Source organism: Cobetia sp. BL01 (assembly GCF_056493605.1).
On record NZ_JBVBEE010000009.1, the window covers coordinates 1 to 57671 of the forward strand.

Annotated in this window: 46 protein-coding genes and 3 tRNA genes (1 of these 49 running past the window's edge); 37 read left to right on the forward strand and 12 right to left on the reverse strand. The window is 63.6% G+C overall.

Going from position 1 to position 57671, the window contains the following annotated elements; genetic code table 11:
- The first annotated feature begins 232 nt into the window (after positions 1–232).
- Positions 233–565 carry a hypothetical protein gene (locus ACZYGA_RS14135; protein ID WP_157109421.1) on the forward strand — a complete coding sequence of 111 codons (333 nt, stop codon included), beginning with the start codon at positions 233–235 and terminating at the stop codon, positions 563–565.
- A 115-nt stretch (positions 566–680) separates the two neighbouring features.
- Here ACZYGA_RS14135 and ACZYGA_RS14140 read toward each other — a convergent pair whose 3' ends face one another.
- Positions 681–1526 (reverse strand): acyl-CoA thioesterase, encoded by an 846-nt coding sequence (locus tag ACZYGA_RS14140; protein WP_404626578.1) that lies wholly within the window; start codon positions 1524–1526, stop codon positions 681–683.
- 154 nt (positions 1527–1680) lie between these two features.
- Between ACZYGA_RS14140 and tadA the strand changes: the two genes are divergently transcribed.
- Positions 1681–2166 carry a tRNA adenosine(34) deaminase TadA gene (gene tadA, locus ACZYGA_RS14145; RefSeq protein ID WP_404626580.1) on the forward strand — a complete coding sequence of 162 codons (486 nt, stop codon included), beginning with the start codon at positions 1681–1683 and terminating at the stop codon, positions 2164–2166.
- A gap of 56 nt (positions 2167–2222) precedes the next feature.
- On the opposite strand, the gene ACZYGA_RS14150 is transcribed toward tadA, so the two are convergent.
- Together ACZYGA_RS14150 and mltF are read right to left on the reverse strand one after the other, a co-directional pair.
- Positions 2223–4178, reverse strand: a complete 1956-nt coding sequence (locus ACZYGA_RS14150) for a GGDEF domain-containing protein (protein ID WP_077380192.1) — start codon at positions 4176–4178, stop codon at positions 2223–2225.
- Positions 4179–4275: 97 nt separating this feature from the next.
- Complete coding sequence (gene mltF / locus ACZYGA_RS14155; protein ID WP_077380190.1) at positions 4276–5769, reverse strand: membrane-bound lytic murein transglycosylase MltF; 1494 nt, start codon at positions 5767–5769, stop codon at positions 4276–4278.
- Positions 5770–5941: 172 nt separating this feature from the next.
- On the opposite strand from mltF, the gene purL reads away from it, so the two are divergent.
- The 12 genes from purL to nadA all read left to right on the forward strand — a co-directional run bounded on the left by purL (position 5942) and on the right by nadA (position 21621).
- Positions 5942–9856 carry a phosphoribosylformylglycinamidine synthase gene (gene purL / locus ACZYGA_RS14160; protein ID WP_404626583.1) on the forward strand — a complete coding sequence of 1305 codons (3915 nt, stop codon included), beginning with the start codon at positions 5942–5944 and terminating at the stop codon, positions 9854–9856.
- 240 nt (positions 9857–10096) lie between these two features.
- Positions 10097–11743: an FMN-binding glutamate synthase family protein gene (locus tag ACZYGA_RS14165; protein ID WP_404626585.1), complete on the forward strand. Its 1647-nt coding sequence runs from the start codon at positions 10097–10099 to the stop codon at positions 11741–11743.
- A 225-nt stretch (positions 11744–11968) separates the two neighbouring features.
- Positions 11969–12790, forward strand: coding sequence for a crotonase/enoyl-CoA hydratase family protein (locus tag ACZYGA_RS14170; RefSeq protein ID WP_404626587.1), 822 nt, complete (start codon positions 11969–11971; stop codon positions 12788–12790).
- 234 nt (positions 12791–13024) lie between these two features.
- The gene (radD, locus tag ACZYGA_RS14175) at positions 13025–14800 is read left to right on the forward strand and encodes a DNA repair helicase RadD (RefSeq protein ID WP_084207879.1); all 1776 of its coding nucleotides are present in this window, start codon (positions 13025–13027) and stop codon (positions 14798–14800) included.
- A gap of 120 nt (positions 14801–14920) precedes the next feature.
- Positions 14921–16135 carry a nucleotidyl transferase family protein gene (locus tag ACZYGA_RS14180; protein ID WP_404626588.1) on the forward strand — a complete coding sequence of 405 codons (1215 nt, stop codon included), beginning with the start codon at positions 14921–14923 and terminating at the stop codon, positions 16133–16135.
- Positions 16136–16368: 233 nt separating this feature from the next.
- Positions 16369–17391, forward strand: coding sequence for a segregation and condensation protein A (locus ACZYGA_RS14185; RefSeq protein ID WP_479399448.1), 1023 nt, complete (start codon positions 16369–16371; stop codon positions 17389–17391).
- Positions 17388–18506 carry an SMC-Scp complex subunit ScpB gene (scpB, locus tag ACZYGA_RS14190; RefSeq protein ID WP_404626590.1) on the forward strand — a complete coding sequence of 373 codons (1119 nt, stop codon included), beginning with the start codon at positions 17388–17390 and terminating at the stop codon, positions 18504–18506. Before ACZYGA_RS14185 ends, scpB begins: the two co-directional genes overlap by 4 nt.
- A 290-nt stretch (positions 18507–18796) precedes the next feature.
- Positions 18797–19657 (forward strand): 23S rRNA pseudouridine(2605) synthase RluB, encoded by an 861-nt coding sequence (rluB, locus tag ACZYGA_RS14195; protein WP_240499734.1) that lies wholly within the window; start codon positions 18797–18799, stop codon positions 19655–19657.
- 269 nt (positions 19658–19926) lie between these two features.
- A tRNA-Lys gene (locus tag ACZYGA_RS14200) sits at positions 19927–20001 on the forward strand.
- Positions 20002–20037: 36 nt separating this feature from the next.
- Positions 20038–20112 (forward strand) — tRNA-Lys (locus tag ACZYGA_RS14205).
- 16 nt (positions 20113–20128) lie between these two features.
- Positions 20129–20203: transfer RNA gene (locus tag ACZYGA_RS14210), tRNA-Lys, on the forward strand.
- Between the two features lie 359 nt (positions 20204–20562).
- Positions 20563–21621 (forward strand): quinolinate synthase NadA, encoded by a 1059-nt coding sequence (gene nadA / locus ACZYGA_RS14215; RefSeq protein WP_077380226.1) that lies wholly within the window; start codon positions 20563–20565, stop codon positions 21619–21621.
- Positions 21622–21732: 111 nt separating this feature from the next.
- Here the strand turns inward: nadA and ACZYGA_RS14220 are convergent, their stop codons facing one another.
- Entirely contained in the window at positions 21733–23235 is a 1503-nt protein-coding gene (locus tag ACZYGA_RS14220; protein ID WP_136939651.1) for a M48 family metalloprotease, read from the reverse strand.
- Between the two features lie 206 nt (positions 23236–23441).
- On the opposite strand from ACZYGA_RS14220, the gene ACZYGA_RS14225 reads away from it, so the two are divergent.
- A complete protein-coding gene (locus ACZYGA_RS14225; protein WP_077380174.1) occupies positions 23442–23747 on the forward strand; it encodes a sulfurtransferase TusA family protein in 306 nt (101 codons plus the stop codon).
- Entirely contained in the window at positions 23744–24838 is a 1095-nt protein-coding gene (locus ACZYGA_RS14230) for an AI-2E family transporter (protein WP_077380172.1), read from the forward strand. The genes ACZYGA_RS14225 and ACZYGA_RS14230 overlap by 4 nt, the downstream gene beginning before the upstream one ends.
- A gap of 166 nt (positions 24839–25004) precedes the next feature.
- Here ACZYGA_RS14230 and ACZYGA_RS14235 read toward each other — a convergent pair whose 3' ends face one another.
- On the reverse strand, positions 25005–25481 hold the full coding sequence (locus tag ACZYGA_RS14235) for a peroxiredoxin (RefSeq protein ID WP_404626592.1): 477 nt from the start codon (positions 25479–25481) through the stop codon (positions 25005–25007).
- A gap of 447 nt (positions 25482–25928) precedes the next feature.
- Here ACZYGA_RS14235 and dapA point away from each other — a divergent pair, with 447 nt between their 5' ends.
- The 4 genes from dapA to purC all read left to right on the forward strand — a co-directional run bounded on the left by dapA (position 25929) and on the right by purC (position 29531).
- Positions 25929–26813 (forward strand): 4-hydroxy-tetrahydrodipicolinate synthase, encoded by an 885-nt coding sequence (gene dapA, locus ACZYGA_RS14240; RefSeq protein WP_077380168.1) that lies wholly within the window; start codon positions 25929–25931, stop codon positions 26811–26813.
- Positions 26813–27751 (forward strand): hypothetical protein, encoded by a 939-nt coding sequence (locus ACZYGA_RS14245; protein ID WP_077380166.1) that lies wholly within the window; start codon positions 26813–26815, stop codon positions 27749–27751. The genes dapA and ACZYGA_RS14245 overlap by 1 nt, the downstream gene beginning before the upstream one ends.
- A gap of 86 nt (positions 27752–27837) precedes the next feature.
- Positions 27838–28620: an MBL fold metallo-hydrolase gene (locus ACZYGA_RS14250; RefSeq protein ID WP_077380224.1), complete on the forward strand. Its 783-nt coding sequence runs from the start codon at positions 27838–27840 to the stop codon at positions 28618–28620.
- Between the two features lie 194 nt (positions 28621–28814).
- Entirely contained in the window at positions 28815–29531 is a 717-nt protein-coding gene (gene purC, locus ACZYGA_RS14255) for a phosphoribosylaminoimidazolesuccinocarboxamide synthase (RefSeq protein ID WP_077380164.1), read from the forward strand.
- A gap of 157 nt (positions 29532–29688) precedes the next feature.
- Here purC and ACZYGA_RS14260 read toward each other — a convergent pair whose 3' ends face one another.
- Both ACZYGA_RS14260 and tsaA read right to left on the reverse strand, forming a co-directional pair.
- The gene (locus ACZYGA_RS14260) at positions 29689–30267 is read right to left on the reverse strand and encodes an NADPH-dependent FMN reductase (RefSeq protein WP_077380162.1); all 579 of its coding nucleotides are present in this window, start codon (positions 30265–30267) and stop codon (positions 29689–29691) included.
- Positions 30268–30385: 118 nt separating this feature from the next.
- A complete protein-coding gene (tsaA, locus tag ACZYGA_RS14265; RefSeq protein WP_404626595.1) occupies positions 30386–31270 on the reverse strand; it encodes a tRNA (N6-threonylcarbamoyladenosine(37)-N6)-methyltransferase TrmO in 885 nt (294 codons plus the stop codon).
- A 215-nt stretch (positions 31271–31485) separates the two neighbouring features.
- On the opposite strand from tsaA, the gene ACZYGA_RS14270 reads away from it, so the two are divergent.
- From ACZYGA_RS14270 to ACZYGA_RS14285, 4 genes are all read left to right on the forward strand, one after another.
- Positions 31486–32154: a methylthioribulose 1-phosphate dehydratase gene (locus tag ACZYGA_RS14270; protein WP_404626596.1), complete on the forward strand. Its 669-nt coding sequence runs from the start codon at positions 31486–31488 to the stop codon at positions 32152–32154.
- Positions 32151–32747, forward strand: a complete 597-nt coding sequence (locus tag ACZYGA_RS14275; protein WP_077380160.1) for a 1,2-dihydroxy-3-keto-5-methylthiopentene dioxygenase — start codon at positions 32151–32153, stop codon at positions 32745–32747. Before ACZYGA_RS14270 ends, ACZYGA_RS14275 begins: the two co-directional genes overlap by 4 nt.
- Positions 32744–33424, forward strand: a complete 681-nt coding sequence (mtnC, locus tag ACZYGA_RS14280; RefSeq protein WP_084207884.1) for an acireductone synthase — start codon at positions 32744–32746, stop codon at positions 33422–33424. Before ACZYGA_RS14275 ends, mtnC begins: the two co-directional genes overlap by 4 nt.
- A 107-nt stretch (positions 33425–33531) precedes the next feature.
- The gene (locus tag ACZYGA_RS14285; protein WP_404626599.1) at positions 33532–34050 is read left to right on the forward strand and encodes a GNAT family N-acetyltransferase; all 519 of its coding nucleotides are present in this window, start codon (positions 33532–33534) and stop codon (positions 34048–34050) included.
- A 96-nt stretch (positions 34051–34146) separates the two neighbouring features.
- On the opposite strand, the gene ACZYGA_RS14290 is transcribed toward ACZYGA_RS14285, so the two are convergent.
- The 3 genes from ACZYGA_RS14290 to nadC form a co-directional block, all read right to left on the reverse strand.
- Positions 34147–34941 (reverse strand): SDR family NAD(P)-dependent oxidoreductase, encoded by a 795-nt coding sequence (locus ACZYGA_RS14290; protein ID WP_404626601.1) that lies wholly within the window; start codon positions 34939–34941, stop codon positions 34147–34149.
- Between the two features lie 160 nt (positions 34942–35101).
- Positions 35102–35761: a class I SAM-dependent methyltransferase gene (locus ACZYGA_RS14295; protein WP_279876031.1), complete on the reverse strand. Its 660-nt coding sequence runs from the start codon at positions 35759–35761 to the stop codon at positions 35102–35104.
- A gap of 110 nt (positions 35762–35871) precedes the next feature.
- On the reverse strand, positions 35872–36735 hold the full coding sequence (gene nadC, locus ACZYGA_RS14300) for a carboxylating nicotinate-nucleotide diphosphorylase (RefSeq protein WP_271303326.1): 864 nt from the start codon (positions 36733–36735) through the stop codon (positions 35872–35874).
- A gap of 254 nt (positions 36736–36989) precedes the next feature.
- Here nadC and ampD point away from each other — a divergent pair, with 254 nt between their 5' ends.
- From ampD to ACZYGA_RS14340, 8 genes are all read left to right on the forward strand, one after another.
- Positions 36990–37601, forward strand: coding sequence for a 1,6-anhydro-N-acetylmuramyl-L-alanine amidase AmpD (ampD, locus tag ACZYGA_RS14305; RefSeq protein WP_084207887.1), 612 nt, complete (start codon positions 36990–36992; stop codon positions 37599–37601).
- A 447-nt stretch (positions 37602–38048) separates the two neighbouring features.
- Positions 38049–40724: a pyruvate dehydrogenase (acetyl-transferring), homodimeric type gene (aceE, locus tag ACZYGA_RS14310; RefSeq protein WP_077380148.1), complete on the forward strand. Its 2676-nt coding sequence runs from the start codon at positions 38049–38051 to the stop codon at positions 40722–40724.
- Between the two features lie 105 nt (positions 40725–40829).
- Positions 40830–42908 carry a dihydrolipoyllysine-residue acetyltransferase gene (gene aceF / locus ACZYGA_RS14315; RefSeq protein ID WP_479399449.1) on the forward strand — a complete coding sequence of 693 codons (2079 nt, stop codon included), beginning with the start codon at positions 40830–40832 and terminating at the stop codon, positions 42906–42908.
- Positions 42909–43132: 224 nt separating this feature from the next.
- Entirely contained in the window at positions 43133–43894 is a 762-nt protein-coding gene (locus ACZYGA_RS14320; RefSeq protein ID WP_077380144.1) for a TerC family protein, read from the forward strand.
- Between the two features lie 537 nt (positions 43895–44431).
- Positions 44432–45088, forward strand: coding sequence for an adenylate kinase (gene adk, locus ACZYGA_RS14325; protein WP_077380142.1), 657 nt, complete (start codon positions 44432–44434; stop codon positions 45086–45088).
- Between the two features lie 288 nt (positions 45089–45376).
- A complete protein-coding gene (gene tsaB / locus ACZYGA_RS14330; protein ID WP_077380140.1) occupies positions 45377–46072 on the forward strand; it encodes a tRNA (adenosine(37)-N6)-threonylcarbamoyltransferase complex dimerization subunit type 1 TsaB in 696 nt (231 codons plus the stop codon).
- Positions 46073–46280: 208 nt separating this feature from the next.
- Entirely contained in the window at positions 46281–47096 is an 816-nt protein-coding gene (locus ACZYGA_RS14335; RefSeq protein ID WP_479399450.1) for an undecaprenyl-diphosphate phosphatase, read from the forward strand.
- Positions 47097–47347: 251 nt separating this feature from the next.
- Entirely contained in the window at positions 47348–48091 is a 744-nt protein-coding gene (locus ACZYGA_RS14340; protein WP_077380216.1) for a class I SAM-dependent methyltransferase, read from the forward strand.
- A gap of 121 nt (positions 48092–48212) precedes the next feature.
- Here ACZYGA_RS14340 and plsB read toward each other — a convergent pair whose 3' ends face one another.
- Positions 48213–50735 (reverse strand): glycerol-3-phosphate 1-O-acyltransferase PlsB, encoded by a 2523-nt coding sequence (plsB, locus tag ACZYGA_RS14345; protein WP_404626609.1) that lies wholly within the window; start codon positions 50733–50735, stop codon positions 48213–48215.
- Between the two features lie 212 nt (positions 50736–50947).
- On the opposite strand from plsB, the gene ACZYGA_RS14350 reads away from it, so the two are divergent.
- Entirely contained in the window at positions 50948–52072 is a 1125-nt protein-coding gene (locus ACZYGA_RS14350) for a phospholipase D-like domain-containing protein (protein ID WP_404626611.1), read from the forward strand.
- A 111-nt stretch (positions 52073–52183) separates the two neighbouring features.
- Here the strand turns inward: ACZYGA_RS14350 and ACZYGA_RS14355 are convergent, their stop codons facing one another.
- Entirely contained in the window at positions 52184–52915 is a 732-nt protein-coding gene (locus ACZYGA_RS14355; RefSeq protein WP_077380132.1) for a YecA/YgfB family protein, read from the reverse strand.
- 181 nt (positions 52916–53096) lie between these two features.
- Between ACZYGA_RS14355 and ACZYGA_RS14360 the strand changes: the two genes are divergently transcribed.
- From ACZYGA_RS14360 to ACZYGA_RS14375, 4 genes are all read left to right on the forward strand, one after another.
- Positions 53097–53747: a SprT family zinc-dependent metalloprotease gene (locus tag ACZYGA_RS14360; protein WP_169477287.1), complete on the forward strand. Its 651-nt coding sequence runs from the start codon at positions 53097–53099 to the stop codon at positions 53745–53747.
- Positions 53748–54041: 294 nt separating this feature from the next.
- Positions 54042–55988: an acetate--CoA ligase gene (gene acs, locus ACZYGA_RS14365; RefSeq protein WP_479399451.1), complete on the forward strand. Its 1947-nt coding sequence runs from the start codon at positions 54042–54044 to the stop codon at positions 55986–55988.
- A gap of 290 nt (positions 55989–56278) precedes the next feature.
- Positions 56279–57241: a DMT family transporter gene (locus ACZYGA_RS14370; RefSeq protein WP_240499646.1), complete on the forward strand. Its 963-nt coding sequence runs from the start codon at positions 56279–56281 to the stop codon at positions 57239–57241.
- A gap of 228 nt (positions 57242–57469) precedes the next feature.
- Positions 57470–57671, forward strand: partial view of a response regulator gene (locus tag ACZYGA_RS14375; RefSeq protein WP_077380128.1) — the 5' portion only. 461 nt of this gene lie beyond the right edge of the window; only the first 202 of its 663 coding nucleotides appear in the window; its start codon is at positions 57470–57472; its stop codon lies off the right edge, out of view.

A 57671-nucleotide genomic window follows, 5' to 3' on the forward strand; every position in this document is an offset into this window, starting at 1 on the left:
GAGAAAGTTGCGCTCTCAGAAGGTTGTGCGAGAGAGGGCCATGGATAAGCGAAGCCCGCTGAAACATTGACTCAAGAAGCCGCTATCATTTCCGTGATAGCGGCTTCCTTGTTTATTGATCAGTGCGGAGGGTGAAGTACGGCAGTACTCTGCTGATGATCAGTCTCATGGGCAGGCATTCCACGTTCTCGGGGGATATTCTTTCTACTGCAGAACATGATCGATGACTGCGATGTCATTGAATACCATGCACGGGACGACTCATGAACAAGCGCAAGGAGGCGGCATGTCGAGGTACTTTTCATTTATCCCATCAAGGTCATTGCTGGCAGGGTTGATGGTGCTCTTGATAGGTCTGATGGCTTCAGAGGTGGCATCTGCTGGTGAGCGTGAAGAGAAGATAAAACGTTGCCAGTTCATCAAGAACAAGATCGAATATTATACTGGCATGCGTCGTGGCGGCGGGTCTTCAGGCCAGATGCGTAGTTGGCAGTCTCAGCGCAATGACTACAAGCAGCGTTATCGGGACGAGAACTGTACGCGGGTCCGAACGGCACTGAAGTGATCTGCATCTCGTGGCAATGGCGGTGGTTGCAGCACGACCCCTTGGCTGCAAGTCAGAACAAACGATGCCCCTCAAGAGTGCTTCTCAAGAGGGGCATCGTCGTTCCATCGATCGTTCAGGAGCGTTGGCGCAGGCGCGTCAGCCCTTCCTGAGCGCTTGACGCGACCAATTCGCCATGGCGATTGTAGAGGCTGCCGCGCGAGAAGCTGCGAGCACCGCCTGCCCATGGGCTATCCATCTCGTACAGCAACCAGTCGTTGACGCGAACATCCTGGTGGAACCAGAGTGAGTGATCCAGGCTGGCCATCTGCAGCTCCGGGGAGCCGAAGCGTACACCGTGTCCTCCCAGCGCAGTGGCCAGCAGGTTGAAGTCGGAGCTGTAGGTCAGGAGATAACGGTGCAGAGCATCATCTTCCGGCAGCTCGCCTGAAAGACGGAACCAGAGGCGCTGACGAGGTGGCGCTGATGACGCGCCCTCGCTTGTCGTATCCGGGGCCTTCATGCGCAGGAACTCGATGGGATGGCCCTCGTAACACTCGATGCGTGCCCCCTGTTCGATCAACTGCTTAGGGGATTCGATATCGGGCATGGCGAGCTGATGCGTGAAGCCCTCTTCCTTGCCATGGAAGGAGGCGCTGCAGAAGAAGATGGTCTTGCCGTTCTGGATGGCGCTGATGCGTCGGGTCGTGAAGCTGCCGCCATCACGTACGCCATCGACCTGGTAGACGACTGGCTTGTGAGCATCCCCCGGGCGAAGAAAGTAGCCATGCAGCGAATGCACCTTCCGTTCCGAGGGGACGGTGCGTGTCGCGGCGGACAACGCTTGGCCAAGTACCTGCCCCCCGAACAGTTGTGGAAAGCCGAGATCCTGGCTGTGACCCCGGAAGAGGTTCTCTTCCAGAGTTTCCAGCCCCAGCAAGGTGACGAGTGATTCAAGCGGTGTCGGTGAAGCGTCGGTCATCGTCCCATCCTTCAGGAAAAAGAGTCACGGCAAGCGGCTTTGATACGAGCAAATGAGCGGGTTGGCATTAGTCGGTATCATGTCGCTTGCGCCAATGACATCAGGATACCGGAGAATGACGGTGAGCGACGAGAGCGTGAGGTCTGAGGCGGCGATGCCTCGCAAGGATCAGTACTACATGCACCGCGCCCTGGATCAGGCGCGGCTGGCATTGGAGGCCGGAGAGGTGCCGGTGGGGGCCGTCGTGGTGAACCGACAGGGGGAGATCATCGGGAGCGGGTTCAATGCCCCGGTGGGGACTCCGGATCCGACGGCACACGCCGAGATTCAGGCACTGCGTTCAGCAGCGGCCAGGCTTGGCAACTATCGGCTTGATGACTGCACGCTCTATGTCACCCTCGAGCCCTGCATGATGTGCAGTGGCGCCCTGATCCATGCCCGTGTGGCGCGCGTGGTATATGGTGCCGCTGAGCCGAAGACGGGGATGGTGGAGTCTCGGGCCAACCTCTTCGTGCAGCCGTGGCATAACCATCAGGTACAGATAGAAGGTGGGGTGCTGGCTGCCCAGGCGAAACGCCTGCTCAAGCAGTTCTTTGCCGAGCGGCGCGCTGCCGCGTTGCCAACCGATGCGTCACCCTGACTCGGCGCTTGCCATGACCCTGCGATGAAGCCGGTGCTTCAAGGGAGCATGAGGCTTCAGGCGGCGACCTGGACCTGATTGCGCCCACTGGACTTGGCGCGATACAGCGCCTCATCCGCCGCCTGGAGCAGTGCTTCCAGTCGCAGAGGTGCTCTGGCCACGCAGGCCATGCCAACCGAGACGGTGACGACACTGTCCGTGGCAGGCTGGGGGAGACCTGCCGCCTGTACGGCACGACGCAGCTCTTCCGCGAGCGTCCGGCCGACAGCACGAGGGCATTCGGGGATGCAGACGACGAATTCCTCGCCGCCGAAACGTGCCAGAATCCCTCCCGCTGCCTCGACAGGCGCTCGCGATACCGAGGCTATCTTCTGCAGATAGCGATCGCCCTCGAGGTGCCCCAGCTTGTCGTTGATCGATTTGAAGAAATCGATGTCCAGTATCATCACCGTCAGTGGCATCTGGCCATTGAAGGTCTGCACCTGCTCGAGGAAATAACGGCGATTGGGGAGCTGGGTCAGCTCATCATGACGTGCCAGCCATTGTATCTCGTTCTGCAGTCGCTCTCGGCGCGTCATCTCTTCCTTCAGGGCATCGTTGGCTTGCTTGACGATGCCATGCTCCTGGGAGACGCGGCGGTACATGTAGACCACCAGGAAGAGCAGATACGAGAGCATGATGCCGGTCAGGAGCGTGACTTCTGGCAGGCGGCCACGGCTTGCTGCGAGGTAATGCTGCGTCGGCTGCAAGCCCAGCGTCAGGTCCGTGGCGGGAAGTTCGATGGGGATTCGATGCCCCCAGGGAGCAAGACGGCTTTCCGGGCCTACATGAATGTAGACATTGCTGCGTTCTGACAACGTGATGGCAAAGGCATCATTGCGGGCGGCATCCAGTGCCTGGTCCAGCAGCGGTGCCAGATCTACCACCATGGCGATGGCGCCGAGGATGTCGCCATCACGCGGATTGCGCACAGGCAGGTAGGACACCATGCCCTTGCCGCCCTGCAGGAGATCGATGATGCCGGTGTGGCCTTCAATGCCCAGCTCCAGCGGATTGCGCAGGGGAGTATCTGGCTGGGCATCAAATAGCCTCACGCCCAGCAGATCATGGTTGCCGCCCTTGTCGGGGAATACCAGAGTCACCACGCTGTCGGGATCAATGAAGGCGATATTCTGGAAGTAATTGAAATCATTGTAATAATTTCGTGCCAGACGTTGCCATTCACCCCGTGAAGGTGTCTGCCCCATCAGGCTCCAGAAGCCGGCGAAGCGCCGCATGGCATTGAGTTGATCATCGATCTCGCGTGAGAGCTGTGTCGCGATCTTGTCGCCCAGTACATAGGTCGCCTGGTTGATGCGGTTGTTCTCATCCTTGGTCTGCTGTTGCCACGCCAGAAGACAGACGAGCGTGATGGAGGCAGAGATGGCCAGGGGCAGCACGTTGCGTCGCCACATGCGAGTGAGCGCTGGCAGCAGATCTAGCCATTGTGCAGCCAGAAGCAAGCCCAGGAAGGCAAGCAGCGTGGTTCGCTCCACCCCTACCAGCGGCATGCTGGCCACGGAGAGACTCGGGTCGGCGATGATGGCGAAGATCAGTATGAGAGTCGTCTGCGCCAGCTGTATCGTGGCGCCGAAGCCCAGGCGCATCCGCAAGAGAGAACAGCAGTTGAGCCCCAGGCATGCCAGCAGAATCAGAATCGGAGGGCGAATGTTGGCGACATGCCAGTCACCGGGCAGGGCGGTCAGCAACGCGCCCCAATGATCGACACCGACCCAGCTTTCCGGCAAGAGAAAGGTGCAGGTAAGCACCAGGTTGATGAGCAGGGACATGCCGAGAAACAGTGGACTGAGGAACAGGTTGCGCCAGTGCCACGCAGTCTGTCCTGCCGCCTGCAATGTCAGCATGATCAACAGCAGTGCATTGGCTTCGTGGCCGGCGCGAGGCCAGAGGCCCAGCAAGGCGACGCCGAAGGCAAGCAGGCCAAGCAACATCAAGATGAATCTGCGTGTCATTCCCTGTCCTTAGAAGCTCCTGATGCACCACGCCCCGTGCGCGCTTTTCTCGCCTGTCACGAGTCGCCGACAGGTTTCCCACTACCTTGTTCATGGATCACAGGATCGGGGGGACGGTATCGAAGGGATTGTTGTCCCCTTCATCATCGGTTATCTGGCGCTCATTCAGCTGATAGAACTGCTGCTGACTGCGGTAAACATAGTTGAGTATTTCATAATACCGCCGGATGTTGCGTACATAGATGACAGGCTCACCACCGCGGGCATAGCCATAACGTACCTGTTGATACCATTGGCGTTTCTGCAGCAGAGGCAGCGCCTCGCGCACATCCTTCCAGTGGTCGGGGTTGCCACCCTTCATGCGCACGATGCGCCTGGCATCCAGCAGGTGCCCGAGACCGACATTGTAGGCTGCCAATGTCATCCAGGTCCGGTCCGGCTCCTGAATTCCTTCGGGAAGACGTCCCTTTATACTCACAAGATAGCGTGACCCGCCATCGATACTCTGGACGGGGTCCAAACGATTGGCCACGTTCATCTCGCGGGCGGTGGCGTTGGTCAGCATCATCAGCCCACGTACCCCGGTAGGTGACGTCGCTTTCGGTTGCCAATGGGATTCCTGGTACCCCACCGCCGCCAGCAGTTTCCAATCGATGCCGGTATCGCGAGCGGCTTGCTTGAAGGTATCGATGTAGCGCGGGAGCCGCTCTCGTGCCTGGCGGATGAAGGTACGCGCGCCCACATATTCCAGATAGTCATCATGCCCGAAGTACTGGTCGACCAGCTGGTCCAGGGTGCCGTCCTCGCTGCGTGTCTCGAGAAAATCGTTGGCAGCGCTCAGCAAGGAGATATCTCCTTGCGCCGGGAAGGCCCAGGCCAGAGTCAATGGGTCCCCCACGGTGAAACCGTTCTCCACATTGGGGAAGAACAGCCGATTGAGCTTGAACTGGTGGGCGTAGACGACCGCCACGTCCAGGCTGTCTTCCTCGATGCGCTGCAGGAGGTCGGCCACCTCGAGTTCGCCGGTTTCCTTCCAGCTGAGCTCGGGAAGCTGCTGTTGAAGCTCATGCAGAATCAGGCTGGTACCGGCTCCCTTGATGACGCCGATCCGCTTGCCGACCAGATCTTCAAGCTCTCTGGGCGGCTGCATTCCGCGTCGATAGACCACCATCGCCTGCAGTTCGAGAATCGGGCGAGTGAAGCGCAGCCCCTGCTCTGACAGGTCAAGAGGGAGGGTGGCGGCGGCAAAATCGGCCTGATCATCACGCACGCTTCGGGTGAGGGATTCGATATTGTGTTCTGCATCCATCGACAGGCTGACGCCGAGGTAGTCGGCAAAGTCTCGCGCCAGCTCATACTCGAAACCGGTGGGGCCCTGACGGCCACGGTAGTAGGTGGTCGGGCTGTTGCGAGTCACCACCTGAAGGAAGTCGCGCGTGCGAACATCGTCAAGCCGGGAGGGCGGGGCGATCAGGGTCTTTTCCGGCAACAGCAGGGCCAGCGCCATCACCACGAGCGCAAGCCACCGGCGCGAATGGCGCAGCAGTGCTTGCAGGGGCGTGATGAGGGAGGAAAGCGAGGTCTTGAGCATGCGTCAGCATCATTCACGGCAGGGGTTTCACCATACCGACAGCGCTTCACACTGTCATCCAACGCATGTGACTGTCGGGCTTCGTTCACGGGCGGCTTTCACGTATGATATGCGCTTGCTGCCGCCGCTCGGCGGTTGTCCGTTCACGCTGCTTCAGAGGCTTTCCCTGACCATGCTCGAACTGCGAGGCGCGCCTGCCCTTTCCGCCTTCCGTCACTCCCGTCTACTGGCTGCATTGCGCGAGCTGGTGCCGGAGGTGGAATCCCTTCATGCCGAGTACCTGCATCTGGCCGAGGTCGATGGTGAACTGAGCAGTACCGACCGGACCACGCTCGAGCGTCTGCTGGACTACGGCCCCAGTCGCGACGAGAGCTCTCCCGAAGGTCATCTCTTCCTCGTCGTTCCCCGCCTCGGCACGCTGTCGCCCTGGTCTTCCAAGGCCACCGACATCGCTGCCAACTGTGGTCTCCCGCAAGTCCGCCGCCTCGAACGTGGCATCGCCTATCGCATCAAGCTCGACGCCCCTCTGAGCGAAGAACTCTTCGCCACGCTGTCTTCCCGCCTGCACGACCGCATGACCGAAACGGTGCTGACGCGTACTCAGGATGCGGCGCGCCTCTTCCAGCATCAGGCCCCGGCAAAGCTTGCCCATGTCGACATCCTCGGCGGTGGTCGTGACGCACTGGTGCAGGCCAATGGCTCTCTGGGCCTGGCACTGGCGGATGACGAGATCGATTATCTGGTCGAGTCCTTCAAGAATTTGGGCCGCAATCCTGCCGACATCGAACTGATGATGTTCGCCCAGGCGAACTCCGAGCATTGCCGCCACAAGATCTTCAATGCGGACTGGACCATCGACGGCGAAGCGCAGTCGCACTCGCTGTTCAAGATGATCAAGAACACCTACCAGCATCATCCGGATGGCGTGCTGTCCGCCTACAGTGACAATGCCGCCGTCATGGCAGGCCCGACCGCCGGGCGTTACTTCCCGACAGGCGAAGGCCACATCTATACCTATCATCAGGAACCGATCAACATCCTGATGAAGGTAGAGACTCACAACCACCCGACCGCCATCGCCCCCTATCCGGGCGCCGCGACCGGTGCCGGTGGCGAGATTCGTGATGAAGGCGCGACCGGTGTCGGCTCCAAGCCGAAAGCGGGCCTGACCGGCTTCAGCGTCTCCAACCTGCGTATCCCGGGCTTCGAACAGCCGTGGGAGCACGACTACGGCAAGCCGGAGCGCATCAAGACCGCCTACGACATCATGCTCGAAGGTCCGATCGGTGGCGCTGCCTTCAACAACGAATTCGGCCGCCCCAATCTCAACGGCTACTTCCGTACCTATGAGCAGGATGCCTTCGGCGCCGGTGGCATCGAGCGTCGCGGCTATCACAAGCCGATCATGCTGGCGGGCGGCTACGGCAACATCCGCAGCCAGCACGTCGAGAAGGGCGACATTCCGGTCGGTGCCAAGCTGATCGTGATGGGTGGCCCGGCGATGCTGATCGGTCTGGGTGGCGGTGCCGCCTCTTCCATGGCCTCCGGCAGCTCCAGCGAAGACCTCGACTTCGCCTCCGTGCAGCGTGACAACGCCGAGATGGAGCGTCGCGTGCAGGAAGTCATCGATCGCTGCTGGGCGCTGGATGACAAGAACCCGATCTGCTTCATTCACGATGTCGGCGCGGGCGGTCTGTCCAACGCACTGCCGGAGCTGGTCAAGGATGGCGGTCGCGGTGGTCTGTTCGACCTGCGCGCCGTGCCGAGCGCCGAATCCGGCATGAGTCCGCTGGAAATCTGGTGCAACGAATCCCAGGAGCGCTACGTGCTGGCGGTGGCGCCGGAGAATCTGGCCACCTTCGAAGCGCTGTGCGAGCGTGAGCGCTGCCTCTACGCCGTGGTCGGGGAAGCACTGGAAGAGCACGAGCTGATCGTCAAGGACGGTCACTTCGATACGCGTCCGGTCGACCTGCCGATGGACGTGCTGTTCGGCAAGCCGCCCAAGATGTCACGCAGCTTCGAGCGTCAGGCGCTGGAACTGCCGGCACTGGCACTGGACAACCTCGACCCGCGTGAAGCGATGACCCGTGTGCTGCAGCTGCCCACCGTCGCCTCCAAGAAATTCCTGATCACCATCGGTGACCGCTCGATCACCGGCATGGTCGCGCGTGACCAGATGGTCGGTCCGTGGCAGGTGCCGGTGGCGGATTGCGCCGTCACCACCAGCTCCCTCGACAGCCACGTCGGTGAAGCGATGGCGATGGGCGAGCGCACGCCGGTCGCGCTGATCTCGCCGGCCGCCTCCGCGCGTCTGGCCGTGGCCGAGGTGATCACCAACCTCGCTGCCGCGCCGATCGCCAAGCTGTCTGACATCAAGCTCTCCGCCAACTGGATGAGCGCTGCCGATCACACCGGCGAGAATCAGGCGCTGTTTGATGCCGTCCACGCCGTCGGCATGGAACTGTGCCCGGCGCTGGATCTGACCATTCCGGTCGGCAAGGACTCGATGTCCATGCGTACCGCCTGGCAGGACGAGAACGGCGAAGACAAGTCGATCACCGCGCCGCTGTCGCTGGTGATGACAGGCTTCGCGCCGGTCACCGACGCCATGCGTACCCTCACGCCGCAGCTGCGTCGCACGCTGAATGGCGAGGCCGTGGAGACGGACCTGATCCTGGTCGATCTCGGCCATGGCGCTCACCGTCTCGGTGGCTCCGCGCTGGCGCAGGTCTATGGACAGGTCGGCAATGACGCGCCGGATCTTGCCAAGCCGGAAGACCTCAAGCACTTCTTCGAGGCCATCCAGCGCTTCAATGTCGAAGGCAAGCTGCTGGCCTATCACGACCGCAGCGACGGCGGCCTGTTGACCACCCTGATGGAAATGTCCTTCGCGGGGCGTGTCGGTCTCGACATCTCCCTCGACTGGACCGCCGCCGAGCCGGGTCAGGCCACCGGCGCGCTGTTCGCGGAAGAGCTGGGTGCCGTGGTGCAGGTGCGTCGCGAGCACACCGAGTCCATTCTCGCCGAGCTCAAGGCCGTGGGTCTCGAGCACAGTGGCGTGATCGCCACGCCGCGCCATGATGAGCAGATCAACATCACGCTGCTGGGCCAGAACCTGCTCTCCACCACGCGTGCCAGTGCCGAGCGTCTGTGGGCCGAGACCAGCTATCGCATGCAGGCTGCGCGTGACAACGCCGATTGTGCCAAGAGCGAATTCGAGTCCATCAACGACGTGCGTGATCCGGGTCTCTCCGTCCAGGCCACCTTCGACGTCAACGAGGACATCGCGGCGCCGTACCTGAACACCGGTGCACGTCCGCGCATGGCGATCCTGCGTGAGCAGGGCGTCAATGGTCAGCTCGAGATGGCGGCAAGCTTCGACCGCGCCGGCTTCGAGGCGGTGGATGTCCACATGAGCGACATCCTTGAAGGACGTGTCGATCTGGACACCATGCGGGGTCTGGTCGCCTGTGGCGGCTTCTCCTACGGTGACGTGCTGGGCGCCGGCGGCGGCTGGGCCAAGTCGGTGCTGTTCAATGCGCGTGCGCGTGAACAGTTCGAGCGCTTCTTCCAGCGTGACGACAGCTTCGCGCTGGGCGTCTGCAACGGTTGCCAGATGCTCTCCCAGCTCAAGGAGCTGATCCCGGGGGCCGAGGCCTGGCCGCGCTTCGTGCGCAACGAGTCCGAGCAGTTCGAGGCGCGTGTCGCGATGGTCGAGGTCGAGAAGAGCGCCTCGCTGTTCCTCGATGGCATGGAAGGCTCGCGCCTGCCGATCGCCATCGCGCATGGTGAAGGGCGTGCCGAGTTCCGCGACAGCGCTCACCTGCGCAAGATGCAGAGCAGCGGCCAGGTGGCACTGCGCTACGTCGACAACTACGGCCAGACCACCACGCGTTATCCGGCCAACCCGAACGGCTCGCCGTCCGGTATCACCGGTCTCACCACCAACGACGGGCGCGTCACCATCATGATGCCGCACCCGGAGCGTGTGGCGCGCGCCGTCACCAACTCCTGGCGTCCGGATGACTGGGAGCAGGATGGCGCCTGGTTGCGCATGTTCCGCAATGCACGTCGTTGGGTCGATTGAGCCCGCGAGAGTGCGCAATGCACAGGTGATGATTGCCTGACCGACGCCCCCATGGTGAACGCCATGGGGGCGTCTTGCGTTCTGACTGACGCGCGAGCCGATTGGCTGGCGGCATCTGGCTCCCTCAACGTGGTGTTCCACGTCGTGAGCTGGGTGTCGGACGCCGGGTGGCTTAAGGTGGGGGAATGCCTCGAGGTCTGGGGCACGAATCCCTGCCTGACACATTACAAGGATGTCGTGATGAAGCTGAAATGGTCACTGTTGCCGCGTTATTCCGTCTTTCTGCTCTGTGTGCTGGGGGCTCTCGTCTGTCTGCTTCTGACGATGCAGACCCCCTGGGTGTGGCCGCTGGCCGTGATCTTTCTGCTGTTGGTCGCCGTCGGCATCAACGACATGCGGCAGTCGGATTACGCCGTGCGGCGCAACTACCCGGTGATCGGCAACATGCGCTATCTGTTCAAGGCGCTGCGCCCGGAGATGCGTCAGTACCTGTTCGAGTCGGATACCGACCAGCTACCGTTCTCCCACAAGCAACGTGAGCTGGTCTATGCCCGCGGACGGCAGCGCAATTCCTCGCAGCCCTTCGGTACCTTGCTGGATGTCTACTCCGACAGTTACGAATTCATCGGACACTCGATGCAGACCTCCGAAGTGCCTGACTTTCGTGACTTCCGTCTGACGATCGGCAATACGCAGTGTGCGCAGCCCTACAGTGCCTCGCTGTTCAACATCTCGGCGATGAGTTTCGGTTCGCTGAGTGGCAATGCCATCCGTGCGCTCAACAAGGGCGCGATGCTGGGAGGATTCGCGCACGATACCGGCGAGGGCAGCATCAGCCCCTACCATCGGGAATTCGCCGGCGATCTGATCTGGGAGCTGGGCAGTGGCTATTTCGGCTGCCGCACCGCGAAGGGGGACTTCGATGCCGAGAAGTTCGCCCGTCAGGCGGCCAGCGAGCAAGTGAAGATGATCGAGATAAAGCTGAGCCAGGGAGCCAAGCCGGGGCATGGCGGTGTGCTGCCAGCCAGCAAGATCAGCCGCGAGATCGCCGAGACGCGTGACATTCCGATGGGCGAGGACTGCATCTCGCCGGCCAGTCACAGCGCCTTCAGTACCCCTGTCGAGTTGCTGGAGTTCATCCAGCGGCTGAGAGAGCTGTCCGGCGGCAAGCCGGTCGGGTTCAAGATGTGTCTGGGCCAGCCCTGGGAGTTCATGGCCATCGTCAAGGCAATGCGCGAAACGGGAATCGTGCCGGACTTCATCGTGGTGGATGGCAGCGAGGGCGGCACCGGAGCCGCGCCGACGGAATTCACTGATCACCTCGGGACACCGCTGCGCGAAGGGCTGCTGTTCGTCCACAACACCCTGGTGGGCGCGGGGCTGCGTGATGACGTGCGCATCGGCGCCAGTGGCAAGATTATCAGTGCCTTCGATATCGCCTGCGTGCTGGCCTTGGGGGCGGATTGGGTCAATGCCGCGCGCGGTTACATGTTCGCCCTGGGCTGCATCCAGTCGCTGAGCTGTCATACCAACAAGTGCCCGACGGGCATCGCCACCCAGGATGATTTACGACAGAAGTCGCTGGTAGTGGAAGACAAGGCCGAGCAGGTCCGGCACTTCCACCACAACACCCTGCATGCGCTGGCGGAAATCATCGCGGCCTCGGGGCTCTCGACCCCGTGGCAGATCACTCCAGACCATCTCGTGCATCGCGTGTCGGAGAATGAGGTGCGTCTGTTCTCGCACCTGCACCCCTTCCTGACGCCCGGCGCCTTGCTCAAGGAAGTGGATGATTTCCCCTTCTATCGCCGCGTGTGGGCGATGGCTCAGGCGGACAGCTTCCAGTCACGCTCGCTGGCAGACGTCTCGGGTGCCAAGCGCGAATAGACGTCATGCAAGAGGGTGCCTTGCGATGTCGATTGGCCGGGTGTGGACCCTCTGCGACCAAACGACCGTTTCATGATGGCGTGCGGACAGCCACACTGGACCTCGAGATTGCGCTATCTGTCAGGTGTCTCGCAGATACCTCATGTCGACATGGGCATTGGCTGCCCGTCGTGTCTCGTGAGCAATCGCTGACCGCCGTTTCATTCGCCGTTCGAGGGAGCCGCCATGAGTGATGCCGCAAAGTGCCCGTCCGCACGCCGCGTGACAGTGATGATCAATGAGCATGTCGCCGATGTGCGCCTCAATCGACCCGACAAGCACAATGGACTCGACTGGGCGATGATCGATGCCATCCTCGGTGCCCAGGCAGAGTTGCGGGCGCGTGCCGAGGAGGGAGGGCTGCGTGCCATCGTGCTATCCGGGGAAGGCGCCAGTTTCTGCGCGGGGCTCGACATGGCCGCCATCATGGGAGAGGCATCGCGGGTGCCGCAGTTGCTCGTCGCGGGGGCCAATGGCTGCACGCCTGAGCGCAATACCGTTCAGCAGCTGGCACTGGGCTGGCGGGATGCCGGCGTACCGGTGATCGCGGCCCTGCAGGGCAATGTCTTCGGGGGCGGGCTGCAGATCGCGCTGGGAGCGGATGTCCGGCTGTGTGATCCGGATGCGCGCCTGGCGGTGCTCGAGATCGCCTGGGGCATCATTCCTGACATGGGCATCAGCGTCACGGCACGTGGAGTGCGTCCTGACTGGTTGCATGAACTGAGCTGGAGCGGCCGCAAGGTTGCCGCCCGCGAGGCCCAGGAAGCCGGGCTCGTGACGCGCCTGGTCTCCAATCCGCGGGAAGAGGCATTGGCGCTGGCGCGGGAGATCGCGACACGTTCTCCCAGGGCGATTCGCTGCATCACCCGGCTGTATGCCGAGGCGCTGGCGGCACCGGAGGGCGAGGCACTTGCCCTGGAGGCCAGGCTGCAATCCGACTTGCTCGGCCAGCCGGAGCACATGGAATGTGTTGGCGCCAGGCTTGAAGGCCGCACGCCGCGCTTCTGAGCGCACCTGACCTTCATTCGGGTTATCCACACCCGGTCGCTTTACCGCCGGGGGGCGGGATCAGGATAATGGGTCTTCTGCAGGTGGATGGCTGCCTCACCCCTCATGGGCGGCCATTGCCCCTCAACCTGTGCCCCTTTTCCGTGACCCGGCGAGCTCTCATGTCTGCACCACTCTTTCTGATCATGCCGCTGCCCATGGCCGGCCCACGTGTCCTTGCAGGGAACAGCCGGCATGTTTGAGCTACGTCCCTATCAGCAGGAAGCCGTCCGGCGCACCGTGGAGCATTTCCGCAAGAGTGACGAGGCGGCGGTGGTCGTGCTACCCACCGGTAGCGGCAAGTCACTGGTGATCGCGGAGCTTGCGCGTATCGCGCGCGGGCGCGTGCTGGTGCTGGCGCATGTGCGCGAGCTGGTCGAGCAGAATCACGCCAAGTACGAATCCTATGGCAAGGAGGCCGACATCTTCAGTGCCGGCCTCAAGCGCAAGCAGGCCGCGCGTCAGGTGGTGTTCGGCTCGGTGCAGTCGGTGGTACGCAATCTCGCGGCCTTCACGCCAGGTGAGCAGACAGGTGCGTTCACGCTGCTGGTGATCGACGAGTGTCACCGGGTCTCGCTGGAGAAGGACGCCAGCTATCGCAAGGTCATCCATCATCTACGTGAGCAAAATCCACGCCTCAAGGTGCTGGGACTGACGGCGACGCCGTATCGCCTCGGGCAGGGCTTCATCTTCCATCGTCATTATCACGGCATGGTGCGCGGTGATGACGACTGCTTCTTCCGTGACTGCGTGTTCGAGCAACCGTTGCGCCTGATGGTACGCCAGGGCTTTCTGAGCGAGCCGCGGCGTGTCGATGTCGCCGTGGCGCGCTATGACTTCTCGCAGCTGGCACCGGGGATCGGCGGCAGCTTCCAGGAAGCCGAGCTCAACGAGGTGGTGCAGGGCTCACGCGCAACGCCAGGCATCGTGCTGGATATCGTCTCCCAGGCACGCGAGCGACGTGGGGTGATGGTGTTCTGCTCCACCGTCGAGCATGCCGAGGAGGTCACGGGGCTCCTGCCCGAGGGTGAGGCGGCGTTGATCACCGGTGAGACGCCCGGCGATGAGCGCGAGCGCCTGATCCATGCCTTCAAGGCGCAGCAGCTCAAGTATCTGGTCAACGTGGCGGTGCTCACCACCGGCTTCGATGCCCCGCACGTGGACCTGATCGCCATCCTGCGGCCCACCGAGTCCGTCAGTCTCTATCAGCAGATCGTCGGGCGTGGGCTGCGCCTGAGTCCCGGCAAGACGGACTGCCTGATTCTCGATTACGCCGGCAATCCCTGGGATCTCTACGCGCCGGAAGTCGCCACACCCAAACCGGCAGGGGATACCGAGATCGTGCAGGTCGAGTGTCCCGTGTGCGGCAATGCCAATCTGTTCTGGGGGCGCAAGGATGGGGAGCTGGTGGTGGAGCACTTCGGGCGGCGTTGTCAGGGGCTGGTGGAGTCGCCCGACGGCGAGGGCAAGCCGCTGGTGCAGTGTGATTTCCGCTATCGCGCCAAGGCCTGTCCGCAGTGTGGCGAGGCCAATGACATCGCCGCGCGCCATTGTCACGCCTGTCAGGCGCGGCTGGTGGACCCGGATGACAAGCTGCGCGATGCGCTCAAGCTGCGCGATGCACGGGTGCTGCGCGTCAGCGGCTGGCAGCTGGAGGAGACGCGCAACGGGCGCGGTCTGCCACGCTTGAAGGTGACCTATTACGACGAGGATGGCACCGATCTGTCCGAGTGGTTCGCGCTCGAGACGTCCGCTCAGCGCCATGCCTTTCGCCTGAGCTTTCTCGCCCGGCACCTGCGGGCGCCGGGCAGTGACTGGGCGCCGAAGGACATCGCCGAGGTATTGGCCGGCGAGGAGCGCCTCAAGGCCCCTGACTTCGTCATCGGGCGCAAGAGCGGCCGCTACTGGCAGATTCGTGACAAGCTGTTCGATTACGCCGGGCGCTATCGCACCGGCATCGCGGCGGGGTGAGTCGTCTGCGTGACGCAGAGCATGACGCCCCCCGTACGAGACACGACGTCACGGGGATGCTGATCGGGGGCCGGGATTGTTAGACTGGCCGCTTCATACGTTTCAGGGAGAACTCACAAGGTGAGTGCCACCGATACCTCGGCCAGGCTGGTGTCCGGCTTACGCCCCAGCGGACACCTGACGCTCGGACACTATCATGCCGTGATCCGACGCTGGACCGAGCTGCAGTACCACCACGATGCCTATTTTCTGATCGCCGACTGGAACGCGCTGGCGGTCAGTGGGCATGCGCCCCATGAAATCGAGCAGTACAGCTGGGCCATGGTCATCGATTGCCTTGCCTGTGGGATCAACCCCAAGGTCGCAACCCTGTTCATCCAGTCCTGGGTGCCGGAGCTGACCGACGTGCACATGATCCTGTCCAGCGTGACGCCCAAGGCATGGCTGGAGCGTCTGCCCAGCTATCGTGAGATGGTGGCGGGACTCGGTGAGCAGCAGGGGGCCAGTTTCGCGATGTTGGGTGCCCCTCTGATGCAGGCGGCCGACATCCTGGCGCTGCGGGGCGAGGTCGTGCCCGCCGGACCGGAACAGCGCGCGCACATCGAGTTCACCCGCGAGGTGGCGAGGCGCTTCAACCATCGTTACGGACGCGACGCCGGCTTCGAGGAGCAGGCGGAGCGGGCCATCGCGCGGCTCGGCAAGAAGAGTGGTCGCCTGTATCGCGAATGGCTGAGTGACTATCAGGAAGAGGGGGATCTCGAGGCCTTCGAGCGCGCGCGTGGACTGCTGGCCGAGACCAGCAAGCTCAACCGCAATCAGCAGGAGCGCCTGCTCGGCTATCTGGAAGGCGGCGGGCGGCGCATCCTCGGTGAGCCGGAACACTGGCAGGGGGACAGCCAGCCGCTGCTGGGCATGGAACTCAAGGCCCGGCTATCGTCGCATGAGGAGGCCATCTTCCTGCGCAGTGGGCGTGCCGAGATAGATGCCAGCGTGCGCGAGATGCCCACCGACCCCGCGCGGGTGCGGCGCAGTGATCCGGGCGACCCTGAGCGTTGCCCGCTGTGGAGTCTGCATGAAAGCTTCACTCCCGAAGCGGACCGCAAGTGGGCGGCCGCAGGCTGTCGTGAGGCCAGTATCGGCTGCCTGGACTGCAAGGGCTGTCTGGTCGAGCATATCGATGCCACCCTGACGCCGATCCGCGATCGCGCCGAGGCGCTGGAAGGCGAGCATGGCAAGGTACGTACCATGATGACCGAGGGTGCCGAGCGTGCCCGGGACACCGTTCGCGATACTCTGGATGAGCTGCGACGCGTGATCGGCCTCACCTATCGCTGATCGGCCTTGCACAGGGCGTCGCGAATCCGGCAGGTCCCCGCGCCACCATGACCTTCGACCCCATCGCGACTCTCGGTACCATCATGCTTTCGGTACCATCATGACTTGGGGGATGGGCCCTGAACGGCTAGAATGCCCGTCCCCCGGTCGCCGTACGGCTCGATGGTGCCTCCGACGACCCGGTGCATCCTCCGCCCTGGTTCTCCCGACTTCAGCCTCCTGCAGGAGACTTCATGAGCGACCTGCTCGATGGCGCCAGCTTTTCCCTGACCGATGGGCATCAGCCCGCACCGCTGATCACCGTACCTGCAGCGGGATCGGCCGTGCTGGCGCGCGTCAACGACACGCCGCTCACCGAGATGCCGCAGGATCTCTACATCCCGCCTGAGGCACTGCGGGTCTTTCTCGAGACCTTCGAGGGGCCGCTGGATCTGCTGCTGTATCTCATCCGTCGTCAGAACCTCGACATTCTCGCCATCAACGTCGCGGCCATCACGCATCAGTACATCGAGTACGTCGAGCTGATGCACGCCATGCAGATCGACCTTGCCGGGGAATATCTGCTGATGGCCGCCATGCTGGCGGAGATCAAGTCGCGCAGCCTGCTGCCGCGCCAGCCGAAGGAGAGTGATGATGACGAGGAAGAGGACCCGCGCGCCGAGCTGATCCGGCGTCTGCAGGAGTACGAGCAGACCAAGCTGGCCGCCGAAGGGCTGGACGAGATGCCACGCCAGGGGCGTGACTGGTTCGTCGCCACGGCGGAGCTGCCGGAGCTGGAGACGCGTGTCGTCCACCCTGAAATGGACCTCTCGGAGCTGCTCGGCGCGCTGTCCGGTCTCCTGCGTCAGGCGGATCTCGTCCAGGCGCACACCATCTCGCGTGAGGTGATGTCGACCCGTGAGCGCATGCTGGCGATCATGAATCTGCTGAGCCACGAGCACTTCACGCCCTTCGAGAGACTGTTCACGCTCGAAGAGGGGCGTGCCGGCGTGGTGGTCAGCTTCATGGCGATTCTGGAGCTGGCCAAGGAGGCGCTGATCGAGGTCGTGCAGAATGCACCGCTGTCGCCCATTCACGTGCGTGCTCGTACGCCGGAGCCTGACAGCGAGGACGACGAGGACTGGCTGGCACTGGAATTCGCCGACGAAGACGAGGTGGCGGCCGACCAGGGGGCGTTCGATGACGCAGCGTTCGAGGATGCGCAGACGTCACCTTCCTTCCCCCCATCCGACGAGCAGGAGAACGCGCCGTCATGAGTTCGCGCGATGCCCCCCTCGACCAGATCATCGAAGCGGCACTGCTGGCTGCCGGTGAGCCGCTGACGCTGGAGCGTCTGGCGGGATTGTTCGATGAATATTCAAGCCCCACCAAGCCTGCGCTGCGTGAGGCACTGGGCCGGCTGGGAGAGCGCCATCCGGCCGACGCCAGTGCGTTGGAGCTGATCGAGACCGCCAGTGGCTGGCGGCTGCGTGTTCGCCAGCAGTTCTCTCCCTGGGTGTCACGGCTGTGGGAAGAACGTCCGCAGCGCTATTCTCGCGCTCTGCTGGAGACGCTGGCGCTGGTGGCCTATCGTCAACCGGTGACCCGAGGTGATATCGAGCAGGTGCGTGGCGTGACGGTCAGCTCTTCCATCATGCGTACCCTGGTCGAGCGTGGCTGGGTGCGGGTGGTCGGGCACCGTGACGTGCCGGGGCGGCCGGCGGTCTTCGCCACCACGCGCCAGTTTCTTGACGACTTCGGGCTCAAGACATTGGAAGAGCTGCCGCCGGTGCATGAACTGAAAGGCTTCGAAGGACTCGAACAGCTGGAAGCGGAGCTGTATGATGTGCCGCCCTCACAGACCTTGCCGCTGCCGGAAGACCCGGATGGCGAGGGCGACGGGGAGGCATCGGCCGATGATGCGCCGGATCCCGCCCCTTCAGGCCCCGATGCGGCAGCCGCTGATGCGACAGCCGCTGATGCGCCGTCAGCCGAGACTTCCTCGGACACGACTTCCTTGAGCGAGACTTTCTCGGACAAGACTTCCTCGAGCGAGACTTTCTCGGACGAGACATCGTCAGAGACGAGGGGGGCTCAGGTGCCCGCCGACTGGCAGCCGCCGGAGATCACCGCCGAGCAGCTGGAGGAGGCGCTGAAGGCGCGCGCGCTCGATGTCGCGGATGATTCACCGAATACCGCAGGACCCTCCGCCTCACAGGCGGAACATGATCACGCCGGGATGGCGTCCACCGGCTCGGGGTTCGACTTCGCCACGATCGAAGCGCGCCTCAGCCAACGTTTGCGCGGTGCAGAAGATGAGGACGGGGCTGGCGATACGCCACTCAATGACTCCTCCGCTGCCGGGACCGTCGATGATGACGACCCTGCGTAAGCGAAATTCCTATTGATGAAATGGTTCATGTCATGAGCAAGACAGACACTGATAAGCGCAAGGCATCACGCCAGAACGACGGCAAGTCGACCACTGGCAAGGCCTTCGCGGGCGGCAAGGCGACGGACAGCAAGGCGGCTGGCAAGCACGCTGCCAGCAAGGATGGCGCACAGCCGCGTCGCGACATGGGCAAGTCCACCCGTGGCAGCAAGGCCAATGTCGGCAAGAAGCCGGCCGCCGCCGAAGCCCCGGAATTGCGTCCGCTGCCGCCGCAGGCCAAGGGCGACAAGCTGGCCGACGACGAGAAGCTGCAGAAGGTGCTGGCGCGCTCCGGTCTCGGCTCACGCCGTGAGATGGAGGTCGCGATCAGCGCCGGCCGCGTCAAGGTCAACGGCAAGGTCGCCCAGCTGGGAGACCGCGTCGGCCCCAACGACCAGGTCAGCCTCGATGATCGCCCGCAGAACCTCAAGGGCGCCGAGGAAAGTGCGCGCCGCGTCATCATGTACAACAAGCCGGAAGGCGAGCTGTGCACGCGCAAGGACCCGGAAGGCCGTCGTACCGTCTTCGAGCGTCTGCCGCGCCTGAAAGGTGAGCGCTGGATCGCCATCGGTCGTCTGGACATCAACACCAGCGGTCTGTTGCTGTTCACCACCGATGGTGAGCTGGCCAACCGTCTGATGCACCCGTCGACCCAGATCGAGCGTGAATACGCCGTGCGTGTCATGGGTGAGGTCAAGCGCGAGCACGTCGTCAACATGGTCAATGGCGTCATGCTGGAAGATGGCCCGGCGCGCTTCACCGACGTGCAGGAATTCGGCGGCGAAGGCATCAACAGCTGGTTCCACGTGGTGATCATGGAAGGCCGCAACCGTGAGGTTCGTCGTCTGTGGGACTCCCAGGGGCTGACCGTCAGCCGCCTGAAGCGCGTGCGCTACGGCAACATCTTCCTCGACAAGCGCGCTCGCGCCGGCGAGTGGGTGGAGATGGAGCAGAGCGAGATCGATGAACTGTCCACGCTGGCAGGTCTCGAGCACCGCAAGGCGCCGGCCCTGACGCCGGATGAGCAGAACCGCTGGAGCCGCGACAAGCAGAAGCGTCGTCCAGTGCGCGCCATGAAGAAGCCGCCGCAGCGCACACGCAAGCCGCGCTGAGGCTCTGCGGAGATCGCGTGCCTTGCGCTCGCCATCTCCGGCTGGCCTTCCGTGGGCCTTCCGTGGGCCTGACGTGCATGTCAGCCTCGACATGCCGTCGGCAAGTCTCGCAAGCCCGCGCCTGTCGCGGGCTTGCGTGCATCTGGACGGTGGATGGCGTGGGGCTCTCGGGGCGCCATGAGCGGTCAAGCTGGTCATTTGCTTGAAGTTTTTTTGCAAAAGACTTGCGTCGTCTCAGGAATGGCGGTATCTTACGCCCCGCTTCGCAAGGGTCGTTAGCTCAGTGGTAGAGCAGTTGGCTTTTAACCAATTGGTCGAAGGTTCGAATCCCTCACGACCCACCATTTCTCGAAATGGTCTCTTGCAAAGCACCCGGCGGCGGGTCGTTAGCTCAGTGGTAGAGCAGTTGGCTTTTAACCAATTGGTCGAAGGTTCGAATCCCTCACGACCCACCATCCGCCACCCAGTTTTGGGTCGTTAGCTCAGTGGTAGAGCAGTTGGCTTTTAACCAATTGGTCGAAGGTTCGAATCCCTCACGACCCACCAGATCTTGCCCCGTGCCTTCATTGGCGCGGGGCAATTTTTGTTATGCGTCAGAAAGATTCCGCGGCGTTGCCTCGACGCACTCCCGGGTATCTGGCGTGAGGTCGACTGGAGCGGGGAGCGTGGCAGGCGTATCCTTGTGCGCGAGCCACGGCTCATGTCCTTCAGAGGATGACGCTCGACAGGACACCGCCAAGGGCGATAGACGCCCAAGGCACCAGTTGCAGTCTGGGGAGCCCAGCTGCAGCGCAAGGGAGGGCCGCCACGCGCCGTTCGTGCTCATGGCCGGGCCCTGACCCACTCAGCACAGGGGGAGCCCCTGTGGGCTAGGTGAGAGACACATGAACAGCCTGACAAATGCCATGCCGGGTCGTGAGGCCCACGATAGCGTCCGCGAGCAGGTGCGAGAGCACCTCGCCCGTGCGTACTGCCCGACCCGCCCCGCGGCAGGGGATGCCGCGCTGATCGCCGAGATCAAGCAGCTGCTCGTCAAGCGTGATGCCGTGCTGGTCGCCCATTACTATTGCGATGACGCCATCCAGCAGCTTGCCGAGGACACCGGCGGCTGTGTCGCGGATTCCCTCGAGATGGCGCGCTTCGGCGCCCGTCATGACGCCTCGACGTTGATCGTCGCCGGCGTGCGCTTCATGGGCGAGACCTCCAAGATCCTCTCCCCGGAGAAGCGCGTGCTGATGCCGACGCTGGAGGCGACCTGCTCGCTGGATCTGGGCTGCCCGGAAGACGAATTCGCCGCCTTCTGTGATGCCCATCCCGATCGTACCGTGGTCGTCTACGCCAACACTTCGGCGGCGGTGAAGGCGCGTGCCGACTGGGTGGTGACCTCCTCCATCGCCGTTGACGTGATCGAGCACCTCCACGCGAAGGGCGAGAAGCTGATCTGGGCCCCGGACAAGCATCTGGGCGCCTATGTGCAGAAGCAGACCGGCGCTGACATGCTGCTGTGGGATGGTGCCTGCATCGTGCATGACGAGTTCCGCGCCCAGGGCATCACCGACCTGCTCAAGGTTCACCCTGACGCCGCGGTGCTGGTGCACCCGGAATCGCCGCAGTCGGTGGTGGAGCTTGCCGACGTGGTGGGGTCCACGTCCCAGCTGATCAAGGCCGCCGTCGAGCTGCCTCACGAGCAGATGATCGTCGCCACCGACCGCGGCATCTTCTTCAAGATGCAGCAGGCAGCACCGGGCAAGCAGCTGTTCGAGGCGCCGACCGCCGGCAATGGCGCGACCTGCAAGAGCTGTGCGCACTGCCCGTGGATGGCGATGAATGGTCTCGAGAATCTGGCCGCGGTGCTGCGCCGTGATCCCGCCGAGGCCAACGGCGAGGAAATCTTCGTCGACGACAGCCTGCGTGAGCGCGCGCTCAAGCCGCTGACCCGCATGCTGGAGTTCAATCGTGGCTGATCACGCCGACGCCTGATCGACGAGAGGCGCTGCAGGCAGGCGACGCAAACCGCCGCACCCGAGGAGTCGGGGCGGCGGTTTTTCATTGTCGGCGGGAAGGGGCGGGGGAGATCAGAACGCTTCGATGGCGTTGCGGTAGTCCTTGAAGTCCTCACGCCGCGCATTGATGCGATTGGCCAGCGCGAAGTCGTCTGCCTTGCGCGCCGCCTCATCGGCCAGTTTCAGCTGGGCGAAGGCACTGTCCATGCGTCCCTCGAGCTGCTCGAATTCCGCCCGGTACAGGAAGGCTTCGGCCTGATGCCCGCTGCGGCCACTGGCCTCGGCCGCCAGATTCCACACCTTGGGATCATCGGGATGTTCGCGGCGCATGTCTTCCAGCTGTTGGCGTGCGCTGGCGGGGTCCTGCTGCAGCCTGACCTCGGCAAGTGCCAGGCGTGTCGGCAGGTAATCCGGCTGCAGGCGCAGCAGGCGTCTGGCGCGTTGCGTGGCCTCGTCATAGCGACGTGCATCCCGGGCGACCTCGATGGCACTGGCGCTGATCAGGGTGAGGTCGGGATGCTTGTCGTGCAGGCGGTCCAGCGCCGCGAGGGCACTGTCGATCTCGTGATTCTCGGCGGCCGCCAGTGCCTGGTAGTAGGCGATGGCATCCGGATCGGCTGAATCCTCACGCAAGGTCACCAGCCCCTGGGAGGGCTGGCTCAGGTTGAGCGCCAGCAGGGCACGGGCGCGTATCATTTCGTAGGCCAGCGTGCCCAGCGGATCAGGGGTCGCGGTCTCTAGGGCATCGGCACGCGCCTGGGTGTCACCGATACGTGCTTCGGTGACCGGGTGCGTCAGCAGGAATTCCGGCGCGTTGCTGCCCTGCAGGCTGGCCATGCGCTGCATGGCGCGAAACATGCGGGGCATGGCCTCGGGGTCGAAGCCGGCACGCGCCAGCGCCTCGATGCCGACACGGTCGGCCTCCTGTTCGAAGCGGCGTGAGTAGGCCAGCTGATCCGAGATCGCCGCCGCCTGGGTGCCGGCCATGGTCGCGAGACCGGCCGAGCCGCCACCGCCGGCCGCGATCACCATGCCGGCGAGAAAACCGGCCAGTGTCGGCAGGCGAGTTTCAGCCTGACGTTCCATGTTGCGGGCAAAGTGATGCTGGGAGAGGTGGCCCAGCTCGTGGGCGAGCACCGAGGCGAAGGCGTCGCGGTCCGGCGCGAAGGCGAACAGCCCCGTATTGACGCCGACCACGCCGCCGGGCACGGCGAAGGCGTTCAGCTGACTGCTGGCCACCAGGGTGATGATGAAGTCATTGCGGTCCAGCTCACTCCAGGGCGCCAGCTTGCGAACGATGCCATTGATCCAGTCCAGCGTGATAGGGTCATCCCATTCACGCACGTGGGCGCGGAACTGGCGCAGCCAGGCGCGTCCGATACGATATTCATCGTTGCTGGAAATGCCGCCGCTGGCGCTGCCCAGGTCCGGCAGTCCATAGTCGTTCTGCGCCACGGCGGAGGGGCTGGCCAGGGAGGCGCCCATCAGCGTCAGGCTGAGCAGCAGGCTGGACAGGGTGACGCGTGTGGTGCGTGCGTGACGAACGCGACCGCTCAAGGGGGACAGCAACGACATGCAGGCAATCCTCTTCAATAAGGTGCAAGGCACAGTCGGCCCGCACGACATATGAAGTGAGCCGGACTGACCTGGCGCCCCCTCACTCTCAGGGGGTGGCGGGGCGGAAAGTTGCTTTGTCAGGCAAGGTGCCCTTAAATCGGGGCGTTTTCAAGCTGCACCCTTCATGCGTGTGGCAGAACATCATAACGAGAACGGAAGGGCAGATGGCATTCGAACGACCTGGCGCTGAGACTGCGAATCCGACGGCTGATTCCACGGCCGATACCCACCTGACAACGCTCGATGCGCGCGGCCTGCACTGTCCGTTGCCGCTGCTGCGCACCAAGCTGGCACTGGCTGGCATGAGTGCCGGCGAGCAACTCGAGGTCCTCGCCAGCGACGCCGGCGCCTGGGGTGACATCCCCGCCTATCTGGCGCTGAGCGATCACGCGCTGGTCTCGCGTGAAGAGACGGCCGCGGGTGATTATCGCTTCGTGATCAAGGCGCTCACGGAGGATGACCCCTCATGACCATGAAGACCCTGTTGCGTGGCTGGTTGGAGCGCTATTTCTCCGATGAGGAGGCGGTGGTGCTGTTTCTGGTGCTGGTGCTGGTCTTCGCGGCCGTCATCTGGCTGGGCAGCATGCTGGCGCCATTCTTCACGGCCTTGATCGTCGCCTTCCTGCTGCAGAGCGGCGTGAGCTTTCTGGAGCGGTTCGGCTTGCCGCGTCTGGCCGCCGTCAGTCTGATGACGCTGGTGTTCATGGGCATCATGCTGGCCAGTGCGCTGATCCTGTTGCCGCTGGTCTGGCATCAGCTGGCCAATCTGATCCAGGAGATTCCCGGCATGTTCGCCTCGGGTCAGCGCTGGCTGGGCGAGTTGCAGCAGCGCTTCCCCGGCCTGATCACGCCGGAGCAGGTCCAGCAGTGGGTCGGCGCCGCCGGGCGTGAGCTGACCCAGTTCGGGCAACGTGCGGTGTCCCTGTCGCTGGCGTCGCTCGGCAACCTGATGGGCGTGGTGATCTATCTGGTGCTGGTGCCGATCCTGGTGTTCTTCATGCTCAAGGATCGCGAGCGGCTGGTGGAGTTCACGCTGGCATTGCTGCCGCGCAAGCGCCTGCTGATGAGTCGGGTGTGGAACGAGATGGATGACCAGATCGCCAACTTCGTGCGCGGCAAGGTGATCGAGATCGTCATCGTCGGTGGCGTCAGCTACGTCACCTTCGTCATCTTCGGATTGCCGTACTCGGCGCTGCTGGCCATCGTGGTCGGTTTCTCGGTGCTGATTCCCTACATCGGGGCGGCGGGGGCGACCCTGCCGGTGGCCGCCGTGGCCGGTTTCCATTTCGGGCTGGGCGATACCTTCATGTACGTGATGATCGCCTACGGCATCATCCAGGCACTGGATGGCAACGTGCTGGTGCCGTTGCTGTTCTCGGAGGCGGTCAATCTGCACCCGGTGGCGATCATTCTGGCCGTGCTGTTCTTCGGCGGGATCTGGGGCTTCTGGGGCGTGTTCTTCGCCATTCCGCTGGCCACGCTGATGAAGTCGCTGCTCTACGCCTGGCCGCGTCGTTCCCGCGCCGAGGCAGGCCTGCCCGAAGAAGAAGTGCAGAGCTGAGCGCATGTCCCGGGCCTCGTCCCGTGTCGCCTGCATGAAAAAGCCCCGCCGATCGGCGGGGCTTTTTCATGGGCGAGTGGCGGCGTTTCACCGCCATGGCCCTCCAGCAGGACCCTTGCGCACAGACAGGCTTTGACGCTCGGGGCTGGCAGCCTTCCGGCGAGCATCACTTGCCGGCGTCGAGCTCGCGGGCGGCGTCCAGCACTTCCTCGACATGGCCCTTGACCTTCACGCCACGCCATTCGCGCGCCAGGTTGCCGTCGGCGTCGATCAGGAAGGTGGAGCGCACCACGCCGAGACTTTCCTTGCCCATGAATTTCTTCATGTGAATGACGTCAAAGATCTTGCACAGAGTCTCGTCCGGGTCGCTGATCAGCTCGAACGGGTAGCCCTGCTTGGCCCGGAAGTTCTCGTGGGTGCGCAGGCTGTCGCGGGAGACGCCGAGAATCACGGTGTTGGCCGCTTCGAATTCCTTGAGGTGGTCGCGGAAGTCACCGCCTTCGGTGGTACAGCCCGGCGTGTGGTCCTTCGGGTAGAAATAGATGACGGCTTGCTTGCCCTTGAGGCTCGCCGGGGTGACTTCGGTGTCACTGGTGGCTTGTGCGGAAAAATCGGGAATTGGCTGACCGAGGCTGACGCTCATCGTGCTCTCCTGGCGATGACTGACGGCCATGTGGCGGCTGACAGTGTGGAATGAGGAAAAAAACCGGCAGTCATGGGCATCGCGCTTGCCCGGTTCTGCGGTATGTCCTGCATTACACGCAGGGCGCCCGAACTTGTCAAAGACGGGGCAGAACTCTTGTGTTTCACCGCCTTGGCGACCGGCGTCATCGGGCCCGTCCGGCGTGCATCTGTCCCGTGGACAGGCGAGGGAATCCATCGCTTTGCACAACCGGTGCAGATGGCGTCTGTACAGGCTTCGATGGTCTTTGTAACATCATCACCCTTGGCGCGACTCGCGTGTCGGCGTGCCCACGCAATCAGAGTCCTGCGTCAACCAATCTATGTCAGATGTCTGTCCCCGGGATCTGCTGTTTCAACAGCACAGGGACACGCCTGGCGCATCAGGCACCAGAGGAGAATTCGAGGGATGATCACAGGTAGCATTGTCGCACTGGCGACCCCGATGAAGGCCACCGGCGAGATCGACTGGGACGCCCTGCGCCAGCTGGTCGCCTTCCACCTCGAAAATGGCACCGATGCCATCGTCGCCGCCGGCACTACCGGCGAGCCGACCACCATGTCCTTCGCGGAGCACTTCGATGTGATCCGCTGTGTGGTCGAGACGGTCGCCGGCAAGATTCCGGTCATCGCCGGGACTGGCGCCAACGCCACCTCCGAAGCCGTCGAGCTTGCCCGTTATGCCAAGGAAGTCGGTGCGGATTACTGCCTCTCCGTGGCGCCGTACTACAACAAGCCGACCCAGGAAGGGCTCTATCAGCACTTCAAGGCCGTCGCCGAGCAGGCCGGCATTCCGGTCATTCTCTACAACGTGCCGGGTCGTACCTGCTCCGATATCTACAACGAGACGGTCTTCCGCCTCGCCGAGCTCGACAACATCGTCGGCCTCAAGGATGCCACCGGCAATCTGGAGCGTGGTCAGGAGCTGATCGACCGCCTCAAGGGCACCGATTTCGCGCTCTACTCCGGTGATGACCCCACGGCCTGCGACTTCATCCTGATGGGCGGCCACGGTGACATCTCCGTGACGGCCAACGTCGCACCGCGCCTGATGCACGAGATGTGCGCCGCCGCCGTCGCCGGCGATGCAGAGCGTGCTCACCAGATCAACACGCGCCTGATGCCGCTGCACTCCGCGATGGGCGTCGAATCCAACCCGATTCCGGTCAAGTACGCCATGCATCGCATGGCGCTGGCACCGGAAGCCGGCGTGCGTCTGCCGCTGACCTGGCTGTCCGAGCAGTATCACTCCACGGTCGATGAAGCGCTGCAACTGGCCGAGGTGCTCAACTGATGAGTCAGCGTCTTGTGCCACTGGCCCTGCTGACGGCTCTCGCGGTCGCCGGCTGCTCCAGTGATGGTTATTACTATGACCGCAACAGCGAGTATGCGGACGCCAGCATCGCGCCGCCGCTCGAGCTGCCCGAGACACGCAATCGTGCCGAATATCAGGACTCGATGCCGGTGCCACAGGCCAGCAGCGATTTCCTGGCCAGCGATGACTTCGAGGCGCCGCGTCCGCAGCCGCTGGCGACCAGCGAGAAGGGACAGCGTGAATTCGTCGCCCTGCGTCAGAGTGGCGATGCCCGCTGGCTGGCGGTGAATGCCGCGCCTGCGGCGGTCTGGACGCGCCTGCAGACCTTCGCGCGTGACCAGCAGCTGGACGTGCAGAGCATCGATGCCGGCAAGGGCGAGATCACCACCAGCCAGGGCGTGATCAGCGTCAATCAGGGCCTGCGTGCCGACGCCTCTGAAGTGCGTTGTCAGCAGGGCGGTGACGTCTCCGGCAGCTGCCTGAACGCGCTGCGTGGCTATCTGGCCGCCTCGCCTGCAGACAGCGGTGTCTCGCTGGCGGCGCAGTCGCTCAGCCGTGACGACCGGGTACGTCTGGAAGGCCGTGACGGTACCTGGCAGATCGACCTGGCACTGGATACCGAGCGCAGCTGGGCCGAGCTGCTCTACCAGCTGCAGAAGAACTTCAACACCGACTACCAGAAGCTGGTGGATCAGAACCGCTCACGTGGCGAATTCATGGTCAACTACATCCCGCGGGAAGATCGCGACGGTGGCTGGCTGGGGATCGGCGGGGATGGCGAGCCGCTGCCGATGGTGCTCACGCTGCGTGGCGAGCAGGATCATACGCTGGTCACAGCCAAGCGCGCCGACGGTGAAGAGACCACGCCTGCACTGGCCCGCGAGCTACTCGACGCCGTGGCGTCGACGCTGCGCTGAGCATGCTGCTTGATGCGTCTGCCGCCTCATTCGACCTTGCGTCGGATGAGGCGGCTGCGTTCTCGGCGCCGGCCCGCAGCGGCGTGATGTCGATGGCCTCGCTGGGCAGTGGCAGCAAGGGCAACGGCACGCTGATACGCACGCGCGAGGCGCTGGTGCTGGTGGACTGTGGCTTCACGCTCAAGGAGAGCGAGGCGCGTCTGGCGCGGCTCGGGGTGCATCCTTCGCAGCTGGATGCCGTGCTGGTCACCCATGAACATGGTGACCATCTGGGAGGCATCGGGCCGCTGGCGCGCCGTCATGGTGTGCCGGTGCATCTGACCACGGGCACCTGGCTTGCCGGCCGCGCGAAGAAGCTGGGCACGTTGCCGAGCCGTCATCTGATCACGCCGCAGCAGGAATTCGCGATCAAGGATCTCGAGATCCTGCCGGTGACCGTGCCGCATGATGCACGTGAGCCGGTGCAGTTCGTGTTCAGCCGACGTGGCGAGACGGCCACGCGGCGTCTGGGCGTGCTGACGGACCTCGGTCACGTCAGCGAGCACGTGCTGAGCTGCTTTGCCGACTGCGATGGTCTGGTGCTGGAGTTCAACCACGACCCGCAGATGCTGGCCAGTGGCCCTTATCCGCCCAGCCTCAAGCGGCGGGTCGGTGGACGGCTCGGCCATCTGGCCAACGCCCAGGCCTGTGCCGCGCTGCCGTATCTGGGGCTGGAGCGCCTGCAGCGGCTGGTCGCCTCGCACCTGTCGGAGAGCAACAATCATCCGTCATTGGCCCGGGAGGCACTGGCCCCCTGGCTTGCGGATGACGATAGCCGCCTGATCATCTCCGCGCAGGATAGCGGCTTTGGCTGGCAGGCCATCGCCTGATACTCATGACGCCCGGTCGCTTCGCGATCGGGCGTTTGTGATTCTGGATGAGCTGACCAGATGGACAGCTCTCGAATCACGCCATACACCAACGCCACGGTCCTTCTCGACTGGGCGTGACAGACTCAAGCGTGATCGATTCATCGTCGACCGCCTCAACACTCGACGCGACTAGCGTCATCAGGGGGAATCTCATGGAAAAGCGTGAAGAGCTCTACGCTGGCAAGGCCAAATCCGTCTTCGTCACCGACGATCCGGATCTTCTGCTGCTGGAATTCCGCGACGATACCAGTGCCTTCGACGGCAAGCGTATCGAGCAGCTGGACCGCAAGGGCATGGTCAACAACAAGTTCAATGCCTTCATCATGGAGAAGCTCAAGGCGGCCGGTATCCCGACCCACTTCGAGCGTCTGGTCAGCGACAACGAGTGTCTGGTCAAGCGTCTCGACATGATGGCGGTGGAGTGCGTGGTGCGTAACATCTCCGCCGGCTCACTGGTGCGTCGTCTGGGTGTCGAGGAAGGCCTCGAGCTCAATCCGCCGACCTTCGAGCTGTTCCTCAAGAACGACGAGAAGGGCGACCCGATGATCAACGAATCGCTGGTCGAGACCTTCGGCTGGGCAGAGCCCAAGCACCTGGCGCGCGCCAAGGAACTGACCTTCCAGGTCAACGACATCCTCAAGCAGCTGTTCCTCGATGGCGGCATCCTGCTGGTCGACTACAAGCTCGAGTTCGGTGTCTTCAAGGGTGAGGTCGTGCTGGGTGACGAATTCTCGCCGGACGGCTGCCGTCTGTGGGATGCCGAGACGCGCGAGAAGCTCGACAAGGACCGCTTCCGTCAGGGGCTGGGCGGCGTGATCGAAGCCTACGAGGAAGTCGGCCGTCGTATCGGGATCGATTTCACGGCGTGAGCATGGCGTGAGGCCGCCGCCTCACTCACGATGCACGCATGAACGAGACGACCCTCCTGCCAGTGGCAGGAGGGTCGTCTCGTGTCAGAGGTTTGCATGTGCAGCGGTTCGCATGTGCAGCGGTTCGCATGTGCAGAGGTGAAGCGGTACGGAGGCGTTACCCGTGGCGCAGTCTCGCCAGTTCGATCACCTGCTGTGCGACACTCGCCAGCGCGTGATCCTGACCTTCGTCATCCAGGCTGCCATCCTCGCGAAAGGCACTGCCTGCCCGGGATACCGCGATCTGCTGGGGAGCGACCAGCATGCCGAGGTTGTTCAGATAGAGTCGCACGAACGGCAGGGCGCGCATGCCGCCCATCCCGCCCGGGGACGCCGAGACGATGCCGACCGGCATGCCGCGCAAGGCATCCATGCCGCTCTGGCCTTCGGTGTCCGGACGCGACAGCCAGTCAAAGGTGTTCTTGAGCAATGGGCTGAAGAAGCCATTGTATTCCGGGGTGGCCAGCAACAGCCCCTGATGGCTGGCAAACAGGGCCTGCAGACGGTCTGCACTGGCAGGACGCCCGTTGGCTTCTTCGCTGTCCCCATCGTAGAGCGGCATCGGGAAGTCGTTGAGGTCGAGCAGGTTGATCTCGGCTCCCTGATCGCCGGCCAGATGGGCGAGGCGAGTGATCAGGCGCCGATTGACGGAGGCCTTGCGGGTACTGGCGGCAAAGGCAAGCAGACGAATACTCATGCGGCGGACTCCCGGTGGAACACGTGAAGATGCTGGAATGCACGCCCAGTATGGTCAGGAGTCGTGACGGTTCGCCAATGCAATCTGGCATTGTCCTGATCTGGTACCGCTCTCTCGTTCAGCTGGCCACGATGGCGGCGACCTGCATCGTCAGGCTGCCGTCGGGTTGGGTGTACGCCGTGAAGCGCACATCCACGTCCACCAGCTGCACGCCATATTGACGCTTGCCATCGGCAGTCTTGGCGGCGTGGTAGGCGGGGCGCGGGTCCTGGGCGAGCACTTCCTCGATCAGCGCGCGCAGCGTGGCACTGTCGGAGCGCTGTTCAAGCTGCTGCTCGGCCTCGTCACTGAACATGACGGCATGGCGTGGCGGCGGGGCAGGCGCGTAACCGGCACGTGCCTGGGGCACGGCATCGACCCACGGCAGATAGGGCTTGATGTCCATCACCGGCGTGCCATCCAGCAGGTCATGGCCGCGCAGCAGCAGGCGCACGCCGCTGTGCCTGCCCGTCTGTCTGCCCCCCGGCCTGTCGCTGGCGCCTGTCTCGACGCCTGCAAGCTCGACCACCGACTGGCCCAGTCGGTTGGGGCGATGGGTGCTGCGCGAGGCGAACACGCCGGTGCGTGCATTGCCACCCAGGCGTGGCGGGCGGATCAGCGGCGTCCAGCGTGTGGGGCTGGCGTGGAACAGGAAGTGGATCCACAGGTGGCTGAAGCCGTCGATGTCGCGCACGCAGTCCGGGTCATCGAAGGGCGGCAGCAGGTGCAGGATGGCGGTGGCATGGCGTGCCAGACCCGGCTGGCGGGGAATGCCGAACTTGTCCGGGTAGCAGCTCTCGATGATGCCCACCGGCTGCATGGTCTGTTGCCCCAGTGCCATGGCCTGCTCACGCAGATGAGGGGGCAGCTGCGGCATGCGCCTGGCCAGTGCGGCATCGCTCATCGGGCGCTCGGCCGTGTCGGCGGTCGGATGGGGACTGGCGGGCTGATCGGAAGAGGACATGGCAAGACCGTGGCAGAGGCTGAAGTGATGACGGGGCAGGGTGTCGTGTGACATCCCGGGCCGCCATGATGCCATGCTCGTCGTCGTACGGCATGACTGGTCTCGCCGGGCTGGCTTGTGTAGTCTGCCGCGAGAGCAGTGCCCAGCGGCACTGAGTCGTGATGCTGGCGTCGGAGCGAGAGCGCTCCACGCGATTCTTGAGGGCCAATCAGACCATGTCAGACCCCATCGCCATTGCCGCCACCGCCGATGGCCTGCAGCCGACGCTGGATCTTGATCATCTGGCGCAGGCGAGCCAGCAGTTGATCGAGGCCGGGCGCGCACTGGACGCTGCCGGTCAGGTGCCCGCCACGGGCGGCAACTTCTCCTGTCGCCTCAGTGATCGCCTGATGGCGGTGACTGCCTCGGGCTGCCACAAGGGCCGCCTGATCAGTGGCGATATCCTGGTCAGCGATTTCGCCGTCAGATTGCTGGGCACCTCACGCAAGGCCTCGGACGAAGCACGCCTGCATGGCCAGCTCTACGAGGATCTGCCGCAGGCGCAGGCGATTCTGCATACCCACTCCAGGGCCGCCACCGTGCTGTCGCTGTGTCATGAGGGCGACACCCTGAACCTGGAGGGCTTCGAACTCAACAAGGCCCTGGAAGGTATCAAGAGTCATGAGACGCCAGTACGTCTGGCGGTGTTCGACAATACTCAGGACATCGATGCGCTGGCGCTGGACGTGCGGGCCCGCCTCAAGGCGGATGCCGGCCTGCATGGCTACCTGATTCGTGGTCATGGCCTCTATACCTGGGCCAGCAGCATGACGGCCTGCCGCCGGCATGTCGAAGCGCTCGATTTCCTGATGGGCTGTGAACTGGAACTGAGGAGACAGCGATGAGCTTTCTGGCCATCTACGCCGAACAGGACGCCTCGCGTCCGCAGTTGATCACGACCGATGGCGCGCGGATCGCCAGCGAACTCGAGGCCGAAGGCATCCGCTTCGAGCGCTGGACGGCGGGCTGCGAGTTGCGTGATCCCACCGACCAGGCTCAGGTGCTGGCGGCCTACGCCGACGATGTCGCGCGTCTCAAGCTGGAAAACGGCTTCGTGACCGCCGACGTGATCGGTCTGACGCCGGATCACCCCGAGCGGGAAGCGCTGCGGGGCAAGTTCCTCGATGAGCATCGCCACGCGGAGCACGAGGTGCGCTTCTTCGTGCGCGGCAGCGGCATCTTCTACCTGCATCTGGGTGAGCGGGTGCTGGCGGTCGGTTGCGAGAAGGATGACCTGATCGCCGTGCCGGCCGGTACCGCGCACTGGTTCGACATGGGACCGACGCCGGACTTCACCGCCATCCGCCTGTTCACCAATCCGGAGGGCTGGGTCGCCAACTTCACCGACAACGACATCGCCGCCCGCTTCCCGCGTCATGAAGCGCTGGCGGAACACTTCACCCAGACTGCCGCCCCGCATTCCCAGGAGTCCGCATGATTCGCGCCATCGTCACTGACATCGAGGGCACCACCGGCTCGATTCGCTTCGTGCATCAGGTGCTGTTCCCCTATGCGCGCGCCAATCTGGGCGATTTCCTGCGCGCCAATGCCGAGCGCGATGATGTCGCCGAGCAGCTGGCAGCCACCCGTGAGCTGGCCGAGGCGCCCGAGGCGGACCTCGAAACCGTGATCGGCATCCTGGAAGGCTGGATCGATGCCGATCGCAAGGCCACGCCACTCAAGGCCCTGCAAGGCATGGTCTGGGCGAAGGGCTACGCGGACGGCGACTTCACCGGCCATGTGTATCCCGATGCCGTGAAGGGATTGCGTGACTGGAAGGAACGCGGGCTGTCCCTGCATGTCTATTCTTCAGGCTCGATCCAGGCGCAGAAGCTGCTGTTCGGTCACTCGGATGCCGGGGATCTCACACCGCTGTTCGCGGGCTACTTCGATACCACGACAGGGCCGAAGCAGGAGGCCGAGAGTTATCGTCGGATTGCCGCGCATCTGGGCCTGCCGGGTGCCGAGATCCTGTTTCTGTCCGATGTGGTGGCTGAGCTCGATGCCGCCGCGGCCGCCGGCTTCCAGACCTGGCAGCTGGTCCGTGAGCCCGGCATGGTCACGGGGGATCACCCTCAGGCCAGTCGCTTCGATGAAGTGTCCTTCAGCGGGTGAGAGGCAGTCGCTGATCAGACGTCTCTCGACACCCTCTGAGCCACCGCGAGTCAGCCGCATTCCCGAAAGCGAATCGCCCCGTCCCGGGGCACAAGGAGGACCTACGATTGCACAGCCAGACCGATAGCCGCGCAGCAGCCTCGCGCATCAGCATCGTGACCGCGCAGCCGCGCCACGCCGCGGATCAGGCCGAGGTGTTCTATCAGGCCGTGATGCAGGGGGCGGCCAGTCACTATGATCTGGCGCAACGCCAGCAATGGGCGTCCCGTGTGTCCAGGGATGCCGAGCGCTGGGCGGCGCGCCAGCATCGCTTCGAAGTGCTGGTGGCCGAACGGGACGGGCGCTGCATCGCCTTCTGCGAGTATGCCCCTGAATGGCCGCTGGCCCGGATCGAGATGCTCTACGTCTACCCGGGGCTGACCGGGCAGGGGATAGGCACCCGCTTGCTGGAGGAGGCCGAACAGGACCTTCGCCGACGCAAGGTGCGGGTGGTGAGTCTGGAGGCCAGTCTGATGCTGTCGCCAGGGCTTGCACGCCGCGGCTGGGAGAGTCTGGGGCTTGAGCACGTCAAGCGAGGCGGCATCTGCCTCAAGCGCGAACGCTTCGAGAAACGTCTCGACGAGTGACGCGTGCGTCACGGTGATATCGGACATGAAGACGCCCCCACCGGTCACCCGGCGGGGGCGTCTTGCGTTCGACAGGGTAACGGACCTGGCTGGCGATCAGGCCATGGTGTCGACGATACCGCCTTCCACCCGCAGCGCGGCGCCGGTGGTGGCGCTGGCCTGCTCGGAGGCCGCGTAGACGCTCATGTTGGCGACTTCCTCGGGGCTTGCCATGCGCTGGAGGATGGAGGTGGGGCGGGTCTGCTGGACGAAGTCGGCCTCGACCTCCTCAAGCGTCCTGCCTTGCTCCTCGGCGTTCTTCTTGAGCATCTCGAGCACGCCCTCGGAGCGGGTCGGCCCCGGCAGGATGGCGTTGACGGTGACCTGCGTGCCGGACAGCACCTTGGCGAGCCCGCGTGAGACGGACTGGACGGCGGACTTGGTCATGCCGTAATGGACCATCTCGCTGGGGATGTTGAGCGCCGACTCGCTGGACAGGAACTGGATGCGCCCCCAGTCGCGCTCCTTCATGCCACGCGCATAGTGGCGGGACAGGCGTACCGCCGACATCACGTTGACCTGGAAGAACTGCTCCCAGGTGTCATCGTCGGTCTCGAAGAAGTCCTGTGGGGCGAAGATGCCGACATTGTTGATCAGGATGTCGGTGTCCGGGACGGTCTGGATCAGCGTGTCGCAGCCTTCGCGCGTGCCCAGGTCCGCGGCCACGCCCTGTACCCTGCTGTCAGGGACGTCACGCTTGAGCTGGGCGATGGCGTCATCGACACGTGCCTGGGTACGGCCGGTCAGGGTGACGCTGGCACCCGCGCGGACGAGTCCTGTTGCGATGGCAAGGCCGATGCCGGCGGTGGAACCACTGATGATGGCGCTGCGTCCGTGTAGATCAATCTGCATGCAACCTCCTTCACGGCAAGCGACGGCGTTCGCACACGATGGCCTGGCACCTGGGTGAGTGCCGGGACAACGGTCACGAATCGGCTCGCTGCTGTCATCTGGATGTCCTTGTTGCGTGGCGGTGCCGGGCGCGCAATGCAAGGGGCAGCGCCGGTGCGGATCAGATCTTGCGAAGGTGCATGTGACGCAACAGGCCGCCAGGCCCGAGGTCGCGGTCTTCCATGCGCTGTATGGCATGCCCTTCCAGCAGGCCATCGAGAGGCACGCTGAGATTGGTGGCCAGCAGGCGGGCCAGCGGATTGAGCAGCCGCCGGATCACCCCGGCTGGCTGCTGACCGCGCAAGCCCTTGTCGAGCAGGGACATCTCGCCGTCCGATGCCAGCACGCGCAATGCTTCATCGAAGGCTGTCTGCGGTTCTGGCACGACCGCGAAGATCAGGTGGGCGATCACGACGTCAAAGTGGCCATCGGGAAAGTCGAGTGCCATGGCATTGCCCAGCTTGACGTTGGCATCGAAGCCCAGCGCCTCGGCGCGCTCGCGGCAGCGGCGCAGCATGGCGGGCGAGGCATCGACCACCTCGAGTTCGATGTCACGGGGCAGGAAGGGCAGGTCGAGCCCGGTACCGCCGCCGAGCAGCAGCACGCGAGTCCCGGCTTTCAGGTCCAGTGTCGCGATGGCGTCTCGGCGTGCCGAGCGCAGGGCACGCGCTGCCACGCGGTCGTAGATCGGTGCGTAGAGGCTCCAGCGGCGGGTCTGCCAGCGTCCGCCTGACACCGTGGAGGCGGCAGGCGGACGCTGATGAGGAGATGGCGAGGACATGGAGCGCCTCCCTGGCGGTATGGCAAGGCGTCATGAAGATGGACCGGTGTCACCGGTGGCATCAGCAGGACAGGAGCTGACCAGCAGGAAGACACTCACCTGTCATCTGGCTAGCGGGTCTCGACAGTGTAGATGCGCATCGACAGGTCGATGGCCGTCACGTCCTTGGTCAGCGCGCCGATCGAGATGCAATCCACGCCGGTGGCGGCGATGCCGGCCAGGGTGCTCTCGTTGACGTTGCCCGAGGCTTCCAGCACGGCTGGCCTGGCATGCGCCTTGTTGCGCGCGACGGCCTCGATGAGCTGATCGTTGTTGAAGTTGTCGAGCATGATGACGTCGGCACCGGCATCCAGCGCCTGTTCCAGCTCCGCGAAATTCTCGACTTCCACTTCGCAGGTCAGGTCCGAGGCGATATCGCGTGCCTCACGGACGGCGGCCGCGATGCTGCCACAGGCAGCGATATGGTTTTCCTTGATCAGGAAGGCGTCATACAGGCCGATGCGATGATTGTGGCCGCCCCCGCAGCTGACGGCGTATTTCTGGGACACTCGCATGCCGGGCAGCGTCTTGCGGGTATCCAGCAGACGCACGCCGCTGCCTTCCACGAGTGAAGCGTAGTGGTGGGCGCGGGTCGCGGTACCGGACAGCGTCTGCAGCAGATTGAGTGCTGCGCGCTCTCCGGTCAGCAGCGAGCGAGCGGGGCCTTCCAGCTCAAGGAAGGGCGTGTCGGCCTCGAGTCGGTCACCATCGCTGGCCAGCCACTTGAGACTGACACGCGAGTCGAGGCGACGAAAGAGCTCATCCACCCAGGGCACGCCGCACAGAATGGCCGCCTCACGGCTGATCACCCGGGCCTTGGCCCACTGTCTTTCGGGAATCAGCTCGGCGGTGATGTCGCCACCGCCAACATCTTCGGCGAGCAGGCGGGCGGCGCTGGTGCGGATATCCTCGGCGAGGGCGTCGTGGAAGTTCATGCGCGTCTGATCCTTGTGCAAGAAGTGCTGCCGGAGCTGGTATCGCGCCGCAGGAAGCCCCCCGACACAGACCCATGGCTGCCGAGCATGCCATAATGTGCGCCATTATAGGAAAAGCCGCGCGGGCGGTCAGTCCCTGTGTGCGATACCGGTGCGATATCTCGCCTGACGGTGCACCGGGCCGGCAGGGTCACGATCAGGCCGTCATGAAACTCACGCCCCGCGTGCAATGTCGTTCCCGTCTGGAGTCATCGATGCCCCCCTCGTCTTCCTCCCCATGGTCGGGCCAGCTGGCGCGACTGGCCGTCACCCCTGAGCACTGGCTGGAAAATGCCCGTCAGGTACCGTCGCCCAACCACAATGCGCGTCCCGAGGGCGAAGTGTCGGCATTGGTGCTGCATTCCATCAGCCTGCCACCGGGGCGCTTCGGGGGGCCGGCCATCGAGCAGCTGTTCACCAATCAGCTCGACCCCGGTGCCCATCCCTACTTTGCCGACATCCATCATCTGCGCGTCTCGGCGCATGTGCTGATCCAGCGTGATGGTCGTCTGGTGCAGTTCGTGCCCTTCGATCGTCGTGCCTGGCATGCGGGGCGGTCGCGCTGGCATGACGGAGCGCGTGAGCGCGTGGAGCTCAATGACTTCAGCATCGGCATCGAGCTCGAGGGCGATGAGGTGCACCCCTACCGCGAGGTGCAGTACCGGACGCTGGCACGGACGGTCGCCGGCCTGATGGCCCGCTACCCGGCGCTGACCCGTGAGCGCATCACCTCGCATGCGCGGATTGCGCCGTTGCGCAAGACGGATCCTGGTCCCGCCTTTGACTGGGCTTACTTCGATCGCCTGCTGGACGACATTCAGGACTAAGGTCGCAAGTGCCTCGCGATGGTGCAATGCAGCATGCAGGGGCCGGATTCCGGTCAGGGAGCGTAGCCACGGGGCGCGTTGGTAGTTTTATTACAAGACGTGCTCCAGGCGACGGCTGGCATGCGGCGGGAAATCCCGCTCGGCACTGGCCGAGACCCGCACGGCCACGGCGGTGCCAGTCCATGGCGCACGGCTGCGCAGCCATGCGCACCGAATTGGCACGGGGGGGTGTTTGCGGTATCTTTCACGCCAAATGACTGCATCTTGTGCCCTGCTTTGACGCACGAAGCACAACGCATCTGGCAGCCGGAGTCTCCGGTTGCCGCGGTTTTATCGGAGACGCGGCCCACTCAGAAGGCTGTGCCCACACTGAAGAGCGCCACTGGTTCCGATGTAGCATTTCGTCGGAACAACTGACAAAAAATTTCTTCACTCGGAGAGACGTCTATGAGTCTGGAGGCAAGAGAAGATCTCGATCCGATCGAAACCACGGAATGGTTGGACTCCCTGGAATCGGTTCTGGATCGTGAGGGTGAGGATCGTGCCCAGTACCTGATGTCACGCCTGGCTGACCGCCTGCGTCGTGATGGCCATCAAGTACCCTTCTCGGTGACCACGCCCCATCGCAACAGTATCCCCGTGCACCGCGAAGCGCGCATGCCGGGCGACCTGTTCATGGAGCGTCGTATCCGTTCGCTTATCCGCTACAACGCCATCGCTCAGGTGATCCGCAACAACCGTGCCCACAAGGGCCTGGGCGGTCACATCTCGAGCTTCATGTCCAGTGCGACGCTTTATGATGTAGGTTTCAACCACTTCTTCCGTGCACCGGAAGGCGATTTCGAAGGTGACCTGCTGTATATCCAGGGCCACGTGGCACCGGGTATCTATGCACGTTCCTTCCTGGAAGGTCGTCTCAGCCAGGAGCAGATGGACAGCTTCCGTCAGGAAGTCGACGGCAATGGCCTGTCCTCCTATCCGCACCCGTGGCTGATGCCGGATTACTGGCAGTTCCCGACCGTCTCCATGGGTCTGGGCCCGATCCAGGCGATCTACCAGGCGCACGTCATGAAGTACCTCAACTCGCGTGAGTTGAAGTCCATGTACGACCGCAAGGTGTGGTGCTTCATGGGTGACGGCGAGTGTGACGAGCCGGAATCCCTGGGTGCCATCTCGCTGGCGGGTCGCGAGAACCTCGACAACCTGATCTTCGTCATCAACTGCAACCTGCAGCGTCTTGATGGTCCGGTGCGCGGCAACGGCCGCATCATGGACGAGCTGGAAGGCGTCTTCCGTGGTGCCGACTGGAACGTGCTCAAGGTCACCTGGGGTCGCTTCTGGGATCCGCTGTTCGAGCAGGACAAGAAAGGCATCCTGCAGAAGCGCATGGACGAGGCGGTCGACGGCGACTACCAGAACTACAAGGCCAATGGCGGCGCGTACACGCGTGAGCACTTCTTCGGCAAGTACCCGGAGACGGCCGATCTGGTCAAGGACATGTCAGACGACGACATCTGGCGTCTGAACCGTGGTGGCCACGACCCGTACAAGGTCTACGCGGCGTATCACGAGGCGGTCAACAACGCCAATGGTCGTCCGACCGTCATCCTGGCGCACACCGTCAAGGGTTACGGCATGGGTATGGGCGATGGCGAAGCGGCCAACGAAGCCCACCAGGTCAAGACCATGGAGCACGAAGCGCTCAAGACCTTCCGTGATCGCTTCGGTATCCCGCTGACCGACGAGCAGCTCGAGGAAGTGCCGTACTACAAGCCGGCGGACGACAGCCCGGAAATGAAGTACATGCACCTCATGCGCGAACGTCTCAACGGCTACCTGCCGCAGCGTCGCACCGAGTATGAAACGCTGGAAATCCCGCCGCTGGACGACAAGATCTTCGCGTCCCAGCTCAAGGGCTCCAACGGCCGCGAAGTGTCCACCACCATGGCCTTCGTGCGCGTGCTCAACGGTCTGGTCAAGCACAAGACCCTCGGCGAGCGTGTCGTGCCGATCATTCCTGACGAAGCGCGTACCTTCGGCATGGAAGGCATGTTCCGTCAGCTGGGCATCTACACCGCGGCAGGCCAGAAGTACGAGCCGGTCGACAAGGGGCAGATCATGTATTACCGCGAGGACCAGAAAGGTCAGGTTCTCGAGGAAGGTATCTCCGAAGCGGGCGCCATGTCCGCGTGGGTGGCGGCGGCAACGTCCTACGCCAACCACAACCTGCCGCTGATGCCGTTCTACGTCTACTACTCGATGTTCGGCTTCCAGCGCATCGGTGATCTGGCGTGGGCCGCGGGCGATCTGCAGGCACGTGGCTTCCTGGTCGGCGGGACCGCCGGACGTACTACCCTGAACGGTGAAGGTCTGCAGCACCAGGATGGCCACAGCCATATCCTGGCCTCGACCATCCCGAACTGCCGCACCTACGACCCGACCTATGCTCACGAAGTGGCGGTCATCGTGCAGGACGGCATGAAGCGCATGTTCGAGCAGCACGAGCCGGTCTTCTACTACCTGGCGGTGATGAACGAGAACTACGAGCAGCCGGAACTTGAAACGGTGCCCGCAGACGACATCATCAAGGGCATGTACCTGCTCAAGGAAGGCGCGAAGGACGGCAAGGCACGCGTTCAGCTGCTGGGTTCCGGCACCATCCTGCGTGAAGTCGAAGCCGCTGCCGTGATGCTGAAGGACGACTACGGTGTCGATGCCGACATCTGGAGCGTCACCAGCTTCAACGAGCTGCGTCGCGAAGCGCTGGAACTGGATCGTCAGGCCTTCCTCAAGCCGGAAGAGACCCCGGCCAAGCCGCACATCACCCAGTGCCTGGAAGGACGTGACGGCCCGGTCGTGGCGGCCACTGACTACATGAAGCTGTTTGCTGACCAGGTTCGCGCCTGGGTGCCGGCTGACTATCACGTGCTCGGTACCGATGGTTTCGGTCGTTCCGATACCCGCGAGAAGCTGCGTCACTTCTTCGAAGTCGACCGCAACTTCGTCACCGTCCAGGCCCTGAAAGCGCTGGCGGATCGTGGTGAGATCGACCGCAAGGTGGTCGCGGAAGCGATCAAGACCTACGGCATCGACCCCAACAAGCCGAATCCGCTGAGCGTCTGAGCGGAGATCGCGGAACAGGCGAGCGGCACTCCATCCTCGACATCAAGATGATGCGAAGGTGATTCGGGTGTCGCTCCCCGTGCACGTTTTGGAAGGAGCACGATCTTGAGCAGCGAAATCATCAAGGTTCCCGACATTGGCGGTAGTTCCGATGTCGAGATCATCGAGATACCGGTGGCGGTCGGGGATGTCATCTCCGCCGAAGACACCATGATCACTCTTGAGTCCGACAAGGCCAGCATGGATGTGCCGGCACCGAAGGGCGGCAAGGTGGTGAAGATTCTCGTCAAGGAAGGCGACACCGTCTCCGAAGGCGACGACATCCTGGAGCTGGAAGCGGAAGGCGGTGGTGACACCTCCTCTGACGCTTCTGACGAGCAGGAAGCGCCGAAGGAAGAGGCTCCCAAGCAGGAAGCGCCGAAGGAAGAGGCTCCCAAGCAGGAAGCCTCTGAGCAGCAAGCGCCGAAAGAGTCCTCTCCTGCACCGAAGGCCGCTTCCGGTGGCACCCAGACCGTCGACATCGTCGTGCCGGACCTGGGTGACTCCGAAGCCGTGCCGATCATCGAGATGGCCGTCTCCGAAGGCGACGAAGTCGACGCCGAAGATGCGCTGATCACGCTGGAATCCGACAAGGCCAGCATGGACGTCCCGAGCCCGCACAAGGGCAAGATCGTCAAGCTGACCGTCAAGGAAGGCGACAACGTCGCGTCCGGTGATGTCATCGGTCAGATGGAAATCGCCGGTGAAGGCGGTGACAGTGCGGCGGAATCAGCGCCGGCGGAAGAATCCTCCGCGTCTGCGTCTGAGTCTGAAGAGACCGCCTCTGAAGCGCCGGCTGCCGAAGAAGAGCAGGCCTCCGGTGAGCCGGCCTCCGGTGAGCCGGAGCGCAAGGAATTGCGTGTCCCGGATCTCTCCGGCAGCGACAGCGTGCCGATCATCGAGATGGCCGTGGCCGTCGGTGATGAGGTCAACGAGGAAGACGCGCTGATCACGCTGGAATCCGACAAGGCGACCATGGACATCCCGAGCCCCTACAAGGGCAAGGTGGTGGAGCTTTCCGTCAAGGAAGGCGACACCGTGTCCGAGGGCGACTTGATCGGTTACCTCGAGGTCGCCGGTGCCAAGCCTGCGCCGAAGGCTGCCAAGGCGGAGGCTCCGGCCGCGCCCAAGGCAGACAAGGCCGAGCAGAAGCCTGAGCCGACACCGGCCGGTACGCCGAGCCCGGAAGCCCAGATGGCGGCCCACAAGCCGAGCAAGGGAGCCAAGGTCCACGCAGGGCCTGCGGTTCGCCTGCTGGCGCGTGAGTTCGGTGTCGACCTGGCGGACGTCTCCGGCAGCGGTCCGAAGGGCCGTGTGGTGAAGGAAGATGTCCAGGCCTACGTCAAGCAGATGATGCAGAAGGCCAAGTCCGCGCCGGCAGCCCCTGCCGCGCAGGCCACCGGCGGTGCCGGTATCCCGCAGGTGCCGGATCAGGACTTCAGCCAGTTCGGTGAGATCGAAGAGTCGAAGATGGGCCGCCTGATGAAGGCGGGGGCCACCAACCTGCATCGCAGCTGGCTCAACGTCCCGCACGTGACCCAGTTCGATGAAGCCGACATCACCGAGCTCGAGGCCTTCCGCAAGTCCATGAAGGCCGAGGCGGAAGCGGCAGGCGCCAAGCTCACGCCGCTGCCGTTCATGATCAAGGCGGCTGCCCACGCGCTGGCCAAGTATCCGCAGTTCAACGTCAGCCTCAAGTCTGACGGCGAGACGCTGGTGCACAAGAAGTACGTGCACATCGGTATCGCGGTGGATACGCCGGACGGTCTGATGGTGCCGGTGATCCGCAATGCGGATCAGAAGAGCCTGCTGGAGCTGGCCCGCGAATCCGTGGAGCTGGCCAAGAAGGCGCAGACCAAGAAGCTCAAGCGCGAAGAGATGACCGGTGGTTGCTTCACCATCTCGAGCCTTGGCTCTATTGGGGGTACTGCCTTCACGCCGATCGTCAACACGCCGGAAGTCGCCATCCTGGGTGTCTCCAAGGCGCAGATGAAGCCGGTGTGGGATGGCGCTGCCTTCCAGCCGCGTCTGATGATGCCGCTGTCACTGTCCTACGATCACCGTGCGGTGAACGGGGCGGATGCAGCGCGCTTCACGGCGTACCTGGCTCAGGTGCTGACCGACGTGCGTCGTCTGCTGCTCTGATCCGTACCTTGCATGACAAGGGCAGGTGCCAGATGGCCTGTCGACAGAACGGCCTCCTTCGGGAGGCCGTTTTTTTTGTGCATGTCCGTTGGCGTGGCAGGGCGGCGACAGCTGTTGCTGCCCTGCACAACATGCGATGCTTCACGCCAACCTGCCGCGATCTGCCGCATCGTGCTGGCACTACCCGGGAAGGCCGGTTCTCGCAACACACAAGGAGCAAGACAATGGAATGGTTGATGGACCCTTCGGCATGGGTGGCTCTGGCGACCCTGACCGCGCTTGAGATCGTGCTGGGCATCGACAACATCATCTTCCTGTCGATTCTGGTCGCGCGCCTGCCCGAGGCTCAGCGCCAACGTGGCCGCATGATCGGTCTCGGCCTGGCGATGGGCATGCGCATCGTGCTGTTGATGTCGTTGTCGTGGCTGATGTCACTGACGACACCGTTGTTCAGCGTGCTGGATTTCAGCTTCTCCGGGCGGGATCTGATCCTGGTCTTCGGGGGGCTGTTCCTGCTCGGCAAGAGCACCCATGAGATCCATGCCAACCTCGAGGGTGAGGACCCGGCGGAAGAGGGCGCGAAGAAGGGCGGTGCCAGCTTCATGGCGATCATGGTCCAGATCGCGTTGATCGATATCGTCTTCTCGCTGGATTCGGTGATCACGGCGGTGGGCATGGTCGACCATCTGACGGTGATGATCATCGCGATCGTCATCTCGGTGGGCATCATGATGGTGGCGGCCAAGCCGATCGGTGATTTCGTCGATCGCCACCCGACCATTAAGATGCTGGCCCTGTCCTTCCTGATCATGGTCGGCATGATGTTGATGGTCGAAGGCTTCGGCGTCCATGTGCCCAAGGGCTACATCTACGTGGCGATGGCTTTCTCGCTGGCGGTGGAAATGCTCAACATCCGGCTGCGCGGCAAGCGGGCCAAGGCGGTGCGGCTGCGTCGCAGCAGCCAGGCGGAAGAGGTCGCCGAGTGAGGTCATGACCCCCAGGCCATGACGCCTGAACCCTGAAATGAGTGGAACCCTGCCATGACGCCCCTGCGACTGAGTGCCGCGGGGGCGTCATGCCATCGTGAGGCTGGATCACGAGGCGCTGCACGCGCCGATCGCCTCGTCCGTCATCAATGAGCCAAAACAGTGCCAAGGGGCGTCATGCGCGCCTTTGGTGTGCTTGTGCGATGGCCGTGTGAGCGGTATCGTCAGCCCTTGCGTTGCATAGCGATGACATAATGAGATCGTCAGTGCGTGGAGAGTGTTGGTCACGCCACCAGTCGGTCCGCTTCCTGTTTCATCCTGGTCGCAAGCCGCTCGAGGCCCCGTGGCTGTCTCCTTCACTGTCATGTCGATGGGGAGACACTGCGCAGGTCAGCGCGTGAGCCGAGTCGTCTTGAGCGCTCGGCGGCCAGAGCGCCTCGGATGGCCATCTGCCGTCGAGGGCAGGGCACACAAGCCCGGATGACCCATTTACACCCGTTTCACGCTTTTCATTTGCACACTCAAGGAGCAGTACCGATGCGTTTGATCCTGTTGGGCGCCCCCGGCGCCGGCAAGGGCACTCAGGCCCAGTTCATCTGCGAGCGTTTCAACATCCCGCAGATTTCCACCGGAGACATGTTGCGTGCAGCGGTCAAGGCCGGCAGCGAGCTGGGGCTCAAGGTCAAGGAGATCATGAATACCGGCGGGCTGGTGTCCGACGAGATCATCATCGCTCTGGTCAAGGAACGCATCAGCCAGCCCGACTGCGAGAACGGCTTCCTGTTCGATGGCTTCCCGCGCACCATTCCGCAGGCTGACGCCATGAAGGAAGCGGGCGTGAAGCTGGACCACGTGGTCGAGATCGCCGTGGCGGACGAGGAAATCGTCAAGCGCCTGTCCGGTCGTCGTGTGCACCCGGATTCCGGTCGTGTCTATCACATCGAGTACAACCCGCCGCGCGAGGAAGGCAAGGACGACGTCACTGGCGAAGCCTTGATCCAGCGTGAAGATGACCGTGAAGCCACGGTGCGCAACCGTCTGTCCGTCTACCATGAGCAGACCGAGCCGCTGGTCGAGTACTACTCCAGCTGGTCTGCCACTGGCGATGCCCAGGCACCGGCCTACCATCGCATCGAAGGCATCGGCTCCGTCGATGACATTCGTGCCCAGCTGGTCAGCGCGCTGGAGCAGTGAGTCGCGTTGCCTGAGACGGCATGAGGACTATGGCGCCGCCATGGCCCGCATGATGTGCTCTTTCGGTATCAAGCGCCTTGAAAACGCCCGCAGGCTTTGTCTGCGGGCGTTTTCTTTGGTCGCGAAAGCGAAATGGCGTGTTGCGACAGACCCCTTCTCCAGCGCAGGTTCGCGGCCTGTGGCACGACTGACGCACAGCGCCGACACCTGCCGTGGACACCCTGCGTCTTTTGCTGCTAGCGGCGGACGGGTAGAATCGCGTCACATTTTTCTGATGATGAACCGCCCATGACCACGCTTCTGGCCATTGATGCATCCTCCTCCGCCTGTTCCGTTGCCCTGTGGCAGGACGGCGTTGTTACTGCCGAGCGCTGTGAAGCTCCCCGTCAGCATACCCAGCTGATGATGCCGATGATCGAGACGCTGCTGGCAGATGCCCAGCTGACGTTGAAGGATCTGGACGCGCTGGCCTATGGCCACGGCCCGGGTTCCTTCACGGGCCTGCGCATCGCGGCTGGCACCATCCAGGGACTGGCCTTCGGGCTTGAGGTGCCGGTGATCGGTGTCTCGACCCTGGCGGCGCTGGCGCTGCAGGCCCATCGCCATCACCACGCCCGTTTCGTGTTGCCGATGCTGGATGCCCGCATGGGCGAGCTTTACACCGGCGCCTATCGTGTGGCGACCTCCGCCGAAGGTGAGGTCGAGGTCAGCCAGCTGCTGCCCGAGCAGGTCGTGGCGCCGGGACTCGTGGAGTTGCCCCAGGAGCTTCGTGAGCACGACTGGCTGGCCATCGGTTCCGGGCTGGTCATGCACGATGCGCTGCCGGAAGCCTTGCGCGCCAGCATCGTGCAGCGCCTGGAGGCACCGCAGCCGGATGCCGAGGACATGGTCATCCTGGCGGCGCAGGCCTTTGCGCGCGGCGAGGCAGTCGCTGCCGTCGAGGCGCAGCCTGTCTATCTGCGCAACGAGGTGGCATGGCGCTGATGGCGCCAGGGATCGCCATCCTCTCGCGTCAGTCAGGTGGTCTGCCAAGGCTGCCGTAAGGTTTCAGCATCACACTGCGGCCCCCTGATGTCGGTCGCGCATCGGCTGACAGGGAACCGTTCTGTCATCACCGCACCTCGCAGTGCCACAGGCGATGTCTGTCGTCCGTGTGGGCCATTGAGGCCCGTTACTCTTAAAAGGATGTTTCATGGAACTCATGCACGTGGTGGCGTTGGCCGTCATTCAAGGTCTGACCGAATTTCTGCCGATTTCCTCCTCCGCTCACCTGATCCTGCCCTCCCAGGTGCTTGGCTGGCCGGACCAGGGGCTGGCCTTCGATGTCGCGGTCCATGTCGGCACTCTGCTGGCCGTGGTGATGGCCTTTCGCAAGGATGTCGTCAATATCCTCGCTGGTTGGTTCGGACAGTTCAGCGGTTCAGGCGGGCTTGCGGCGCGTCAGACCGACGACAGCCGTCTGGGCTGGGCGGTATTGCTGGCGACGCTGCCGGCCGTCGTCTTCGGTGGCCTGTTGGGCGATGTGGTGGAAACGGCCGGGCGTTCGACTGCCGTGATCGGCACGACCACCATCGTCTTCGGTCTGCTGCTGTGGTGGGCGGATGCCAAGGGCGCGCGCACGCGGGATCTGGCGACGCTCACGCTCAAGGGGGCGTTGATCATCGGTCTGTTCCAGGTATTGGCACTGATTCCGGGCACCTCGCGCTCGGGCATCACCATCACTGCCGCGCTGCTGCTGGGCTTCGAGCGTCAGAGTGCGGCGCGCTTCTCCTTCCTGCTGTCGATTCCGCTGATTCTCGCGGCGGGCTCACTCAAGGGGCTGGAGCTGATCGAGACCGGCAGTGAAGCCCAGCTGTTCGATGTCGGACTGGGTGTGGTGCTGTCCTTCGTCTCGGCGCTGGTGTGCATCAAGCTGTTCCTCAAGGCCATCGACAGCATCGGCATGTTGCCCTTCGTCATCTACCGTCTGCTGCTGGGCGTGCTGCTGTTCGGCATGCTGTTGCTGTAAGTCGCTCACGGCAGGTTCAGTCTTTCTCCGACGGCGTCGCTCTTGCGGCGCCGTCGGCGTTTCTGTCAGCCTTGCTTGCGCTTATCATGTCGCCTTTGTGCTGGTCTTTCGCGAGTCCCAGCGTCTCTTCATTTCCATAGAGCCCGTTCATGCTGCCATCCGATCCCCTCGCTCCTTCCTCTGACGCCGCTGCCGCGACCCCCGTGATCGCCATCGCTCGTTCGCAGCTGGCGGTGCATCCGGAGCTCGCCATGCTGGCGGCGCACTTCGGGATCGCCATCCGGGACGATGATGCGTTGCCGGCTCTGCGGCTCGAGGTGGCGCAGGACGAGCAGGGCGTACCGCGGGTCGTGATCGCCGGTGACGAGCGCGAGTACGGCAAACCGCTGCATGTGGATTTCGTCGCTGGTCGGGCGGACCACCGCCGGCGTTTCGGTGGGGGGCGCAATCAGCTGATCGCGCGGGCCTGTGGCCTGAATCGCGGCGTGCTGCCAAGCATCGTCGATGCCACCGCCGGGCTGGGGCGCGATGCCTTCGTGCTGGCCAGTCTCGGATCGCCGGTGCTGATGATCGAGCGTGTCGCCGCGACGGCGGCGATCCTGGTCGATGGCCTGACCCGCGCGCAGGGCTGTGCAGACGATGAAATACGCGAGATCGCGCTACGCATGCAGGCGCTGCAGGGGGATGCCTCGCGTGATCTGGGAGAGCTCGTCGCGCTGTGGGATCAGCCGCCGCAGGTGGTGCATCTGGATCCGATGTACCCGCACCGTGACAAGTCCGCGCTGGTGAAGAAGGAGATGCGGCTCTTCCGTGCCCTGGCGGGGGATGACGCGGATGCGCCGGCCTTGCTGGATTCGGCACTGGAGGTCGCGACCCATCGGGTGGTGGTCAAGCGTCCACGCAAGGCTGAGCCGATCGGCGGCATCGCGCCGAGTCATGTGGTGGAGGAGAAGACCAGCCGCTACGACGTCTACGTCAAGCAGGCGCTGCGCTAGCCGCGAAGGCCGGGTGATGCACCCTGACGTGCATGACCGCTCTGAAGATGACAGGACCCCGCTCGCGTCTGCCGCGAGCGGGGTCCTGTCGTTCATGCGAAGGGATGGCGTGGCACCGTTGTCAGCGTGGCTCGTCAGCCGAGTCAGCATTGTCCTCTGGCGTGTCCGGCGTGTCGCGCAGACGCACATGCTGCAAGCGATGGCGCAATGCCGGGTCGAACAGGTCGCGCCCACGGGTCTGCAGGTCTTCCAGCGCTTCGCCGAAGCACAGGCGGTTGTCGTCCAGCCAGATGAAGTCCAGCTCCAGCAGGGTATCCAGCAGGCCGCGGAACAGTCGCTTGTCGAAGAACTCGGGCGCGTTGAGGCCCGAGAGCAGCGTCAGCCGCTCTGCCAGCGCGCCGGAGTGGGTCTCGAGGGCTTCGCGATCCAGCGTGCCGCTGCCGTGTTGCAGCAAGGCCGCGATCAGCAGGTAGCCGCGCTCCAGCGTCGGCTGGACCGGCTGGGCCAGCAGCCGCAGCTGCTCGGAGGATTCCTGGCTTGCGACCGGACGTGACCAGCGTTCGGGCGTGTTCTCGGTTGCCTGCTGGTGCTCCAGCAGGCCCTCGTCGCTGAGCAGCGCGAGGGTGGCGGCGATATCGCCTTTCAGCTCCGGGGCTTCCGGCACGAACAGTTCACGTACCAGCACGGGCCAGGCCGGGCTGATCTGCTCATCCAGCGCCTGCAGGGTGTACTGGGCGGTGTTGCGGAAGGCGAAGGCGATCAGTGCCGGCAGCGCCAGCAGATGCAGGACGTTGTTGCGGTACCAGGTCAGCAGGCTGGCCTGTTCCGGTGTGGCGATCACCAGCTCACCGAGGTGCTGGGGGCGCAGGGTGACCAGCCCCAGGTGCGCACAGTGCGCGATCCATTCTTCCGGCGTGCCTTCGGGCAGACTGTGGTCCTGCCGGCCAGGCAGCTTGCCGGCCAGCCGCACCAGCATGGCCAGCTGGCGCTGCATCAGACTGGACTCGATGGCGTGGTGTGCGGTGGAAAGCAGTACCAGCGCCGACAGCGAGACAGGGTTGAGGGCCGCGGCGGCATTGATGCGCGTGGCGATCTCGTTGCCCAGTCGCGGCACGGCACTGGTCAGCCATTCCGGACGCCGCTGGTGGCGACTGGCCTGCCACTCGGGAGTGGTCTCGTCCAGCCAGGCTCCCAGCTTGAGCGGCTCGCCAATGTTGAGATAGACCTTGCCGAAGGGCTGCTTGAGCTGCCCCAGCACGCGAATCAGATCCAGCGGCGACTCCTTCTTCTTGCTGGCGCCCGACAGTTCACGCTGATAGCTGAGGCTCTCGAAGACCTTCTCGTAGCCGATGTAGACCGGGACGAAGGCGACCTCGCGGCGCGTGTCACGCAGGAAGGACCGCAGCGTCATCGCCAGCATGCCCGGACGTGGCGGCAACATGCGCCCCGTGCGTGAGCGTCCACCCTCGATGAAGTATTCCACCGGGTGCCCGCGGGTGATCAGCTGGTGGACATATTCATCGAAGACCGCGCCATAGAGGCGATTGTCACGGAAGCTGCGGCGCAGGAAGAAGGCGCCGCCACGCCGGAGGATCGGGCCGATCACCGGCATGTCGAGATTCTTGCCGGCTGCCACGTGCGGCGTCATCAGCCCTTCGTGGAACAGCACGTAGGACAGCAGCAGATAATCGATATGGCTGCGATGGCAGGGCACATAGATCAGCTCGCAGTCCCCGGCGATCGCCTTGACGCGCGACATGCCGCGGATCTCGATGCCGTCATACAGCTTGTGCCACAAGCGCTTGAGGGCGTGAGCCAGGAAGCGCTGCACGGGATAGCCCATGTTGGAGGCGATCTCGCGGCCGTATCTCAACGCGCGCTTCTCGAGACGCGCGGGACGCTGGTTCTGGTCGCGGGCCAGCTCGCTGATCACGTCCTGTACGGCGGGCGCCTTCTGCAGATTGCGGATCATGGTGTGGCGATGCGAGAGGTCCGGCCCCAGCAGTCGGGTGCGCACGCGACGAAAGTGCACGCGCAGCAGACGAGCGATGCGCCGGCGCGCCAGCGCCTGATCCTCGGGACCTTCGCGCAGCACCTCGTGGAGCTTGAGCGGCTGGCCGAAGTGCACATCCACCGAGCGACCATGCACGAGGATGGCGATGGCGCGACGCAATACCCCGGTGACACGCCAGCTGTCAGCGGAGATGAACTTCCAGAAGCCGAATTCCTTGCCCGGCGCACGCCCCCAGAACACGCTGACCGGTACCAGCTGGACCTCGACCTCATCCGGGGCGTTCTCCAGTGCCTCGATCAGCTGCGCGAGTCGTCGGGAGAGCAGGCCCTTGCCCTTGCGTGAGTGACGCAGCAGGCGCAACCGCGAGTGACTCAGACGCATGTCGCCTATGCTCAAGGGCAGAGTGGGAGATGGCAGGCCACGCCCCTCGCAAAGCTGCTCGATCACCAGTTCATCGGAGAGCGCCTGATAGGGGAAGACGTAGACCACCGGCAGGTCGGGGTCGAGATTCAGGGCACTGTGGTCCAGCGCGTTGATGTCGGGTTCCACCGCGCGCAGCTCCACCCATTTGTCCAGCAGACGGCGGCTGAGGTTGCGCAGAGGGCGCAATAACAGGGTGACGGGCGACATGGCGGAGCCTCGCAGGTGTACTCGAAAAGTTCGATGGTGAGACGCTGTCACAAGCAGGATCGTTTGCGTTGACTCACAGGATGCGGGAGTGGCGATCCGAGGATATCGACGTTGGGTCGCCGCATGCATGATATTGATCATTATACGCATTCTGTTCGATGACGCCGATATCGGCTGTCATTGCCCAGTGCGGGAGCGACGGGAGGCATGTCATGCTCGGAATGTGGCGTTCAGGCAATCGATTTACCCTGCTGCCGGAGGGGGCGCGCTTTCTGCCCAGCATGCTGGAGGCGGTGGAAGGCGCACGTCACTCGATACTGCTCGAGCTGTATCTGGCCGAAAGCGGTCACCTCAGCCGGGTCCTGATCGAGGCTTTGAGCGCTGCGAGCCAGCGTGGCGTCAATGTACTGGTGCTGCTGGATGGCTTCGGCTCGCTGGGGCTCGAGGAGGCGGATCGCCAGCGCATGACCGAGGCCGGCATCGCCCTGCGCTTCTACAACCCGATTCGCTGGTGGCGGTTCGGTCGCAACCTGACGCGGGATCACCGCAAGCTGCTGGTCGTGGATGGCGAGGTGGGCTTCACTGGCGGTTTCGGGGCGGTCGATGAGTTTGCCGAGGCCTGGTCAGAAGTGGCGATACGCATCGAGGGGCCCTGTATCCGTGACTGGGTCAGGCTGTTCGCGCGGGTCTGGGATTCCGCTGCCAGCGAGGGGCAGGGGCGTCGTGAGGCCGTGCGCAGCGTCAACATCAATGCGGTCAACGTCGTCACGGGATATCTGGGAATGCGCGGGCGTGTCGTCTGGGGCCATGGATTTCGTTATCAGGCGATTCGCCACTCGCTCCAGCATCAGGCCAGCAGCACCCGCAAGCGGCTGTGGATCTGCACGCCTTACTTCGTGCCGACCTTCAGCATGCGTCGACGCCTCAAGCGGGCGGCTCGGCGCGGCGTCGATGTGCAGCTGTTGATCGCGGGACAGCATCACGACCATCCCGGCGTGCGTTCTGCGGGGCAGCGTTTCTATGCGAGTCTCCTCAAGGCGGGCGTGCGGATCCATGAATTCCAGCCGCGCTTCCTGCATGCCAAGTTCTCGCTGGCGGATGACTGGGTCACGCTGGGGTCATGCAACTTCGATCACTGGAGCCTGCAATGGAATCTGGAGGCCAATCAGGAGGTGCAGGACCATCGCTTCGCGGCGGAGGTGGCTGGGCTGTTCGAGCAGCATTTCGCGCGCAGCGTCGAGATCACCCGGGCTGCCTGGCAGCGACGCTCTCTGGCGCAACGCTGTCGTGAGTGGGGCTATGGCACCCTGGATAGCCTGGTGACGCGGCTGCGCTAGCCAGTTCACGGATGTCAGACACTGCTTCGTGAAACGACAACGCCGGACGACCCCAAGGGGCGTCCGGCGTTGTCGTGTCTGGCGCTGCGCAAAGAGGGGGATGGCGGGGGCTCAGCGCTTCTTGCCGCCACCCTTGCCAGCCGGCTTCTTCGCGCCGCCCTTGCCACTGCCCTTGCCGCCCGCATGCTTGCCACGCGGAATGCCCGCGGCGCCCGGCGTTGCGGCTCCCTTGCGGCGCGGTGATGGCTTGGGGCTTTCCGGCGGCACGCGATAGAGCAGGTAGAGATCCAGCAGCAGTTCCGGCAGCTGGTTGACGAAGCGCTGGGCACCGACGGGGTCGGCGATCAGCTCGCCGATCTCCGGGTCTTCATCGTCGAATACGCCCGAGATGGCCATGAAGGGCAGCAGCAGCTCGGCCGCGGTCTCTTCCTGGGTCCCGAACCAGGCTTCCTCGTCCATGAAGACACCTTCCATGAAGCCTGCACACCAGTCACCGATCGGCGTCTCGACGGGGTCGAGGCCACCGAGTTCCAGCTCGAACAGCAGCTCAGGCAGGATGCCGTGCTCGAGGGCGTCGATGGCATTGGCGCGCATCTGCTCGAACAGCGCGACCACCTGGGCTTCCTGCTCGGGGCTTTCATAGGCGGGCTGTCCCTGGAACAGCTCCGGCAGCCACAGGCTGGAAGGCACTTCGCGTGGTGCGATGGCCAGTGCCAGCATGAAGCCATGCGCGCTGATGATGTCGAGGGCTTCCGGGCCGACCAGGTCGGATTCAAGGAACTCATCGAGGATGTCGAGGGATTCATCATCCAGCAACGGCTGGGTCTGGACAGGCTCGGCCATGGGGAAGGTCTCACATGCGGGATAGAAGTCGGGCAGGGCGTCGCGGCCACTGCGAATGTGGCTAGTGTATCATCTCGTGGCAAGGGTTTTCGTCGCCACGAAAGCCCCTGAATCGTCGAATTCTCCACTTTCTTCAGCGGTTGCCGTTCACCTCGATCGTCTGGCATCAAGGGGTCGTCTCATGTCTTGTTCCCGTGTCGCGCCCGCCGTGGATGGCGGTGTCGTCAGTCGATATCGCTTTCCCGTCGACCATGTACTGGCGTGTCTCGGTGATGCGGTCGCCGACCCCCTGCCGTTGGCCGATGAGCAGACACTGGATGCCCTCAGCGAGCCGCAACTGCATGCCATGCTGCAATCCCGTGTGCTGGCCTGTCTGGCGCGCGCACGTGCGCACTATCCCGAGATGCGCATGCCCGCCGTGTCCTGTCGTCTCAGAGGACGCACTGCCGGGACAGCCGAACCGGCGCGCCAGCGCCTGCGCTTCAACTGGCAATTGCTGTGCGAGAACCGCCATCACTTCCTGAGCCAGACCGTCCCTCATGAGGTGGCGCACTGGGTGGTGATGGAAGTGGTGGAGCGCGCGCGCGGCCAGCGGGTCAAGCCGCATGGCCCGGAGTGGCAGCAGGTCATGACGAATCTCTATGGTGTCGCACCTGAGGTGACCCACCGCATGGATGTTTCCCGCGCGAGTCCGATGCCCTGGGCCTACGGATGCGATTGCGAGACACCGCACTATCTGAGTCATCGTCGACATGCCAATGCGCTTCGTGGGCAGCGTTACCGATGCCGGCAGTGCGGGAAAGCGCTCAAGGGGCCATTGAGCGATTCCTGATGCCTGCCATCGCCTTCCGTGCTGTCCTGCCTCCCGTTTTCAATGCCGCCGTGGCGCGCTCAGTCCCTCTGGAGTGCGGGTTTTCTGCGGCGAAAGTCGCTGTGACCTTGGTGTTATTTGTTGATAAATAGTTGAAATTATTGGGAAAAAATTGTCTACCAAGGTCTAGTGTGTGGCCCCCCCATGCTTGGGTTTAAGCTGAAACGGACTAGCCATGACTCGTCCGCAGCGTACCCGTGTCGTATGAGGCAGCCCGAGGCGTGTCGCCCGCCAACTTCCAGAGGTCGAACAACAATGAGCGAAGATGCCAAGGTCCACCCGGTCAAGCCTGATGTTGCCGCCCGTGCATGGGTAGATCGTGAGCGCTATCAGGCCATGTATCAGCAGTCTGTCGAGGCACCCGAGGATTTCTGGGCCGAGCAGGCGCAGTCGCTGGACTGGTTCAAGGCGCCCTCGGTGATACGCAGTACCGACTTCGGCCCTGAGAATGTCGATGTGCGCTGGTTCGAGGATGGTCAGCTCAACGTGGCCCACAACTGTCTGGATCGTCATCTCGAGGAGCGTGGCGACCAGGTGGCGATCATCTGGGAAGGGGATGACCCCAGCGAGTCCCAGTCGATCACCTATCGCGAGCTGCATGCGCGCGTCAGCCAGTTCGCCAATGGCCTCAAGGAACTGGGTGTGGGGCGTGGTGACGTGGTCACCCTGTACATGCCGATGATCCCCGAAGCGGCCATGGCGATGCTGGCCTGTACCCGTATCGGTGCGGTGCACTCGGTGGTCTTCGGGGGCTTCTCGCCGGACGCGCTGGCAGGACGGATCGCCGATTCCAGCTCGCGTATCGTGATCACCGCCGATGAATCGCTGCGCGGTGGCAAGCGAGTGCCGCTCAAGGAGAATGTCGACGATGCGCTGGAGCGCGATGGCACCGACTGCGTCGACCACGTGCTGGTGGTGCGGCGTACCGGAGGTGACGTGCACTGGGGGAGTCGTGATCTGTGGTTCCACGAGCTGGTCGACCGTCAGTCCAGCGACTGCCCGGCAGAAGCGATGGGCGCGGAAGACCCGCTGTTCATTCTCTACACCTCCGGCTCCACCGGCACGCCCAAGGGGCTGAAGCACACCACGGGCGGCTATCTGCTCTATGCGGCCATGACCCACCGTTACGTCTTCGACTACCACGATGGCGACATCTACTGGTGCACGGCGGATGTCGGCTGGGTGACAGGGCACAGCTACATCGTCTATGGACCGCTGGCCAACGGCGCGACCACGCTGATGTTCGAGGGGGTGCCCAGCTATCCGACTTACGGGCGCATGGGGGAGATCGTCGACAAGCATCAGGTCAATATTCTCTACACGGCCCCGACTGCCGTGCGCGCGCTGATGGCACACGGTGATGGCGTGATGGACTCCAGTTCCCGCGACAGCCTGCGCCTGCTCGGCTCGGTGGGTGAGCCGATCAATCCTGAGGCCTGGGAGTGGTTCCACCGCGTGATCGGCAAGGGCAACTGTCCGCTGGTGGATACCTGGTGGCAGACCGAGACCGGCGGCATCATGATCGCGCCGCTGCCGGGTGCCACGGATCTCAAGCCGGGTTCCGCCACCTTGCCGTTCTTCGGCGTGCAGCCGGCGCTGGTCGACAACGAGGGCAACATTCTCGAGGGAGCCACCGAAGGCAATCTGGTGATTCTCGACAGCTGGCCCGGGCAGGCTCGCTCCATCTGGGGCAACCATGAACGTTACGTGCAGACCTATTTCTCCACCTATGCCGGCATGTACTTCACCGGCGATGGCTGCCGCCGTGACGAGGATGGGTATTACTGGATCACCGGACGCGTCGACGACGTGCTCAACGTTTCCGGGCACCGCATGGGCACGGCCGAGATCGAGTCATCGCTGGTCGCGCATGAGGCGGTCGCCGAAGCCGCGGTGGTCGGTTATCCCCACGACATCAAGGGGCAGGGGATCTACATCTACGTGACGCTCAATGATGGCATCGAGCCAAGCGATGAGCTCAAGAAGACCCTGACCCAGTGGGTGCGCAAGGACATCGGGCCGATCGCGTCACCTGATGTCATCCAGTGGGCACCGGGACTGCCCAAGACGCGTTCCGGCAAGATCATGCGGCGTATCCTGCGCAAGATCGCCGCCAACGAGACCGACGGTCTTGGGGATACCTCGACGCTGGCGGACCCGACGGTGGTGGATGATCTGATCGAGCATCGCGCCAACCGCTGAACTCGTCGGATGGCGGCCATGCAGGCCTGACGAGACATGTCGCGACATCGAAGCGCGGGAGCCTGGCTCCCGCGCTTTTTTCGTGTGCGTCCGGGTCATGCGCTCCTGTTTCGTGGGTGCCTGTTTCGTGAGTGCCTATCTCGTGCACACCCTGGCCGTGTCTGAAGCAGGAAAGGTTGGCCATCGATGAGCGGCAGGCTTGATAATGATGCGACAACCCGCATGCGACAGGTGGGCCTGATGGCCTCCCTGAGCATTTCCTCATTCACTTCATGATCAAGGCAGCCCCCATGTCAGCAGGCAAGTCGGATGCATCCTGCGCCACGTCTCAGCCCGCCACTTCCTCACAGGTTTCATCATCGTCATCCACCGAGGGCGAGAACCGTCCACGCGCTGTCGTGCTGATGTGCCTGTCGGCGATCTCCTTCGCGTTGATGGGCGCGATGGTCAAGTTGAGCGGTGACTTGCCGCTGTTCGAGAAGGTCTTCGTGCGCAACCTCGTAAGCCTGGTGGTTGCCGTCGTGATGGTTCGCATGGCGGGCGCTCGTCTGCTGGGACACTGGCACCATCAGCCGTTGCTGCTGGCGCGCTCGCTGATCGGGCTTGGCGGCGTGATGAGCTTTTTCTACGCCATCGATCACCTGCTGCTTGCGGATGCGACTATCCTAAACAAGCTGTCGCCGTTTTTCGTGATGCTGTTTGCCGGCATGTTTCTGGCAGAGCGCCTGGGCGGCTGGCGGCTGGTAGGCATGCTGATTGCCTTCGTGGGGGCGACTCTGGTCATCAAGCCGCAGCTGGCGTTCGCCGAGGGAGGTGTGGAGGCACTGTTTCCGGCGCTGGTCGGATTGGGCTCGGCCATGTTGGCCGGTGCTGCCTACACACTGATTCGGGCGCTGCGAGGGCGTGAGGCTTCCGCGACAATCGTGTTACATTTCTCGCTGGTCTCCAGCATCGTCACCCTGGTGCCGATGCTGATGAATCCGGTGATGCCCAGTGCGCCACAGGCACTGGCCCTGTTGGGGATCGGGGTCTTCGCGGCCGGTGGCCAGATCCTGATGACCACGGCCTATCGGCTGGCGCCCGCGGGGGAAGTGTCGATCTATTCCTATCTCACCATCGTGTTCTCCGCATTGGCCGGCTGGGCGATCTGGGGGGAAGTGCCGGACGCTGCCAGCCTCATGGGTTTCCTGCTGATTGCCGGTGTGGCACTGGTCGGTTGGCATGCGAGTCGCGTTGCGGTTAGGGTGGTCTGACTCTCCATCCGCAGGATGCTGTCAGAATTCACTTGTGCATTGTCCACTCATCATTGGGCAATCCGTGCGATACTCGTGTTCCCCGAGCGAAACATCAGTATGTCTCCCGATGGTGGGCTGCTTTGTTAAACGCGCGTTCCATGGGGTAACATGCCAGAAAATAACGGCGATCATTGACCGGCCAGGAAGGTCGGTGATGATCACCATCGGGGTTTTGGAGGAGACTCAATGGCCTTTGCCCAGAAGTTCATCGTTGCAGACGATCATCCGCTCTTTCGTGCCGCACTGACGCAGGCACTCAGGCAAGTGGCCTCACAGGCAGAGATTGTCGAAGCCGACAGCATGGACGCGACCAACGATATCGTTGCCCGCCACCCCGATGCTGATCTGATCCTGCTGGACCTGCACATGCCGGGAGCCCATGGCTTCT

Coding starts and splice junctions, on each gene's coding strand:
- ACZYGA_RS14135 (WP_157109421.1), top strand. CDS start 233: ATGTCATTGAATACCATGCACGGGACGACTCATGAACAAGCGCAAGGA.
- ACZYGA_RS14140 (WP_404626578.1), bottom strand. CDS start 1,526: ATGACCGACGCTTCACCGACACCGCTTGAATCACTCGTCACCTTGCTG.
- tadA (WP_404626580.1), top strand. CDS start 1,681: ATGCCTCGCAAGGATCAGTACTACATGCACCGCGCCCTGGATCAGGCG.
- ACZYGA_RS14150 (WP_077380192.1), bottom strand. CDS start 4,178: ATGACACGCAGATTCATCTTGATGTTGCTTGGCCTGCTTGCCTTCGGC.
- mltF (WP_077380190.1), bottom strand. CDS start 5,769: ATGCTCAAGACCTCGCTTTCCTCCCTCATCACGCCCCTGCAAGCACTG.
- purL (WP_404626583.1), top strand. CDS start 5,942: ATGCTCGAACTGCGAGGCGCGCCTGCCCTTTCCGCCTTCCGTCACTCC.
- ACZYGA_RS14165 (WP_404626585.1), top strand. CDS start 10,097: ATGAAGCTGAAATGGTCACTGTTGCCGCGTTATTCCGTCTTTCTGCTC.
- ACZYGA_RS14170 (WP_404626587.1), top strand. CDS start 11,969: ATGAGTGATGCCGCAAAGTGCCCGTCCGCACGCCGCGTGACAGTGATG.
- radD (WP_084207879.1), top strand. CDS start 13,025: ATGTTTGAGCTACGTCCCTATCAGCAGGAAGCCGTCCGGCGCACCGTG.
- ACZYGA_RS14185 (WP_479399448.1), top strand. CDS start 16,369: ATGAGCGACCTGCTCGATGGCGCCAGCTTTTCCCTGACCGATGGGCAT.
- scpB (WP_404626590.1), top strand. CDS start 17,388: ATGAGTTCGCGCGATGCCCCCCTCGACCAGATCATCGAAGCGGCACTG.
- nadA (WP_077380226.1), top strand. CDS start 20,563: ATGCCGGGTCGTGAGGCCCACGATAGCGTCCGCGAGCAGGTGCGAGAG.
- ACZYGA_RS14220 (WP_136939651.1), bottom strand. CDS start 23,235: ATGTCGTTGCTGTCCCCCTTGAGCGGTCGCGTTCGTCACGCACGCACC.
- ACZYGA_RS14225 (WP_077380174.1), top strand. CDS start 23,442: ATGGCATTCGAACGACCTGGCGCTGAGACTGCGAATCCGACGGCTGAT.
- ACZYGA_RS14230 (WP_077380172.1), top strand. CDS start 23,744: ATGACCATGAAGACCCTGTTGCGTGGCTGGTTGGAGCGCTATTTCTCC.
- ACZYGA_RS14235 (WP_404626592.1), bottom strand. CDS start 25,481: ATGAGCGTCAGCCTCGGTCAGCCAATTCCCGATTTTTCCGCACAAGCC.
- dapA (WP_077380168.1), top strand. CDS start 25,929: ATGATCACAGGTAGCATTGTCGCACTGGCGACCCCGATGAAGGCCACC.
- ACZYGA_RS14245 (WP_077380166.1), top strand. CDS start 26,813: ATGAGTCAGCGTCTTGTGCCACTGGCCCTGCTGACGGCTCTCGCGGTC.
- ACZYGA_RS14250 (WP_077380224.1), top strand. CDS start 27,838: ATGTCGATGGCCTCGCTGGGCAGTGGCAGCAAGGGCAACGGCACGCTG.
- purC (WP_077380164.1), top strand. CDS start 28,815: ATGGAAAAGCGTGAAGAGCTCTACGCTGGCAAGGCCAAATCCGTCTTC.
- ACZYGA_RS14260 (WP_077380162.1), bottom strand. CDS start 30,267: ATGAGTATTCGTCTGCTTGCCTTTGCCGCCAGTACCCGCAAGGCCTCC.
- tsaA (WP_404626595.1), bottom strand. CDS start 31,270: ATGTCCTCTTCCGATCAGCCCGCCAGTCCCCATCCGACCGCCGACACG.
- ACZYGA_RS14270 (WP_404626596.1), top strand. CDS start 31,486: ATGTCAGACCCCATCGCCATTGCCGCCACCGCCGATGGCCTGCAGCCG.
- ACZYGA_RS14275 (WP_077380160.1), top strand. CDS start 32,151: ATGAGCTTTCTGGCCATCTACGCCGAACAGGACGCCTCGCGTCCGCAG.
- mtnC (WP_084207884.1), top strand. CDS start 32,744: ATGATTCGCGCCATCGTCACTGACATCGAGGGCACCACCGGCTCGATT.
- ACZYGA_RS14290 (WP_404626601.1), bottom strand. CDS start 34,941: ATGCAGATTGATCTACACGGACGCAGCGCCATCATCAGTGGTTCCACC.
- ACZYGA_RS14295 (WP_279876031.1), bottom strand. CDS start 35,761: ATGTCCTCGCCATCTCCTCATCAGCGTCCGCCTGCCGCCTCCACGGTG.
- nadC (WP_271303326.1), bottom strand. CDS start 36,735: ATGAACTTCCACGACGCCCTCGCCGAGGATATCCGCACCAGCGCCGCC.
- ampD (WP_084207887.1), top strand. CDS start 36,990: ATGCCCCCCTCGTCTTCCTCCCCATGGTCGGGCCAGCTGGCGCGACTG.
- aceE (WP_077380148.1), top strand. CDS start 38,049: ATGAGTCTGGAGGCAAGAGAAGATCTCGATCCGATCGAAACCACGGAA.
- ACZYGA_RS14320 (WP_077380144.1), top strand. CDS start 43,133: ATGGAATGGTTGATGGACCCTTCGGCATGGGTGGCTCTGGCGACCCTG.
- adk (WP_077380142.1), top strand. CDS start 44,432: ATGCGTTTGATCCTGTTGGGCGCCCCCGGCGCCGGCAAGGGCACTCAG.
- tsaB (WP_077380140.1), top strand. CDS start 45,377: ATGACCACGCTTCTGGCCATTGATGCATCCTCCTCCGCCTGTTCCGTT.
- ACZYGA_RS14335 (WP_479399450.1), top strand. CDS start 46,281: ATGGAACTCATGCACGTGGTGGCGTTGGCCGTCATTCAAGGTCTGACC.
- ACZYGA_RS14340 (WP_077380216.1), top strand. CDS start 47,348: ATGCTGGCGGCGCACTTCGGGATCGCCATCCGGGACGATGATGCGTTG.
- plsB (WP_404626609.1), bottom strand. CDS start 50,735: ATGTCGCCCGTCACCCTGTTATTGCGCCCTCTGCGCAACCTCAGCCGC.
- ACZYGA_RS14350 (WP_404626611.1), top strand. CDS start 50,948: ATGCTCGGAATGTGGCGTTCAGGCAATCGATTTACCCTGCTGCCGGAG.
- ACZYGA_RS14355 (WP_077380132.1), bottom strand. CDS start 52,915: ATGGCCGAGCCTGTCCAGACCCAGCCGTTGCTGGATGATGAATCCCTC.
- ACZYGA_RS14360 (WP_169477287.1), top strand. CDS start 53,097: ATGTCTTGTTCCCGTGTCGCGCCCGCCGTGGATGGCGGTGTCGTCAGT.
- acs (WP_479399451.1), top strand. CDS start 54,042: ATGAGCGAAGATGCCAAGGTCCACCCGGTCAAGCCTGATGTTGCCGCC.
- ACZYGA_RS14370 (WP_240499646.1), top strand. CDS start 56,279: ATGTCAGCAGGCAAGTCGGATGCATCCTGCGCCACGTCTCAGCCCGCC.